Genomic DNA, 57,671 nt, shown 5'->3' with positions numbered 1-57,671 from the left:
TGGCTTAATGCTGGCCCAAGACCATACTCAGCCCAGTAGTGTGCCATTCACGGGGACTAATTTTCAAAAGATTCAAGCCAGATTTAGCAAAACTAAGGCTGGCGAATTTTTAATCGGCCGCCTAGTATCGCTGGATTCAGAGATATTTTCAGATGCCCATAAGCAGGTGCAACTGCTAGATCAAACCATGGCACAGTTATTTCAGATTTATATGGCTTTAAGATAAAATGAGGTCCCGCCGAAACTTTAAGTTTCAGGGGACCTCATTTTTAGTAAGCAAAAAGCTGACATAACTGCCAGCTTTTCATTGGAAAGATTAAAGAATCTTGTTGTAGAATTCAACGACTAAGGATTCGTCGATATCTGGTTCTAATTCGTCACGTTCTGGTAAACGAACTAAAGTACCAGCAACAGCATTATCATCAAAAGATACGAAAGCAGGGCGCGCAACAGTTGCTTCTAATGCGGCTTTGACGATATCTAAGTTTTGAGATTTTTCACGCAAGCTAACAACTTGGCCAGGTTTTAATTCATAAGAAGGAATATCGACCCGTTTGCCATCAACAGTCACATGGCCATGGTTGACCAATTGACGTGCTTGTGGGCGTGTAGTTGCAAAGCCTAAACGATAAACGATGTTATCTAAACGTGTTTCAAGTAAGCTCATGAAGTTATCACCATGCTTACCTTCTTTAATTTTACCGGCACGAACGAAAAGATTTCTAAATTGACGTTCGTTTAAGCCGTACATCCAACGTAATTTTTGCTTTTCAGTTAATTGTAAGCCGTATTCAGAAGTCTTACGACGGCTGTTAGGGCCGTGATCGCCAGGGGCGTAAGGACGACGAGCTAATTCTTTACCAGTACCTGATAATGAGATACCTAAGCGCCGGGATAATTTCCAGCTTGGACCTGTATAACGAGACATATTTGTATCCTCCAAAATTTTGATTGGAGTAAAATAATAAACGTAAACTCAGCAGCCGTTCAGTTGATGTTACAATCTTCGCCTTTGCAGCACAAAAGGTTACACAATTGAACGTTATTGAGTACATAAAATGTAGTGCCAGCAACTGTTGCCGGACCTGCCGTTTACTGCTGCATTATTTTACACAAAGGCTAGTGTACCAAAAAACGGCTTAACTAGCAAGATGTTTTGCTAATTTCGTAACGAACATGCTTAAAACTTGTTCATCGGTGGCTGAGAAACGATCTAATAAGGGCGAGTCGATGTCTAAAACACCGATTGCTTTGCCGTTAACGTTGATTGGAATGACCAATTCTGAATTACTGGCACTATCACAAGCAATATGGCCCTTAAATTCATGCACGTTTGCCACACGTAAAGGGGCATTATTGTAAAAAGCCGTGCCACAGACGCCTTGATTATTCTGAATATGCATACAAGCTACGTTGCCTTGAAAGGGACCTAAGTCCAGGTTATCCGTGGCGGGATCATATAAATAAAAACCCACCCAGTTAATATCTTCAAGGCTTTGGTTTAATAAAGCTGCTGCATTAGCCAAGTTGGCCACTTGATTTGTTTCACCGGTCAAGAGGGCGTCAATTTGTTCTGGTAAGATAGAAAGTGTCGTTGTTGTCATGGCGTTATTTCCTTTATATTGGGATTTTAAAGCTTTTGCTATGTTAGGAAGCGGTACAATCTGTTATAATTTATTCTAGATTTTATTCTGATTTTTAGATTTATGCAAATGTTTATTACTTAAGTCTTGGAGGATGTGCTTTTCTTATGTTGTATTTTCTGGTTGGAATTGTAGTATTGGCCTTCGCCATCTATATTTACATACTTATTGCGATGAACTCAAATCGTAAACGTATTCGAATCTTAGAGGCCAGACAATTAGAATTGGCGAACCACCCACAAGATGACAAGATTCAAAAAATCGATGCCTTGGGACTTAGTGGGGGAAGTTTAAACAGTTATCAAAAATGGGCCCAGGCCTATCAAACGTTGACCACCAAAACCTTTGATCAAATCAATGACGATCTTGGCGCTGCGCAAGATCATAATTCTTTGTTGCGCTTTTATCAAAGTAAGCGAGACATTACCAAAGTTGAGTCCGCGTTAGGCAATGCCGAAAAGCAAATGGCGGATGTCTCAGAAGCTTTTGACAAGATATTGGAGAAAGCTAAGGAAAATGAACGTCAGGTTGCCGAATTGCGAACGCAATATGATGCCTTAAGAAAACAATTATTAACCCAGTCGTTTGCCTTTGGGGAGGCATTACCGGCTTTAGAGAATCAATTGACTGCCATTGAGTCAGCTTTTGACAAGGCAGAGCAACAAAAGAATAGTAGTGACTTTTTAGAAGAACAAACAACTTTGGCATCCGTGGCCAAACAGCTAAAAGATCTGGAAGCCAATATGATTTCAATTCGACCATTGTATGCCCAAATCGTCAATAGCTTCACCAGCCAATTGGATGAACAGCAAAAAGGGTTTGATATTTTGCGCAAGCAACAATATCAATTTCCGGGTTTTGATGTGCCTGGTGAAATTGCCAAATTGCGGCGCTTCCAGATGCAAACCTTGCAAATTCTGGCTCAATTAGCCATTCCGACTGCCAAAAAACGTAATGAGGATCAAAGCAAGGCCATTGATCGAATTTATGATGTGATGCAAACGGAAATTGATAGCCACCAATTTGTTGAAGCTGAGCAAGATCGTCTCAGTCAATTTATGGGGCATGCAGCCCATCAAAATAATAATTTATTGGATGAATTGGATCATTTAGATCAAAGCTATATTTTAAATCATGATGAGATGAAAACAGCTGCTGGTTATAAACAAACCATCGGCGAACTGCAAGGGGCTTTTGACCAAGATATTCAAGCTATCACCGAAAAGCGCGCTGTATATTCAATTATTGCTGATAATTTCAAACGTTATCGCAATGAACTGAAGAAAATTGAAACTGTTCAAATTCAGATCCATAACAAACTTGCCGATCTTTATAAAGGTGAGCAGATGGCCTTGGAGAGCCTTAAGGAGTTTGAAGTTGCCATGCGCAATATTAAACGCCGGGTGACGCAATTTAATCTACCCGGGCTACCTAAGAAGTATTTAGATTTTTATTATGTGGTCACCGATGAAATTAAACAATTACATACGGATTTAGACCAAGTGAAGATTGATTTAGATGCCATTACCAAACAATTGATTTTAACGTCAGATGATATTGATAAATTGAAGCAGCAAACTGAAGATTTAATTGATGCTGCTTCAATAGGCCAACAACTGTTGCAGTATGCCAACAAATACCGCAATGAAAATACAGATGTTGCCAATGCAGTCAGTGATGCCACCCGTTTATTTAATATCGATTATGATTATCCTGCTGCCTTGGACAAAGTGAGTAGTGTCATTGAAAATGTGGAACCTGGGGCTTATAAACAAATCGAGGATAGTTATTATAAGCACAAAACAGATGCTTTAATTTAAATATTAAACTAGTGTAGACTTGAGTTCCGTGTACTTTTGGGCTCAAGTTTTTTGTATGGAAATTTTCTGCCTTGTTATTTAGTGGCATTTTGTTATAATTTGTAAGTAAATTTGCACGTAGAAGAGGAATGCTGATGATTTATTTTGATAACAGTGCCACGACGAAAGTGGCAGATTCTGTTTTAGATACGTATGTGAAGGTCAGTCAGAATTTTTTTGGCAATCCTTCCAGTTTGCATGCTGTAGGACAAAAAGCAGATGATTTGCTGGAGCAGTCGCGACAACAAGTCGCTGATTTGATGGGTGTCAAAGCTAGCGAAATTTATTTCACCAGCGGCGGTACTGAAGGGGACAATTGGGTGATCAAGGGAACAGCTATGGAAAAAGCCCCCTTTGGCAAACACATTATTACGTCCCAAATTGAACATCCTGCGGTAATCAACTCAATGAAACAATTGGAAAAGCTTGGGTTTGACGTCACTTATTTACCTGTCAATAAGGCAGGCTTCGTGTCACCTGAAAGTTTAGCTGCTGCTATTCGCCCCGATACGATCTTAGTATCAATTATGGCAGTGAATAATGAAATTGGGTCGGTGCAACCCATTCACGAAATTGCCAAAGTCCTAGCCAAACATCCAACTATCCATTTTCATGTGGATGCCGTTCAAGCAATCGGCAAGGGCTTTGACGCGTTATTACGGGAACCTCGGATAGATTTCTTGAGTTTTTCCGGCCATAAATTTCACGCGCCTAGAGGCATTGGCTTTGTCTATGCCAAATCTAAGCGGGTTTTTCAACCGCTTTTGACTGGGGGCGGCCAAGAAAAAGACATGCGCAGTGGGACTGAAAACACACCGGCCATTGCGGCCATGGCCAAAGCTTTGCGGATTGTTTTGACGGATGAAGCTAAGAAGGTTGCCCAACAATTAGCCATTAAACGCCATTTGCTGGCACACCTACAGACCAAAGAAAATATCGTTATCTTTTCACCAGATGCCGCAAATTTTGCCCCTCATATTCTGTGTTTCAGTATCCCTGGGGTGCGGGGGGAAACAATCGTCCATGCTTTTGAGCAAAAGCAGATCTATATTTCCACTACCAGTGCCTGCTCTTCTAAAAAGGGCGTGGAATCCAGTACCTTAAAGGCCATGGCGATTCCGAATCATATTGCCGAAAGCGCAGTACGGATCAGCTTAGATGACCAAAATACTTTAGCCGAGGCTGATGAATTTATCCAAGCCTTTGATGAAATTTATAATCATTTTGCCAAATTATACGTCTAGCACCTAAATACAAGAGGAGTGAATTAATGGAATATACAGAAATTATGGCCCGTTATGGGGAGCTATCAACGAAGGGAAAAAACCGCAAAGATTTTATCGGTCGCTTAAATGGCAATATCACCAAAGCTTTGCGGCCCTTCACGGCAATTCGCATTCATCCTAAGCGCGATCGGATGCATATTGTGTTAAATGGCGAAAGTGCTCAAGATGTTATGACTGCTTTGGATCGGGTTTTTGGGATTCAAACCTATTCACCAGTGATCCGGATTGAAGCAACTGACTTTGAACAGGTCAAAGCCGTGGCCTTAGAAATGGTGAATGAAGCTGCACCTAAAGCAGGGATGTCCTTTAAAATTAATACCCGGCGTTCTAACCACGAATATCCGTTAGACACCAATGATATTAATTTAGCGCTGGGGGACTTTATTTCTGATGCGCGGCCAGACTTAGTTGTGAAGATGAAACAACCAGATGTCAAAGTACGGGTAGAGGTGCGACATGATGGTTTTTATTTATCTTATTTGACCGTTCAAGGCGCATTGGGTCTGCCAGTGGGCACCGCGGGTAAAGCCGTGTTGATGTTATCTGGCGGTATTGATTCGCCAGTTGCCGCTTATCTGGCTTTAAAGCGCGGGGTGGCCATTGAAATGGTCCATTTCTTCAGTCCACCGTATACCACTGAAAATGCTTTGAAGAAGGCTAAAGAATTAACGGCTAAAGTTGCCGCTTATGCGGGCCCTGTGACATTTATCCAAGTGCCATTCACTGAGATTCAAGAAGAAATCAAAGAAAAGGTCCCAGAAGGCTATTTAATGACCGTGCAACGCCGCTTTATGTTGCGTTTGACAGATAAAATCCGTGCCCAGCGTGACGGCCTAGCTATCTTTAATGGCGAGTCGGTTGGCCAAGTCGCGTCACAAACACTGAGCAGTATGGCCGCCATCAATGATGTGACCACCACACCGATCATTCGGCCCGTGGCCACGTTAGATAAAAATGAAATTATCGATATTGCCCGTAAGATTGATACGTTTGACCTTTCAGTACAGCCCTTTGAAGATTGCTGTACCATTTTTGCCCCACCACAGCCAAAGACCCATCCTAATTTAGAAAAAACCAGACACTATGAACAAGCCCTAGATGTCGACGCTTTAGAAGACAAAGCCATGGCTAATTTAACAATTAGTACCATTCAAGTAGGGGATAAGTTCTTAGGCCAAAATGCGGATGCCGCCGAAATTTCACAATTGCTGTAATTTTTTAATATATCGTAACCCAATAGCCGTCAGGTTATTGGGCTTTTTTGTTCAGTCGTGAAAGTCGAGAAAAGTTGCCGTTGTCAGCGCTTTCACTTTGTGCTATGATAGTGTGTGAAATAAAATACAAACTGGAGCTGTTGTCATGAAAAATAAACCAGAATTGCCCAAGGCAACTGCAGAACGGATCCCGATGTATTATCGCTATTTACAAATACTCGAAAGCAACCAAGTTAAGCGAATCAAATCACAAGAGTTGAGTAAAATTGTACAGGTGCCATCAGCGACGATTCGCCGGGACTTTTCTTATTTTGGCGAATTAGGCCGCAGTGGTTATGGGTATGATATTTACCTCTTAAAAGAAACCTTTGCCAAAGTTCTAAACGTCAAACAATTAGAGCAGATCGCGTTAATTGGTGTGGGGAACTTAGGGATGGCCTTAATAAAAAATAATTTTCGTCGCAATCCGAACCTGCAGATCACCGTGGCTTTTGAAAAGAATCCCGAATTGATTGATACCATTGTCACCGGTGTGCCTATTTATGATATGAACATGTTGTTGCAAAAAATCAAAGAAAATCAAATTACCACGGCTATTTCAACGGTACCCAGTGCCCATGCTAACTCGGTATTGCAACAATTAAGCCGTGCCGGGGTCAAGGCAGTGTTAAACTTTGCACCAGAGCGCCTAGATGTTCCAGAAGGGATGACGGTCCGTTACATTGATTTAACCTCAGAGTTGCAAACGTTGATCTATTTATCAGATTACCAACAAGAGGCAGTTGACCAAATCTAGCTGACGCTTTATAATGAAAAAAATGCAATGATCAAGAGCGGTTCGTCTAAATGATGGCTTAGAGAAGGGGATGCTTGGCTGAAACATACCCTATTTTTTTAGATATGACTGGTAGCTTGGGAGCTGGTGGACTGAAATAAGTAAGTTGACCCGGGATTAGACCGTTATCTAATTGAGTTGGGTTTTTAATGACCAAGCTAGGTGGTACCGCGAAAGCATTCGTCCTATGTATATAGGCGAGTGCTTTTTTGTTCATTCAAAAATAAAGGAGTGTCTTGTTTTTATGGAAACTAAAATGTCTACAAAATATGATCCAAAACAAGTCGAAGCGGGTCGTTACGACACATGGTTAAAAGAGGGCATCTTTAAACCCAGTGGCGATCAAAAAGCGAAACCGTATTCGATTGTTATTCCACCGCCAAATGTGACTGGGAAGCTACACTTAGGCCATGCCTGGGACACGACTTTGCAAGACATGTTGATCCGGCAAAAACGCATGCAAGGGTATGATGTACTTTGGTTACCCGGGATGGATCATGCCGGTATTGCCACACAGGCCAAAGTAGAAGCCAAGTTGCGCAAACAAGGCATTTCAAGATATGACTTAGGTCGAGACAAGTTTATTGAACAGGTTTGGGAATGGAAAGATGAATTCGCCCAAACTATTAAAGATCAATGGGCTAAGTTAGGGTTATCTTTAGATTATTCTAGAGAACGGTTTACCTTAGATGAAGGCCTATCAAAGGCTGTTCGGAAGGTTTTTGTGGATTTATACAATAAGGGTTTAATCTATCGCGGGGAATATATTATTAACTGGGATCCGGAGTTAAAAACAGCCCTGTCTGATATTGAAGTAATCCATAAAGATGACGCTGGCGCGTTATATCATGTGCGTTATCCATTAGCTGATGGTTCTGGGGACATTGAAATTGCCACTACCCGACCTGAGACAATTCCAGGGGATACGGCTATCGCTGTTTATCCTGGGGATGAACGTTATAAAGACATGGTAGGCAAGGAAGCCATTTTGCCATTGTTTGACCGTAAGTTAAAGATTATTGAAGACCATTATGTTGATAAAGACTTCGGGACTGGGGCCGTTAAAATTACCCCAGCCCATGACCCTAATGACTTCCTAGTGGGTAATCGCCATGATTTGGAACGGATCAATATCATGAATGATGATGCCACGATGAACGACAATGCTGGCAAGTATGTGGGGATGGATCGGTTTGCTGCTAGAAAAGCAATTGTTGCTGATTTAAAGGCAGCGGGCTATTTGTTGAGTATTGAACCCATCACCCATAGTGTGGGTCATTCTGAACGTTCTGATGCTCAAGTTGAACCAAGACTATCTACGCAGTGGTTTGTGAAGATGAAGCCGTTAGCTGATGCGGCATTGGCCAATCAAAAGACATCAGATCGGGTGGACTTTGTACCGCCACGGTTTGAAAACACCTTTACCCAATGGATGGAAAATATTCATGATTGGGTTATTTCCCGACAATTATGGTGGGGCCATCGGATTCCTGCCTGGTATCAAAAACAGACGGGTGAAATTTATGTGGGCATGACTGCGCCAAAGGATGCAGAAAACTGGGAACAAGACCCTGATGTCTTGGATACATGGTTCTCCAGTGCCTTATGGCCATTTTCGACCATGGGGTGGCCAGACACCAATGCCCCAGATTTCAAACGCTACTACCCAACAAATACCTTGGTAACCGGCTATGATATTATTCCTTTTTGGGTAGCTCGAATGATTTTCCAAGGGTTGGAATTTACGGGAGAACGACCATTTAAAGATGTTTTGATTCATGGCCTGATTCGGGATGAACAGGGCCGCAAGATGAGTAAATCTTTAGGTAATGGGATTGATCCGATGGATGTGATTGATAAGTATGGGGCAGATGCTTTGCGCTGGTTCTTATCAAACGGGTCCACACCTGGTCAAGACACGCGTTTTTCATATGATAAGATGGATGCTGCTTGGAATTTCATCAACAAGATTTGGAATGCCAGCCGTTTTGTGTTGATGAATTTAGCAGACACGCCGGCACCGGTTCAAAAACCTGACGTCGCTGATTTTGATTTGGCAGATAAATGGATTTTTGCGCGGCTCAACAAAACCATCAAAGATGTTACGCGCTTGTTTGATAGTTTTGAATTTGGTGAAGCTGGTCGGATTCTTTATAATTTCATCTGGAATGATTTTTGTGACTGGTATATTGAAATGAGCAAAGAAGTATTGTCCAGTGCTTCAGAGACTGCGAAGACCCATAAGCGCTATAATTTAGCGTATGTTTTAGACCAAATCCTGCGCTTGATGCACCCAATCATGCCATTTGTCACGGAAGAGATTTGGCAAGATATGCCCCACGCCGGGGAATCTATCAGTTTAGCAGCTTATCCCACGGTCACAGCAGACTATGATAATGATGCTGCCGTAGACCAGATGAGTGTTTTGATCAACGTCATTCGCTCCGTGCGTAACATTCGGTCAGAAGTCAATGCACCATTGTCAGCACCAATTGACATCCTGATTAAAACAGCCAATGATCACATCACTGAGATTTTAAAGAGCAATCAAGAATATATTGAACGCTTTGCCCATCCTAAGACCTTGACCATTGGGACAGATGTCGCTGCACCAAAATTGGCTAAAACAGACATTATGACCGGGGCTGAAATCTTCGTGCCATTAGCTGAATTGATCAATATTGATGATGAAATCAAACGACTTCAAGGCGAAGCTGACAAGTGGCAAGCTGAGATCGATCGGGTGGACAAGAAGTTGGGAAATACCAATTTTGTGAACAAAGCGCCTGAAAAAATTGTACAAGCAGAAAAAGATAAGAAAACAGATTATCAAACTAAATTAGTGACGGTTCAAAAACGCATCAAAGAACTGGCTAATCAATAAAGTGAATCAAAGCCGACCGCAAATCAATTTTTGGGTCGGCTTTTTTGTCGGGGACATGCCTTTCAATTAAGCCGGGTCCATGGTAGATTAATATTAATCGTCAAAATTTCAAATGTAGAGGCAAAAGCATGGAAACCTATGAAGACGCAGTAAACTATATTCACGCAAGGCCTAAGAAACATCGCACCCCAAGTTTGCATAATATGCACCAGATTTTAAAGGCCATGGGGGACCCACAAAAGGGATTTAAGGGTATTCATGTCACTGGGACCAATGGTAAGGGGTCAGTGACGCAAATGTTGACACAACTTATTTTGAGTCAAGGTTTTAAGACAGGGACCTTTATTTCGCCGTTCATTACCCGGTTTAATGAACGGATTCAAATCAATAACCAACCTATTAGCGATGCTGATTTATTATATTGGACCAAGGCGGTTGTTGCTGCCAGTGACCGGCTACAAGCGCAAGATCCTAACTTTAGCTTGCTAGAATTTGAATTGGTCACTACGATTATGTTTTGTTATTTTAATGCCCAGCAGGTAGACGTGGCGGTCATTGAAGTGGGAATCGGTGGCGCCCATGATAAGACAAATGTCTTTACCCCATTGTTATCTGTTGTCACAACTGTGGGCTTAGACCATGTACAGCTCATTGGCCCCACTTTAGCAGATATTGCCATTGAAAAATCTGGAATCATCAAGGCCAAACGGCCAGTGGTGGTGGGAGTGGTCAAACCAGAAGTATTGGCTATTTTAACTGCTAAGGCCCAACAAACCGATAGCCCTTTGTTGCGTTATGGCCGGGACTTCACAGTGGCCAACGTCACCACGAATCCGGATTTTACGCAAAGTTTTGATTATCAAACGCCCGATGAGAACTTCAAAAAAATCGTGATCAATAATATTGCCCCCTTTGAAGTGGACAATACGGCCGTAGCCCTTAAAGCATTTCAACTGTTTACCGCTATGATGAAACGCGCTTTTGACCTGGCCACGGTTAAGGACGTGTTAGCCCAGTATCAATTGATTGGCCGGGCTGAGTTAATCAGCCAAGAGCCTTATATCATGTTAGATGGGGCCCATAATCCCCAAGCCATCCAGCGCTTGCTGGAAACCTTACAACAGGATTTTGCCCAAGTGCCAATTCGCTTGGTGGCAGCTTTCATGAAGGACAAAGATATTGCCACCATTTTAAAATTGCTCCACAAACAACCTAACTTAGAATTATATTTAACGACCCTAGACATGCCCCGAGCTGCCAAAGAAGCCGACTTGAAGCCATATATGGCTCCGGGGGATAAGTATTTTGAACCTTGGCAACAGAGTTTTTTAGAAGCCTATCATAATACATCGGCAGATGAATTGATTTTAATTGCCGGTTCTATTTATTTGATGTCTGAAGCAAGACGCTATCTCACAAAAGGAGACGAATAATGTATAAAGGGATTATTTTTGATATGGATGGTTTGATGTTTAATTCGGAGCGCTTGTATTTACAAGCCAACTTAAAAGCCGGAGTTACAATGGGAATCCCAGTCACCGAGGCTGAATATCAAGAGCTGGTAGGCGCTTCAGAAGTAGAGGCTGAAAATTTTAACAAAAGTCATTTTAAAAATACCCAACAACAGGCTGAATTTTTTGCTTTAACCGAGGACTATGTCTTAGACTTAGTTCAGGCCGGCGAATTACAAAAGCAACCCGGGTTAGATGCGTTATTGACCTATTTAACCGCTGGAAAAATCCCCAGTGTGATTGCCTCTAGTAATAATCAACGCATGGTCACGGCATTTTTGAGTTATTTTGGGTTACAGGATTATTTTCAAGGGATCATCACCCGGGAGCAGGTTTCGGCCAGCAAACCAGATCCGGCGCTTTTTATAAAGGCCCAGCAAGTCTTAGATTTGCCGAAAAGTGACTTGTTGATTTTAGAAGATTCCTTTAACGGTATCAAAGCCGCTGAAGCAGCAGGGATCGATGTGGTCATGATACCCGATTTATTACAGCCAACGGCGACCGTTCAACAACAGACTAAGGCAATTTTGCCGGATTTAGCTCAAGTTATTACATTGCTGCCATAATGTGCGGTGATTCTTGTTTCTTTCACGTAATGTAAAAGAAACAGGAGATTTAAATCATGACACATATGCAGCCTAGGGAAAGAATTCAGACTTATGGGGTAACTACACTATCGGATCAAGAATTATTAATGGCGCTTTTGGCCAGTGGCAGTCGTGACCAATCAGTGACCACGATTAGTGACAATGTTTTAAAGCACTTCGGTAGTTTGGCCAACCTTCAGCGAGCGAGTTTGGCAGATCTATGTGCAGTTGGGGGTATAGGACTTGCTAAGGCCGCTTTGATTCAAAGTGCCATCGAGTTAGGGCAACGGGTCAACTTGGCTCAGACACTACGTCAGGGGGCAATTTTGTCTTGTGAAGATGCCGGAAAATGGATGGTGCAACATTTCCGTGGTAGTGTGCAAGAACACTTGGTAGCCATTTATTTAGACACCAAAAATCAAATTATTGATCATCGCATTATTTTTAAAGGTTCGTTGAATGCTTCGGTGGTTCACCCCAGAGAAATATTTCATACCGCCGTTGCTGTATCTTGTTGTCGCTTTATTATTTGCCACAATCACCCCAGTGGCGACCCAACCCCATCTAAAAATGATATTACATTTTCAAAACGGTTGGCGCAGTGTGGTGAAATAATGGGCATAGAATGTTTAGACCATATTATTGTGGGTCGAGCCAATTACGTGAGTCTTTTCGCACAGGATTTAGTGTGAATTTATAAATTAAAGAATATTACGTTGATGTATTATTTTTTTATTGATGACCTTATGTTATAATTTGACTTGACTTAAAAGAGATATGACATGAGGAGAGAATCGATTTGTTTGGAATCGGAACGAAAAACATCGGCATCGATCTAGGAACGGCCAATACATTGGTCTACATCGATGGTAAAGGCATCGTATTACGTGAACCGTCCGTGGTTGCCAAAAACGTTAAAACTGGCGATGTATTAGCTGTGGGTACCGAGGCTAGAGATATGATTGGCCGGACCCCAGAAAGCATCGTCGCCATCCGTCCCATGAAGGATGGTGTCATTGCAGATTATGATACAACTGCTGCGATGATGAAATATTTTATTGAAAAAGTAATTGGAAATAGTAAACCCTTAGTAATGGTTTGTGTCCCAAGTGGTGTGACAGAAGTTGAAAAGCGTGCCGTGATTGATGCTACTAAAATGGCGGGTGCCAAAGAAGCTTATGTGATCGAAGAACCATTTGCAGCAGCCATTGGTGCGGGCTTGCCAGTGATGGACCCGACTGGCAGTATGGTTGTGGACATTGGTGGCGGGACGACCGACGTGGCTACAATTTCACTTGGTGGGATTGTGTCCAGTCGTTCTATTCGCATGGCTGGTGATCGGCTTGATGAAGCCATCATTAACTATATCCGTCAAAACTTCAACTTATTGGTTGGGGAACGTACCGCTGAACAAATTAAGATCAATATTGGCTCAGCTTCTATTGAAAAAGCCGCTGATATTGAAAACATGACCATCCGTGGCCGCGATTTATTGTCTGGTTTGCCTAAAACAATTGATATTGAAGCGACAGATATCGCCAAGGCAATTCATGAGATCGTTGAAGAAATCAATGCGGCAATCAAGGAGACGCTTGAAGAAACTTCGCCTGAAATTGCCGCAGATATCATCGACCATGGGATTGTTTTAACTGGTGGTGGCGCCTTATTGAAGCATATTTCAGAAGTGATTTCTGACTCAACTGGTGTGCCCGTATTCATCGCCCAAGATCCACTAGATTGTGTGGCCATTGGGACAGGCGAGTCACTCAAAAATATCGATGTCATGAGACGTCATTAAAAGTAGGTGCGGGCATGAGGGGATTCTCACCCGCATTTCTATTTTTGACCGTTAAAATTACGTACGAGGTTTAATATGTCCAAATTCTTTTCAAATAAAAAGCTTATTATTTTGTTAATTACAATCGTCGCCATGATTGGCTTGATTGCGATTAGTATTAATGTTAAGGATCGTCGGGATACGCCGCCTTTGGTTCAACAAATTGGCAATGATGCTGCGGGTGTTGCTAGCTCAATTATCAGCGCCCCAATCAACAGCTTACACACTGGCTTAACCGCAATGGTCAACTTGGTGAATACATACCAAGACAATGAACAACTGAAGCAACAACTGGATACATTAGATCAAGTAAAAGAAACCAACGCCACCCTTCAACGGGAGAATAAATCTTTGAAGAAGCAGTTGCACTTGAATGCGACTTTGACAGATTATAAACAAATTGACGCTGCGGTCATTACACGCTCACCGGCCACTTGGCAAAACCAAGTTGTTATTAATAAGGGTCAAGTCAACGGGGTAGTTAAGAATATGCCAGTCATGGCTGGATCTGGGTTATTAGGCCGGGTGGTTGAAGTTAATAAGACTAATTCAAAAGTTGAGTTGATTTCGACCAGTAATAAGGCGACCAACAGTTTTGCCATTGAAGTACGCTTGAGCAGTGGCAAGTATTTGGATGGGATTGTTTCTGGCTATGATGCCAATAAGAAACAATTAATTATCAGCCAGTTGGATAACACTGATGGTGTCAAAGCTGGCGATGATGTCACGACATCTGGACTTGGTGGCTTAACGCCTCGGGGCTTATTTGTGGGCAAAGTGACGGCAATTCGTAAAGACGATTACGGCTTGACGAATTCGGTTTATGTGAAACCTGCGGCTGATATCAATGACTTTACCGTGGTGACCGTCATTGATCGCACGGTTGAAGGAGAGTAGTTCATGACAGTATTGGCAAAGCAGCGATTGAAATGGTTTGTGCCAACTTTTTGGGTCGTGGCTTTTTTATTAGACGGCATCATCAGTTACACCTTTCAAGGATTTTTATTTCAATATCCGGTTATGATTTCCACACAGCTATTTTTGATGGCAATTGTGCGAACTGTCTACCGCTTTCCAGAAGCACGCTGGCTCCTTTGGGTGGCACTGATCATTGGTTTATTTTACGATAGTTTTTATTCTGGCATCATTGGCTACTATACTTTCTTGATGCCGGCTGTGGTTATTTTCGTGCGGTGGATCACCAATTATCTACCAGATTCACCACTTTTTCAGGGGACAGTCTATTTGCTGGTTTTAATTGGGGTTGAATTCTGTTTGTTTTTATTGAACAGTTTTTTTGGTAATATTGATGATTTCTCAATTTTTATCACCTATGATCTCGGACCAACAATCGCTGTGAATACCTTATTGTTTGCCGCACTTTATTATCCGCTGACGCTATTGATCAATAAAGTATCAGACTGAACTTAGAGGGGAATTTTGAAAATATGGACAGTGTCATTTTAAAGGGCCGTAAAAATGGTTATGAAATTACTTTGAATGCCAGCGCAAACTTTGATGATAATATGGTTGATTTGAACCGACTACTAGAGAAATTATCAGAGGCTGAGCAAGAAAGTGATAGCGATTTGGGCTTTTATTTAAAGACCGGTTCACGTTTACTAAATGACGCTCAAATGAAACGAATTTACGATTTATTTGATAAATATAAAGGTTTTTCAATTGCTGATTTACAAGCAGATGTCGCCGATTTGGCGGCTATTGCGGCGGCTGAAAAAGTAAACCATATCCATGTGGAGATGGCAACGATTCGTAGTGGCCAAGAGGTTAGCTATGAAAGTGATGTCTTATTTTTGGGCAATCTTCACCCTAATGGTGTCTTGAAAAGCCGTGGCAATATTTTTGTCATGGGTGATTGCAGTGGCATTTTGTGTGCGGGTTTTCCCGATAATGAAGATGCGATCATCGTGGGCGATATTTCCAATGTACCTCAAATTCGCATCAGTGATACAGTGGAAATCATCAATAAAAAAAATCAACAATTTTCAAAGAGTACAGTTGCTTTGATCAATGACTTGCATGTATTAGACTTTGATACACTGGATCATTTATCGAGTTTGAGACCAAAGTTATATCGAAAAATGGAGGATAACTTATAGTGGCAATTTCATTAGTAATCACCTCTGGAAAGGGTGGCGTTGGTAAAAGTACAACTGCGGCCAATCTAGGGACTGCTTTGGCATTAATGAATCGGCGGGTGTGCATGATTGATTTAGACATCGGCTTACGGAACTTAGATGTGATTATGGGCTTAAGTAATCGTATTATTTACGATATTGTGGATGTGGTCATGGGTCGGGCCCAACTGCATCAAGCTTTAGTAAAAGATAAGCGTTTTGATGATAAGCTATACTTACTGCCAGCAGCCCAAAATTCTGATAAGAATGTGTTGACGCCCGCGAATGTTGTGGATATTGTTAACCAATTACGACCGGATTTTGATTACATTCTCCTGGATTGTCCTGCTGGCATTGAGCAAGGCTTTCAAAATGCTATCGCTGGGGCAGACGGTGCCATTGTCATTTGTACACCAGAGATCCCTTCAGTCAGTGATGCGGATCGGGTCGTCGGTATTTTAGAACAAACTGACATGAAATTGGCGCCGCGTTTAATCATTAATCGAATTAATCGACAAATGATGAATTCTGGCGATACCATGGACGTGGATGAGATCACTAAGCATTTATCCATTGGTTTATTGGGGATCGTTTTTGAGGATAGTAACGTGATTTTGGCTTCTAATCGCGGTGTACCAGTGGTGATGGATCCTGAAGATAATGCCAGCCAAGGTTATCGGAATATTGCCCGGCGTGTTTTAGGGGAGTCAGTACCCTTGATGACCTTAAAAGAACAAAAGCCGACATTTTTTCAGAAATTATTTGGTCGACATCAACACAAACATTAAAATACCTTGACAGTTTTCTCATTTTGGTTTAACATCTTGCTATATTAAATAATCGCTTTGATTAGGACAAGTAAGCTTATTCATCTCATAAAAGAGAGATACTGGTTGCTGGAAAGTATCAGATGGTAAGTCGAACACACACCTAAGAGCTTGATTTCTGAATTTTAGTAGGTTATCACGGTCGAACCCCGTTAACGTTGCAGTTTTTTAACTGTTTGAGGTGTTTATCATTAAACACAAACTTGAGGTGGGACCGCGTTTATAACGCCCTCTTGGACATTAATTTGTTCAAGGGGGCGTTTTTTATTTTTAAGTTTAATTTAGGAGGAAGTGCACTATGGATGGCGTTTTGAAATACATGTTAGAGATTTTACCCTCTTTATTGCAGGGGACGAAATTAACATTAGGTTTATTTGCAATTACTTTGGTTTTGGCTTTGCCAATTGGGGCTTTGGTCAGTTTGGGCTTACGCTCTCGGTTTAAACCAATTCAATGGATTTTAAAATTTTACGTTTGGCTCATGCGGGGGACACCTTTATTACTGCAATTAATTTTTATTTTTTATGGTTTACCTGTCTTGCATATTTATTTTGAACGGTTCAGTGCCGCCGGTTTTGCCTTCGTATTAAATTATGCCGCTTATTTTGCGGAGATTTTCCGGGGTGGTTTTCAGTCTGTCCCAGAAGGCCAATTCGAAGCGGCGCGAGTTTTGCGCTTAAATTATAGTCAAACCATTCGTAAAATTGTATTGCCCCAAGTTACCAAGATCGTATTGCCTTCAGTGGGTAATGAAGTGATCAACTTGGTTAAAGATTCATCTTTGGTTTACGTGATTGGGCTGGGGGATTTATTACGAGCCGGCAATGTGGCTATGGTTCGAGATGTTACTTTGGTGCCATTGCTCATGGTTGGGGCCATTTACCTGGCGTTGACAGCCCTGTTTACTTATTTATTACGTAAAGTTGAGCAACATTACAGCTATTACCACTAGGGGGATTCGAATATGTTAGAAGCAGCAAATATTAATAAAAGTTTTGATGGGACCCAAGTTTTGAATAATATTTCTTTAGAGGTCGATACGGGTAAAATTTTATGTATCGTAGGCCCCAGCGGTGCGGGGAAAACCACTTTATTGCGGATCATCACGGGCTTAGAGAAAGCAGATACTGGCCAATTTAAAATTGACGGCAAAGCTTTTGATCCTGAAAGTAATACCACCAATGAAGCAATGATCGGTGTGGTTTTCCAAGATTTTCGTTTGTTTCCGCATTTAAATGTATTAGAAAATATTACCTTAGCCCCACAATTAGCTTTACATCAATCCAAAGCTGAGGCTAATGCCAAAGCCAAAGAGATTTTGACCCAGTTAGGGTTAGAAGATAAGGCTGATATTTATCCGTTTCAGCTGTCAGGGGGCCAAAAACAGCGGGTGGCCATTGCCCGGGCTTTGGCATTAAATCCCAAAATTCTATGCTACGATGAACCAACCAGTGCCTTAGATCCTGGCTTGCGGGAGAGTGTCGCGCAGTTGATTGAACGGCTCAAAGCCCAAGGGATGACCCAAATCGTGGTTACCCATGATATGGAATTTGCCCAAAATATTGCGGATAAAATATTAACGGTTAAACCGAATCGGGAGGCGTAATGATGACCCGTTCAAGAAAAGTGATAGCCTTACTCTTTGGGTTAATGCTAGCACTGGTGTTGACCAGTTGTGGCCGGGTCAATAACAATCAAGATAGTTGGCCGACGCTGCAAAAGCGGGGGCGGATTATTGTTGGCCTGGATGATAGTTTTGTACCCATGGGTTTTCGAGCTAAAAATGGGGACTTGCAAGGCTTTGATATTGATTTAGCCAATGCCGTTGGGAAAAAGTTGAATTTAAAAATGGATTTTCAAACCATTGACTGGAACATGAAAGAAACAGAATTGAAAAATCATACCATCGACTTGATCTGGAATGGCTATACGGTTAACCCAGAGCGGGAGAGTAAAGTTTTATTTAGCAAAACTTATTTGAATAATCGCCAGATTTTAGTTTCTTTGAAGAAAAATAAGATCAATAATTTCAAAGATATGCAGGGGAAGGTCTTAGGGGTTCAAAACGGGTCTTCCGGCCAATCTGATTTAGATGGTCAGCCGAAATTATTGAAACAGTATATTAAAAATCAAAGTCCGATTTTGTATGAGAACTTTAACGAAGCCTTCATCGACTTGAATGCTGGTCGGATTCAGGGCTTATTGATTGATCGGGTTTATGCCGATTATTATATCGCCCATCAACAGGATAAAAATGCCTATAATAAAGATACCGGCAGTTTTGCCCCTGAACATTTTGCGGTGGGGATGCGTAAAAGTGATGTTGAGTTGAAACATAAAATTGATGGTGCTTTAGAAGCACTTTATGCTGATGGGACAGTTCAAAAAATCAGTCAAAAATGGTTTGGTCAAGATGATACTGTGCCAATTAAATAGAGACTAAAAATGGCCGCCAATTTGTTTGGCGGCCATTTTTAAGGCTATAAGATGCCATCCATGAGGTGGACAGGCTTATGGTTGATAAAAGTGTCATATAAGCTCTTAACGGCTTGGTCAGCGTCAGAATCCCGAATCCCAATGGTGATGGAAACTGGGGAGGCACCGTGGTTTAGCATGACAATTGAAACGTTAGCTGCAGCAATACTAGCTGTGGCAGCTGCCATCGTACCGATACGATCTTGGATGCCTTCGCCTACGATCATCACCATGGCATAGTTATGGGTAATCTGAAAGTCATCGGGATGAATCTCAGACTCGATGCGGCTTTGAATCTTAGCTTCTAAATCCGGCGTTAACTCCCGACTGCGGATAATAATGGTCAAATCATCGATCCCAGAAGGCATGTGTTCATATGAAACACCAAAGTCAGCTAAAATTTGCAATAATTTTAAAGTAAACCCAACTTGTTTGTTCATTAAATATTTCCGCAGGTAGATGCCGGTGAAACCACTGTCACTGGCAATACCGGAGACAATATTTTTTTGATCAATCGGTTTTGTTTCCGAAATTAAGGTGCCCGGCAGATCAGGATGGTTGGTATTTTTGACCACCACGGGGACCTTCCCTTCAATGGCGGGAATCAAAGCTTCATCATGGAATACAGAAAAGCCGGCGTAAGATAATTCACGCATCTCTTGGAAAGTGAGGTGGGTGATTTTACGAGGATTTGGAATGATATTGGGATTGGCCGCATAAATAGCATCTACATCTGTAAAGTTTTCATATTCTTCAGCTGCCACAGCCTTGGCCACAATGGCCCCAGTAATGTCTGAGCCGCCTCTTGAAAAAGTACAAACTTCCCCAGCCTGATTGTAGCCAAAGAATCCGGGAATAACTAATGTCTTCGTGTATTCTGACAGACCTGCTAATTGTTTGTAACTGAAATCTAAAATCTGGGCATCATTGGGCACGTCTGTTACCATCAGGCCAATATCTTTGGGGTTCATATATTGGGCAGGGATACCTTGATGATTGAAGACAGCCGCCACTAATTTGGCATTGTTATTCTCCCCAGCAGCTTTAAAAGCCGCCATCTGGTAAGCCCGACTTGGGAAAACCTGGGTCGCTAACTGTTCAATACCTGTAATGATGGGTTGTAATTCGCCTTCAGGCAGGTTGAAGTGTTCCCCAATGGCCCGATAGCGTTGAATGATTTTGGATTGGATACCGGTGGGATCTTCGTTATTAATAACCGTGTTGCAATATTTAATTAAAAGATCGGTAACCTTTGTATCATCTTTGGTACGTTTACCGGGTGCGGAAACCACCACGATTTTCCGTTTTGGATCAGCTTTAATGATATTGATCACCTTTTGGAGCTGACCACCGCTTGCTAAAGAACTGCCACCGAATTTTGCAACTTTCACAATACTAGCCTCACATTTATAATGAATATTTTCATAGATTTTAATCTGATGTTAAGAATATCAAAAAAAACGTGATACATCAATTGCTAAATTGATTAATTTCCTGAGAATGATACATTTATAAAAAAAGAAACATTGCCGGGCCATGTTTTGACCGGTACAATGTTTCAAGGTGTGTTGATTTTAAATGACGTCGCCTACTGGGGCATCAACTGAACGATTGCAGTGACCACCATACTGCCAACTGTAATGATCAGCATGGCCCAAATGACAACTTTAATGATTTTTGAGAAGGTACTTTTTTCTTTTTTCATGGGTTACCACCTTGTCGAAATTACGTACAACAGTCTACTATAATTATAGCAAGATTGCAAAATTAATTAAGGAGAACTTAAAGGTGAGATTAGTAGTTGCTGGTATTATAATACCTTGGATCGGCTTAGTGATAGGTCTGGTTATCCGGCGCATGTTAAAAGACACCAAATATAGGCTGCGATTGGCTGATTTTTTACCGGTGTTTAATGCGGTTGGCGTCCAGTTGATCAGTTTGGGACATTTAAAGATCTCAATGTGGGAAATATTACTCGTGGTCATTTTATGCCTGGGGATTTTCCTAGCGCTTTTTCAGGCGCTGGTGGACCATGAGCTTATTTTAAAACGATATTTTAGATATTTGTGGCGGCTGGTCTTTATTTTGACCACGATTTGGTATGTGGTATTCCTAATATTACTGATTTTCTAAAGATTTTCTTAAGAAAGCAGGCCTTGGCCTGCTTTTTTACGTGGTGCAAATTCCCGTTTGGTGTTTTCATATTCTATAAAATATTTATATAAATTTGATATTTTTTGATGATAATACTTATTTTTCTATCATAATATACAAAATAAGATATATTAGATTAATAAAACGGACAAACGTTGTCCCACCGGGGATGGGACCAGGTGTTTTTTTTGAAAAATTAGTAAATATGGTGGTCATTTTGTGGTAGATAGTGGGGTATTGTGGTAGACTGAACTAGTTGGTAATAGCGAGGTGAAGGGCATGTTGCTTGGTGAGTATCGGCATAATTTAGACACAAAAGGTCGTTTGATTATTCCAGCAAAGTTTCGTAAGGAATTAGATGAACAATTTATATTGACCCGGGGTTTGGATGGCTGTTTATTCGGTTATCCCATGGCCCAATGGCATGTGTTAGAAACTAAGCTGACCCAACTGCCCTTAACGAAAAAAGACGCTCGGGCTTTTGTGCGTTTTTTTTACGCCGCTGCTGCAGAGCTGACCTTTGATAAACAAGGCCGGATCAACATTCCCCAGCCATTGTTAACTTATGCTAACCTCACCAAAGAATGTGTTTTGGTGGGTGTTTCTAATCGCATTGAAATTTGGAGTGCCACTGCTTGGACGCAATTCGATGCACAAATGACGCAAGATTTTGATAAAACAGCTGAAAATTTGATGGATATTGATTTTTGAACGGAGGTGGATAATGGCGACTTTTAAACACAAAACAGTACTTTTAACAGAGACGGTCAAGATGTTAAACATCGATCCAACGGGTATTTATGTGGATGCCACCCTAGGTGGGGGTGGACATACCAAGCTAATTTTAGATGAGCTGACAACTGGCAAGCTTTATGCCTTTGATCAAGATCAAACCGCCATTATCAATGCTCAGAAAAACTTACCTGAGGTCATTGCCACGGGCAAGCTGGTTTTAATGCCCACCAATTTCGCGAATCTAAAAACAGCTTTAGCGCAAAAAGAGGTCCAGCATATTAATGGGATCGCCTATGATTTAGGGGTATCTTCACCCCAATTTGATAATGCTAAGCGGGGATTTAGCTATAAGTTAGAAGCCCCTTTGGATATGCGCATGGACCAAAGTCAGGATTTAACAGCGCAAAAAATTGTTAACGAATGGTCTTTTAACGACTTGCAAAAGATAATTTACCGTTATGGGGAAGAACGATTTGCCAAACGGATTGCCCGGGCTATTGAGAAACAACGGGCTCAAGGGGAAATCACTACGACGACCCAATTGGCCGAAATTGTCAAAAACGCCATTCCAGCTGCCACTAGACGGACTGGTGGGCATCCTGCCAAGCGGACCTTTCAAGCACTACGCATTGCGGTCAATGATGAAATGGCAGTTTTACGCAGTTCTTTAGAACAAGCCATTGATTTATTAGCACCAAAAGGCCGGATTGCCGCAATTACTTTTCAGTCTTTAGAAGATCGAATTGTGGCTGAAACTTTTAAAAAATATTCAAGATTACCAGATTTACCAAAGGGCTTACCGATCATCCCAGATGATCAACAGCCAACGTTAAAAATGATCACCAAAAAGCCGATCATCCCTGAATCCGATGAGCTTGAAGAGAACCATCGTGCCCACAGTGCGCGATTAAGGGTTGCAGAAAAAAATATGGCCTCACATCATTAATTTCAGTTCGGGAGCGTGAAAATTATGGATAATACTGCAAGAAAAAATTTTGATGAGACTCAAGTAGCGGTGCCCCAACAAGCGGCACCAAAAACTGTTGTACAAGTAAGCCCCAGCAGTGTAGACGTCAAAGTACCATTTTCTTTTATTGAACGCGCTGCAATTGCTGTCGGTAGTGTTTTGGTATTATGCTTCATGATTGCACTAGTCAGTGCTAGAATAGCGCTGGGCGATTCCCAACGAACGTTGCAAACGGTCAATAGCCAAATCACGAATGTCACTTCAAATAATAATGATTTGAAACAAGAGATTGGCACACTAAACAGCTCTGATCGCCTGCAGCACTTTGCAAAAACCCACGGCCTCACATTTAATGAACAAGCGGTAAGGAACGTTTCAAAATGAGTAAACAATCTTCAAATAAAATACATAAGCACAGCCGGATCCGGCGCAATAGAAATTTGTTTGGTATAGTCCTACTCCTTGTAGTGGTAGGGCTTTTTTTCATATTTATTGGACGCTTTACTTACATAGTCGCTTCCGGTAGATTAAATAATGTAAGCTTGTCCCAAAAAACGGCTAGTAAATATGATCAAGATCGGCAATTGATCGCCACCCGGGGTAAAATTGAAGATGCCCATGGCAATATCATTGCCGAAGATTCGAATGTGTATAATTTGTTTGCCGTCATTGATCCCAGTCATCTTTCAGATGATGGCAAGCCGCTGTATGTGAAGGATAAGGCCAAAACGGCTAAGATCCTCGCCCGTTATATTCCGCTAAGTGAAAAGAAGATCTATGCGGTCTTGACACCCAAAAAGACCAAACCTTATCAAGTAGAATTTGGTAATGCGGGTAAAAGTATTAGTTTGGACATTAAAAAGAAAATCGATGCCCAAAAGTTACCAGGTATCTTTTTCACCAAAACCCCATCCCGGCTTTATCCTAATGGAACCTTCGCCGCTAATGTGGTTGGTTTGGCCCAAACGGATATGTCTAAAAACTCTGCCCAGGGTTCACTAAAGGGGGTCATGGGCATTGAAGCTTATTTTAACAACATCTTAACGGGTAAAAATGGCTATAGCCAATTTAAAACTGATTCCTTTGGGTATGAGCTGCCGAATACCCGCAAGACCCTGAAGCAGCCTAAAAACGGGCAGGATATTCAATTGACCTTGGATGCTAGACTGCAGTCCTATATGGAAAGTGTGATTGGGGAAGTGGCCCAAAAGTATCAGCCTGTGAGCATGACGGCTACTTTGATGGATCCTAGCACCGGCAAGATTTTAGCGGCTACCCAGCGGCCAACTTTCAATCCCAGCACTAAAGTGGGCTTAGACAGTTCGTGGCGCAATGCCTTAGTTCAAGATACCTATGAACCTGGTTCCGTTATGAAAATCCTAAGTTTGAGTGCTTCAATTGACTCAGGCCGCTATACCCCAAATGCGTACTATACTTCTGGGGCCGTTAATGTCGGCGGCAGTGTGATTCGGGATTGGAATATCACTGGTTGGGGGAGTATTCCGTATAGTGAAGCTTTTCCCCGGTCTAGTAACGTAGGCTTTGTGAAGATTGAGCAACAAATGGGAGCCCCAATTTGGAAAAAATATTTAAATCGGTTTGGAATCGGTCAAAAGACCAATGTGCAACTGCCAGGGGAATCTGCCGGCAGTGTGGCCTTCAAACAACCGGTTGATCAGGCGATTACGGCCTTTGGGCAAGGGGTCAATGTGAATACCATGCAAATGATGCAGGCGTTTTCGGCCATTGCCAACAATGGTACTATGGTTAAACCGCAAATCGTCGCCGCCATTACCGACCCTAATACTGGGAAAACCAATAAAACTCAAAAAACAGTGGTGGGGCATCCCATCACCAAAAGCACGGCCGAACAGGTCCGAGATGCCATGAAAGATGTGGTGAATAAGACCTATGGGACCGGGATGGTGTATTCAGTGCCGGGTTATGAGATCGGTGTTAAGACTGGGACTGCTCAGATTGCGCAAAATGGCCAATATCTCACGGGCGATAGTAATTATATCTTCTCGGTGGTGGGGATGGCGCCCATTGATCACCCTAAATATATGCTCTACATTACCATGCGCCAGCCGCAAAAAATGACCGCAGCACCGGAACAGATTTTGGCCAGTGCGTTTAATCCCATCTTACAACGGGCGCTTGAGTATAATAACGGCACGAGTGTAAGCAATGTTAAAACCACAGCCATGCCTAATTTAGCGGGTAAATCTGTGGCCGCTGCCAGTAAGTTATTAGAAACTACCGGGTTAACCTATAGTTTGGTGGGCTCTGGAGACAAAGTGGTGCAACAATTGCCATTAGCCCAGGAAAATGTTTTAGCGGGTCAACGGGCGGTTTTGCTGACCAATGGTGCCATGACCATGCCAGATATTACCGGCTGGTCTAAAAATGATGTGTTAAAATTAGCTGAAATCAGTGGTATCAAAATAAAATTCAAAGGTGATGGCTACGTGGTCAAGCAAAGTATTGCGAAAAATCATTTGCTAAACAGTAGCAGTAACCTGGAAGTTCAATTAGCTTCTAAAAAAACAGAATAGGGGATTTGGGTAGATTTATGGATATGCAGATGTTAGTGGCCCTCGTTGGCACATTTCTTTTAACAGTTTTAGTTATGCCAAGCATGATCCGATATTTTAGGCGGCATAAAGAAGGCCAAACAATTCGTGAAGAAGGGCCAAAGTGGCACGAAAAGAAATCTGGTACCCCCACCATGGGAGGCTTGGCCTTTTTAGTGGCCGTTTTAGTAGCGACACTTGCGGTGGGGTTTTGGCAGCATCATTTAACCCATAGCTTGTTGATCACGTTATTTATCATGATTTTATACGGGGCCATTGGCTTTTTAGATGACAGCGTTAAAATATTCATGAAACGTAATTTAGGCTTAAAGGCTTGGCAAAAGTTTTTGGCCCAAATAGTGGGTGGTGTGGTCTTTTTAATTGTCTTCTTCAACGATGGTCTGCAGCACACGTTATATATCCCTTTATTAGGGCAAGTCAGCTCAAACGTGTTATATATTGTTTTCGTATTATTTTGGCTGGTGGGCTTTTCAAACGCGGTGAATTTAACGGATGGTTTGGATGGCTTGGTAGGTGGTTTAGGGATCATCGCGTTTTTGGCCTATGCCTTGATCGCTTATCGACAAGGGCAAATGGACATCTTGATTTTGACCCTGGCATTTGTGGGGGGCTTAGCTGGATTTTTGATTTTTAATCATAAACCTGCCAAAATATTTATGGGGGATGTGGGCTCGTTAGCGATTGGTGGCGTGTTAGCCGCAGTTGCGATTTTATTGCATCGCGAATGGTCCTTGCTACTAATTGGGCTAGTTTTTGTGATTGAAACCGCCAGTGTTATTTTGCAAGTTGCCTCTTTTAAACTCACGGGTAAACGTATTTTTAAAATGACCCCAATCCACCATCACTTTGAAATGAGTGGTTGGTCTGAGTGGCGGGTGGTTATCACTTTTTGGTGTGCCAGCCTTATTTTCACAGTTATTTATTTATTGATATTCTTATAAAAAGGAAGTTAACCAACAATGAAAGCAGTTGCTACATATGAAAATCAGAAGGTATTGGTCTTAGGATTAGCTAGAAGTGGGGTCCATGCGGCACAATTATTACATCGCTTAGGGGCCTTGGTTACCGTCAATGATATTAAACCCTTTGAAGAAAACCCTGACGCCCAGGCCCTATTAGACGAGGGAATCCGGGTGATTACTGGGAGTCATCCCTTAGAGTTATTAGATGAAGATTTTGTGCTAATGGTCAAAAATCCTGGGATTCCGTATACCAATCCGATGGTGGAAAAGGCCCAGCAAAAACATATTCCAATTATCACCGAACCAGAATTGGCTTATGAAATCTCTGAAGCGCCGATGATCGGCGTCACTGGTACCAATGGGAAGACCACAACGACGACCTTGATCAGTTTAATGCTTAACGCTGGTAAAGCGCAGCCTTACGCTTATTTATCCGGGAACATTGGCATTCCGGCCACAGAAGTTGCTGAAAAAGTCACGGCTAAAAATGTCATGGTTACCGAACTTTCTAGTTTTCAATTGTTGGGCATCACCAAAATGCGGCCACATATTGCGGTTTTGACCAATATTTATGAAGCCCATTTGGACTATCACAAAACACGGGAAAATTATGTAAATGCTAAGATGCGAATCACGATGAACCAAACCCCAGATGATTATTTTGTGGTCAATTGGGATTCCAAAGAATGGCAAGATCTTAGCCAACGCAGCCACGCCCAAGTGGTGCCATTTTCACGGCTTAACAAAACCCAAGCGGGGAGTTATGAAGTTGATGGCAAGCTGTATTATAAAGGGGAATATATCATGGCTAGCGATGATATTAAGATCCCTGGGGAACACAACGTGGAAAATGCGTTAGCCGCCATTGCCGTGGCAAAAATCATGGGTGTGACGACTGAAGCGATTGTCAGCGTGTTAACATCTTTCACTGGGGTCAAGCATCGCCTACAGTTCGTGGAAGAGTGGCATCAAGTTCGCATTTATAACGATTCTAAAGCCACGAATATTGAAGCAACAGAAGTAGCTTTAAATAGTTTCAAACGGCCAATTGTTTATCTGGGCGGCGGTTTAGACCGGGGCTTCACCTTTGAAAAACTTGAGCCGCTGTTTAAAAAGCACGTTAAGGCCGCGGTGTTGTGGGGCGAAACCAAACAACTCATGGCCCAATCCTTAAAAGCTGCTGGTGTTGAAAATGTGACAATTGTGGCCGATTTGGATCACGCTGTCCCAGTTGCTTTTAAATTGATCCAACCCGGGGATGTCTTATTACTGTCACCCGCGGCGGCAAGTTGGGATCAATTTCATACGTTTGAAGAACGGGGTGACCGCTTTATTGCCGATGTTAATCAGGCCATTCAAAAAGAGCAGGAGTAGAAATATATGCGTGTGATTATTTCAGGCGGTGGCACTGGGGGGCACATTTACCCAGCCTTAGCCTTAGTTGAGCGATTAATACAGCGAAAGATTGCTAATAAGAATGAAATTCTGTATATTGGGACCAAACGTGGTCTTGAAAGTAAAATTGTGCCTGAACAGGGCATCAAGTTTGAAGCAATTGAGATTCAAGGTATTAAGCGCTCGTTGAGTCTAGATAATTTTAAGACTATGTTTTTATTTATGAAAAGTATTAATCGTTCCAAAACCTTGATTCGTGACTTTAAACCAGATATCGTTATTGGGACAGGGGGATATGTTTCCAGCGCAGTCCTTTATGCCGCTGCGAGATTACATATACCCACGGTCATTCATGAACAAAACTCGATAGCCGGTGTGACCAACAAGTTCTTGGGTCATTTTGTCGATAAAATTGCCATTTCATTTAAAGATGCCGCCAATCAATTTTCCGAGAAGAAAAAGATCGTCATGACTGGTAATCCAAGAGCTCAGCAAGTAGCTGGGGTTGAACCCAATGCACGCTTGCAAGATTATGGGTTAGACCCCCAAGTCCCAACGTTGTTAGTTTTTGGCGGCAGTCGGGGAGCGGAGCCTATCAATCAAGCATTTTTAAATGCCTTCGATGATTTGGCCAAGCGGGCCTACCAAGTTTTATTTGTCACCGGTCAAGTTCATTATGCCCAATTTATGAAGCACCTTGGCACTAAGCAAAGCGATAACATCGTTATACGGCCTTATATCGAAGATATGCCCAGTTTGTTGATAGATGTGACTGGTATTGTCGGTCGGGCTGGGGCGACCAGTATTGCTGAAATTACGGCGTTAGGGGTACCGGCAATTTTGATCCCTAGTCCTTATGTAACCCATGATCATCAAACTAAAAACGCGGAAAGCTTAGTGCGCGCCGGGGCGGCTTTAATGTTAAAGGAAGATCAATTAAGTCAAAGAAGTTTTATTCGTAACGCAGACGCGTTAATGCAAGATAATGTACTACGCCGCAGCATGGCCGCTGCTTCTAAGAAATTAGGACGGCCTAAAGCAGCTGATGACTTGATTCAAGTCATGCAGGATTTAGTGAATAAGAAGTAGGTGGATTAAAATGGGCTTTTTTGATAGCAAACGTCGCCATAAGACTAAAAAGGTAAAAAAAGAGCCATTAGAGATGATGAAGCCATGGCAACGCTACCGGGCCCAAAAAAGTCAGGGCAACCAATCCCGACCAGTGGGCAAGGTGCTGCCCAATTTATCTGAGATACGCCGAAAAAATCTTATAAAAAACTTAACTATTGTATTGGTCCCACTTTTGTTGTTATTATTCTTCTTACTCTATTACATCTCACCGGTTAGTAAAGTCGGTGAAGTTGATGTGCAAGGCATGCATCTCATACCTGAGCAAAAGGTGATAGATAACAGTGGTATCAAGGCTTCAGACCATATTTTACAATTGATATTTTCTAAAAAAAATATCAACCAAAAAATTAAAAAAAATATGCCGGGTATTAAAAAAGTTAGCTTTAATGTGCATAATTTGAATCACATTGTCTTTAACGTTCAAGAATACCAGCGTATTGGCTACTTAAATCGGGGCAATCATTATTATAGCGTTTTAAGTAATGGTATTATCTTAACAGAGCCTATTTCTAAGCCAGTCGGCAATCTACCCGTTCTTGAGAACTTTAAGGAAGGGCAGAAGTTGAACTTGCTCATTAAAGCGTTCAACGCTTTACCAACAAGTATTCACAATGATATTTCCGAAATTCATTTAACGGGTTCTAAGATCAATCCATATCAAATTCGACTGTATATGAATGATAATAACGAAGTCGTTGCCGATTTGCGGACAATGCAGACCAAGCTAATTCGCTATCCCACTTATGCCAAGGCCTTAAAGACAAAGGGTGTGGTGGACCTTGAAGTTGGCGCTTTTGCTTATCCTTTCCCGAAATCCGGGAAAAAATAAGGCTTTCTTAATTTTTTGAACATATGGTAGAATTTAAATATGTGTTAAAGTTACAATAATATTGAATTTATGCATTTTGTAAGGGGGTTCCATTTAGATGGACAATTCAGGAATATATGTTGGGTTAGATATTGGAACCACATCTATAAAAGTGATTATTGCTGAATCTGTTCAAGGTCAATTGAATATTATCGGTGTTGGAAGTGATCGCTCTCGGGGGATGAATCGAGGCATTGTCGTTGACATTGATCAAGTTGCTACGTCGATTCAAAATGCCGTTCATCAAGCAGAGCAAAAAGCAAATGTTAGTATTACTAACGTTTACGCTGGAATCCCTGCGGATATGCTAAGTATCGAACCTTGCCAAGGCATGATTGCGGTTAGCGATGAATCAAAAGAAATTACCGATCAAGACGTTCAAAATGTGGCAGCAGCTGCTTTGATTCGGAATTTACCACCAGAAAGAGAAATTGTTGACCTTGTTCCGGATGAGTTTATTGTGGATGGTTTTGATGGTATTAAAGATCCACGGGGAATGATTGGGGTACGGCTGGAAATGCACGGCATCGTCTTTACCTCACCTAAAACAGTTATTCACAACATTAAAAAAAGTATTGCAAAAGCTGGTTTAAATTTAAAGAATTTAGTGGTTAATCCACTGGCTTTGGGGAAAGTTGCCCTGACCGATGGTGAACAAGATTTTGGCACCATCTTAATTGACTTAGGTGGCGGCCAAAGTACCGCGGCGGTCATTCATGACCATAAATTGAAATTTACCCAAGTGGATCAAGAAGGCGGCGAGTATATCACTAAAGATATCTCAATTGTCCTCAATACATCCTTTGAAAACGCTGAAAAATTAAAACGCGATTATGGTGATGCTGATGTTCAAGCCGCTTCTGATGATGAAGAGTTTCCAGTTGATATTGTGGGACAAAACGATTCGGTAATGGTGAGTGAGAAATACTTGGCTGAAATCATTGAAGCCCGCCTAGAGCAAATATTGACCCGTCTTGGAAAGTCTTTGGCGGCAGTCAATGCGTTTGACCTACCTGGGGGCGTGGTCTTAACGGGTGGTGTGACGGCACTGCCGAACATTGCCAAATTTGCGGCTGAGCTTTATCATCGTGGCGTCAAGATATATATCCCTGATCAAATGGGTTTGCGTCACCCGTCATTTTCGCAGGCGTTTGGCTTGGTAACTTATGTTTCCCAGCTTTCCGAAGTTGACGTATTGGTTCATAGTCCAATTTCAAGTGCCAGTGCGGATTATAGTCAAACAATGGCGCAAGCAAATGCGGCCAAAACAACGTCTTATCAAACGGTTGCTCAGCCACAACAAACTGTGGTTGAAGATCAAGACCCAACACCCAAAACACCGCAACCAGAGCCAAAACCCAAGCCAGAAAAGAAAAAGAAGAAACGCAGTGAAGGGTTTAAACGCTTTTTAAATAATTTTTTTGAATAAGATAATCTCAAGTAAACTAATATCTAAATTTTCTTAGTAGGAGGAAATTCTATGGAATTCTCACTAGATTCACAGCAGGACACTGGCGCAATCATCAAAGTTATTGGTGTTGGTGGTGCCGGAGGCAACGCCGTTAATCGAATGATCGATGAGGGTGTACAAGGTGTAGAATTTATCGTGGCTAACACCGATGTACAAGCCTTAGCCAGTTCAAAAGCTGAAACTAAAATTCAATTAGGCCCTAAACTAACCCGCGGATTAGGGGCAGGGTCTAACCCAGATATGGGCCTAAAAGCTGCTCAAGAAAGCGATGAAGAAATTCAAGAGAAGTTAAAGGGCGCGGATATGGTCTTTGTCACAGCTGGGATGGGTGGCGGTACTGGTACCGGCGCTGCACCAGTTGTGGCGAAAGCCGCGAAAGATTTAGGTGCATTGACCGTTGGGGTCGTCACCCGCCCATTTACCTTTGAAGGTCCTAAAAGAGGCCGTAATGCTGCTGAAGGAATCGCTGCATTAAAGGAACATGTGGATACGTTGGTGGTTATTGCCAATAATCGTTTATTAGAAACAGTTGATAAAAAGACACCAATGCTAGAAGCTTTCCATGCTTCTGACAACATCTTACGCCAAGGTGTGCAAGGTATCTCTGATTTGATCACGGCACCTGGGTATATCAACCTAGATTTTGCGGACGTCAAAACAGTGATGGAAAATCAAGGGACGGCATTGATGGGAATCGGCTCAGCTACAGGTGAAAATCGCACGGTAGAAGCCACTAAAAAGGCGATTTCCTCACCATTACTGGAAGCTTCCATTGATGGTGCTAGACAGGTGTTATTAAATATTACCGGTGGTTCTGACCTTTCTTTACACGAAGCAGAAGATGCCTCAGGCATTGTTGCCCAAGCGGCTTCTAACGATGTGAACATCATCTTTGGGGTTTTGATCAATCAAGATAAAGACCAAGAAGATGAAGTGAATGTTACGGTAATTGCCACTGGCATTGAGGATCATGAAGAACCCCGCAAACAACAGTCTCATTTGACCTCAGCTGGCAATGCTGCTGCTAAACAAGCAACACCAGATCGGACGCAAAGTGTCAAACCTACCAATACCCCAAATCCAGCGGCTGCCAATAAGAATCACAACAACGATCCTTTTGGTAACTGGGACGTTCGTCAAGATCCACAACCAGGGCAACGTAGTCGGGGCAACAATCAAGATTTCAACAACGTTGAGAAAAAGAGCTTTGACATTTTTCAAAGAACCGATGAACCCTTAGGTGATTCTGACGATAATGACAGTACACCACCATTTTTCAAGAGACGTCATAAATAGGCAACTTTTAACAATTTGGAGGTTTGAATCATGGCATTTGAAAAAATTAGTCGCTTTTTCGGTATGAATGATGAAGATTTTAATGATTTAACCAATGAGGAGGAGCGGCCTGCAGCTCCCCAACAGCCAACTAGTAATCCGACTGCTGAAAACCGCCAGGCTACTCGCCCACAAAGCAATTCTAATGTGGTTGCCATGAATACCGTGAAAAATAATCAAACAAGTAAAATCATTCTTTTTGAACCAAGAGTTTACTCCGACGCCAAAGAAGTAGGGACCCATTTACTCAATGGTCGTGCGGTGATCGTCAACTTTAATCGCATTGATGAAAAACAAGCTGGTCGGATTATCGATTTCTTAACCGGCACGATATTTGCCATTAAAGGCGAAATCCAACGGGTAGGCGAGAGTATTTTCTTATGTACGCCGTCAAAATTTGAAATTGATGGCAGCATCAGCGATATCATTCGGGATAAAAAGTTAAACTAGTACAATTAAATTATGAGGTGACAATTTGGGCTTTATTGGTCTATTGGCTTATGGGATTTCTTGGGTAGCAAACATTTATACATGGCTAATTGTCATTTATACACTGCTTTCCTGGATCCCCAATGCTTACAATACAAAATTTGCAGCGATCTTAAATCGGATTGTGGGACCCTACTTAAATCTATTTGAAAGATTTATTCCACCAATCTTTGGTATCAGTATTGCACCAATCGTTGCCATTTTGGTAATGCAATTTCTTGAACGCGGATTGCTCGGCTTTTTGTCTTTTTTAGTGAACATGTAATTGGAGGACAAAATGGATAATGGTATCTATCAGCATTTCCGTAAAGATGAAGCACCATTCATCGATCGGATGACTGACTTAATGACAACTGCAGCAACAGAGTATCGACCTGTTGTGACAGAGTTTTTGGATCCAAGGCAAAACTTTATCATTCATGCCTTGAATCGAGATGATCAAATTGAACTTCACGAATTTGGTGGTTATGATCAAGCAGAACAAAAACGGGTGATCATTGCACCGGACTATTTTGAACCCACACCCGCTGACTTTGGGATTACCCCCATTAAAATCAATTATCCGGAAAAATTTGCTGAATTAAAACATGGGCAGATTTTAGGTACGATTGCCAATCTGGGGATTGATCGAGATGTATTTGGGGATATTATCACCGATGGACGTAATTGGCAGTTATTTGTCACTTCAGCGGTGGCTGACTTTGTGGTCCGTCAAACGGATCATGTGGGCAAAATCAAGGTTCGTCTAGAAAAAATTGATTTTGACCGAGTGATTACACCAATTGTCGCCTGGGAATCAGAGAACCTGGTTGTTTCCTCACCGCGACTGGATGCTGTTGTTGCCGATGTATTTAATGTTTCTCGACAACGGACTAAGACAATGATCGAGGCAGGTCAAGTGAAAGTGAATTGGCGGGTCATGGACAAGCCGGATTATGACTTAGATCAATTAGACATGATTTCGGTCCGCCATTATGGTCGTTTTCAAATTATGGCTGATTTAGGCCAAACAAGAAAAGAAAAGATTCGATTACAGATACGAACACTGCGTAAATAATGAGGGATTTTTTGGAGGCTTAGGAGTATGGCTTTGACACCATTGGATATTCATAATAAAGAATTTAATGTAAGATTTCGCGGCTATGATCAAGATCAGGTGAACGATTTCTTAGAGCAAATCATTAAAGATTATGAAGCTTTGCTCAGACATAATGAGGACGTAGAACGGGCATTGAAAGATAGTCAAGAAAAGGTTGCCTATTTCACGGACCTTAAGGATGCTTTAAATCAATCAATTATTGTCGCTCAAGATGCTGCTGACAAAGTAAAGGTCAATGCACAACGCGAAGCTGAAATCATCCAAGACAATGCTGAAAAGCAGGCGCGACAACTGTTAAATGAATCAACGGATAAATCGAATCAGATTTTACAAGAAGCTTCGGATAAAGCTAGACAAATCACTGGGGAAACTGATGATTTGAAAAAACAAACCCGAACTTTTCGCCAGCGCCTGCAAATCATGTTGGAATCACAATTGGAGATTGTTAAAAGTCCAGATTGGGATGAATTGTTGACCGACACGCCCTTGGGGAATAGTAATGGTGCTGCCAATCAGCAATTGGATTATAATACGCCTGGTAATTATGATGGCCAAAGTGATTATGCTGAACCTGGGACTGCCCAAAATTATAATTTTGATGATCATGATGCTAACGCAGATCAATATGGGCAATATGATGACCAAAATCAATATGATACGACGTCAGCCCCAAGCCCTGATGCCGGACCTGTTCCCCATCAAGATCCCCTAAGCCAAGGGGACAATGCGCAAAACGCAGCGACTAACCCTGCACAAGCAAGTGATCAAGGGCAAAGTGATGCGGATCATCAGCTTGATCCAGTCTACTATAATCAAAATCAAGCGCCAGATAATCAGCAAAATCGACCGGCGATTATCTTTCCAGATAGCAAGAACAGTGGTACAATGAATGAAAATAAATCCTAAAGGCGATTGAAGAACACGTGGGGAATTTATACTTTTAAGCGATCTGGTGTCCGGTGTAAGTCCAGAAAAGTTCTTAATTCCACCATATCAGCTTCTATAATGCCGTTGACGTTTTAAATGATGTCAACCGTTTCATACGCGTTATGTTATGCTAAAGGGAAAATTTATTTCTAAAATTAGGTGGTACCACGAAGATCTCGTCCTATGTGACAAGGTCTTTTTTTAGTGGTCAACCAGCTAAAAATATAAGGAGGACACGCATGCGTATTAAAGATACTTTAAATTTGGGTAAGACCAAATTCCCAATGCGAGGCAATTTGCCCAACAAAGAACCTGAACGCCAAGCACTTTGGGTAGAAAACAAAATTTATGAAAAGCGCCAAAAATTAAACGAGGGCAAGCCAACCTTCATTTTACACGACGGCCCCCCTTATGCGAATGGGAACATTCATATGGGTCATGCGTTAAATAAAATCAGTAAAGATATTATTGTTCGTTATAAATCTATGGACGGTTTCAGAGCACCGTATGTACCCGGCTGGGATACCCATGGTTTGCCAATTGAACAAGAATTGACCAAACAAGGCGTTGACCGTAAATCTATGGATATGGCTGATTACCGGGAATTGTGTCGCAAATATGCTTTATCCCAAGTTGACAAACAACGCACAGATTTCAAGCGTTTAGGGGTTTCTGGGGATTGGGATCATCCTTATATCACGTTACAGCCTGAATATGAAGCTGAACAAATTCGTGTATTTGGTAAAATGGCCAATGAAGGCTATATCTATAAAGGCAAAAAACCAGTTTATTGGTCACCTTCTTCAGAATCCACTTTGGCTGAAGCAGAAATCGAATATAAAGATGTCCGTTCACCGTCCATTTATGTGGCTTTCAAAGTTGTTGACGGTAAAGACTTGTTAGATACAGATACGTCCTTTATTATTTGGACCACTACGCCTTGGACCATGCCAGCCAACTTAGGGATTTGTGCCAATCCTAAATTCGATTACGTCCAAGTTGATGCGGATGGTAAAAAGTACGTCATTGCTGAAGGCATGTTGGAACGGGTTCGGGAAGCTTTAGAATGGCAACACGTGTCTATCTTACAAACCTTTAAAGGTACTGACTTAGAATACATGACGGCCCAACATCCATTTTATGATCGGACTTCCTTATTGATTTTGGGGAACCACGTCACTTTGGATGAAGGGACTGGTTTAGTGCATACTGCCCCTGGACATGGGACGGATGACTTTTATGTGGGTCAAAAATATCATTTACCACCATTATCCCCAGTGGATGAACAAGGCTACTTTACCAAGGAAGCGCCTGGGTTTGAAGGCATGTTTTATAACGATGCGAATAAGAAAGTTACCAAGCTTTTAGAAGAAAAGGGCGCTTTATTAAAACTCAGTTTCTTCACCCATAGTTATCCCCACGACTGGCGGACAAAAAAACCTGTTATTTTCCGAGCAACAACGCAATGGTTTGCCTCGGTTGAAGCCTTTAGAGATAATATTTTAAAGGCTGTTGAAAGTGTCAATTACAAGCCATATTGGGGCAAGACCCGGCTATATAACATGATCAAAGACCGTGGCGACTGGGTTATCTCCAGACAGCGGGCTTGGGGTGTGCCATTGCCAATTTTTTATGCTGAAAATGGCGATGCCATCATTACCCCAGAAACCATTGCCCACGTGGCTGATTTATTTAGCCAATATGGTTCCAATGTTTGGTTCCAAAGAGAAGCCAAGGACTTATTACCAGCTGGATTCACCCATCCTGGGTCACCAAATGGCAAGTTTACCAAAGAAAACGACATCATGGATGTGTGGTTTGATTCGGGCTCATCTCACCAAGCTGTCTTAAAACAACGGCCTGAGTTAAGCTTTCCGGCTGATGTTTATCTGGAGGGGAGTGACCAGTATCGGGGTTGGTTTAACTCTAGTTTGATCACTTCTGTAGCTGTCACTGGCCAAGCACCTTATAAACAAATCATTTCCCAAGGGTTCACCTTAGATGCTAAAGGGCGTAAGATGAGTAAATCACTAGGAAATGTCATTGTCCCTAATGATGTGATTCGCCAGTTTGGGGCAGATATTGTCCGGCTCTGGGTGGCTTCAGTGGATACGAATTCTGATGTGGCTGTTTCCATGGATGGTTTCCGGCAAATTTCAGAAAGTTATCGGAAAATCCGAAATACCATGCGGTTTATGCTAGCCAATACCAGTGATTTTGATCCTAAAGCCGATGCCGTCGCTTATGCGGACTTAGCATCAGTGGATCGCTACATGGAAATTCGCTTGAATCAAATCATTGCCAAGTGTTTGAAGGCTTATGAAGCTTATGACTTTTCGACAGTTTATAAGACGATTTCTGCTTTCTTGATCAATGATTTGTCCTCATTTTATTTAGATTTTGCCAAAGATGTGGTTTATATTGAAGCCCAAGATAGTCCCAAACGCCGTAATATGCAGCAAGTAATGTATGATGTAGCTGTGGCGTTGACTAAATTATTGACCCCAATTATTCCCCATACCACCGAAGAAATTTGGAGCTATTTAAAAGAACCTGAAGCATTCGTTCAACTAGCTGAAATGCCACAAGTCCAAGAATTTGATGGCCAAGATGATGTGTTGACCCAATGGTCAGACTTTATGAGCCTGCGGGATGAAGTCTTGAAGGCATTAGAAGAAGCTCGGAATAATAAGGTGATTGGTAAATCCTTAGAAGCAGCCGTGACAATTTATGCCAACGATCCTGTGAAGGATTTACTAAATGCTGTGAGTGCTGATGTGAAACAGATCTTGATTGTGTCTAAGCTAACTATTTTAGACAAGGCAAAAGCGCCAGCTGATGCCGTGGTCTTTGAAGACGCCGCGATTACCGTTACCCATGCACCTGGTGAAGTGTGTGATCGTTGCCGGATGACCCGTGAAGATGTTGGTGCAGATCCAGAATTGCCAAATCTTTGCGGCCGTTGTGCCAAAATCCTTCATGCCCATTTTGAAGATGCCGTCAAAGCTGGATTTGAAGAGAAGTAATACTGCAAAACGCGAACTGATTTTATAAAACCGACCACGCTAGCTCTGTTGGGTTAAGCGGTGGTCGGTTTTATTTTGGGTCGATGCTAGTCCTGCTGATAAAATTATGATAAACTAGGTTCAATCGCGTTATTAGGGAGTGTAAGCATGCAAATTCAGTTAATTAAAGTCCATGGTTCTGGCAATACATTCTTTTTATTAGACACAAGTAAGTTACCGCAAGCTTTGTCTGAGGCTGAAATTATTCAGTTAACTCAAAAAATAACAGACCACCAAACTGGTTTATTAGGTGGGGCTGATGGGGTGTTACTAGTCAGTGATAGCAAAAAAGCCGGGGCCTCCGGGCGAATGCGCGTCATTAATGCGGATGGCTCAGAAGCCAGCATGTGTGGCAATGGCTTACGGACAGTTGCGCGCTATTTAACGCAAAAATTACATGAAGATCATTTTAAAGTTGAAACGATGTATCAAAACTTACAGGTTCAAAAAGCGGCTGATTTGGCCAGCGGTGTGGCGGCATTTCGGGTTGAAATCTCACCGGTTAGTTTCGCAGCAACTGATTTAAAGATGCATTTTGGCACCAAAACACAAGTGATCAATGAAGTCTTACCTGAATTATCAGATACCTTGAAATTCACTGCCGTTGCCGTACCGAATCCCCATTTAATTTCCTTTGTGGATGAGGCAACGTTAAAGGGACCTGAATTGGAGCGGATCGCCAGTTACTTAAATGGTGCCAACCCTTATTTCCCTGAGGGTGTGAATGTTAGTTTTGTATTATTACGGGGCAAAGATTCAATTTTTGTACGGACCTATGAACGGGGTGTGGGCTTTACCAATGCTTGTGGTACTGCAATGTCAGCATCGAGTTTATTAACCGCACTTTTGTATCCGGATTTTGCGGCTTTTGAAGACACTTTGAAAGTCTATAATCCTGGGGGAATGGTTAAAACAATTCCCCATCATCGTGACCAGCGCTATTGGATCGACTTAATTGGCAATGCCACGTTCCAAGATCGCATTACGTTAGACTTGGCTGACGCCCTTGCTGGAGATTACAGTCAGGCACAAATCAATCCAACCCATGAACAAGCAGACTATTTAAAATTTGTCGACACGATTCAAAATATAAGTTAAGGAAGTACACTATGCTAGGGACTGTAAAAACATTTGATCAAAACAAGGGTTTTGGTTTCATTGAAACAGAAGATGAAGGAGACATTTTTGTGCATTTTGCGGCAATTATGACGCCAGGTTTCAAATCTTTAGCGGTTGGACAAAAAGTAAATTTTGTCGTGGTAGAAGGTTCTAAAGGACCACAAGCGGCACAAGTTCAAATTGTGCAATAGTTTAAAGATAGGATTAATTAACGGCTGTAAGCCCGAGTAACTGGGGGCAGTCGTTTTTATATGGCCTCATTTAAGGTCAAGAGGAGGTAGTGGTGTGGGTGATATACCAAATTATTTGAATAATAAAAATGTACAAAAGCATCGTTGGCTAATTTTAACTGGTGTGGGGATGTTTACCTTCATGGCCACCTTAGATGGCAGTATTGTAAATATTGCGTTACCAGTCATGAGTCGAGATTTAAAGGTACCTTTAAATCAAGTGGAGTGGGTCGTTTCAATTTACTTGATCGTTATCTGTGCTTTATTACTTTTATTTGGAAAGATTGGGGATAGCTTTGGCAAAATCAAAGTTTTCCGCTGGGGAACGGGTCTATTTATCGTGGGGTCATTACTTTGCGGTTTTAATAATAGTTTAGAATTCTTGTTATTTGCCCGACTAGTCCAAGCCGTGGGTGCCAGTATGACCATGAGTACGAATAATGGCATTATCACTGAAATTTTTCCAGTTCAAGAGCGAGGAAAGGCACTGGGCACCATCGGCTCTTTTGTATCACTGGGCAGTATAGCTGGCCCCGGTATCGGGGGGATCATCTTGTCCCATTTACCTTGGGGGTATATTTTTTGGATCAATGTACCCGTGGGGATCCTAACGATGATCTTAGGGCATTATGTCTTGCCAAAGGATTTATCCATGACCCGGGCCAAAATCGATTTGTGGGGGTTTTTAACCTTTGCTCTTGGCATCGTGGGCTTGTTCTTGGGGATCTTTTTGGGGCAGGAAATTGGTTTTGGAAATCTGCTTATTTTGAGCATGTGGGGGCTTAGTATTTTGAGCTTCATCGCTTTTTACCATATAGAACAGCATGCAGCCAAGCCCTTGTTAACCTTTAAAATATTTAAAAACAAGAATTTCTCAGTTAGTTTAACCACGGCTTTTTTGATTTTTGTGGTTAACTTTTTCTTCAATGTCGTTTCACCATTTTATTTACAAAATGCTCGGGGCTTAGAGCCGAAATATGCCGGCTATATTTTAATGATATTCCCGATCATTCAAGTGGTGGTCGCACCATTGGCCGGTAGTATTTCTGATCGAATTGGCCCTAATCTACTAACGGTTTTAGGGCTAAGTGTGATTTTAATCGCCCAGATTGGGAATGCTTTGATGAATTTGTATTCGCCACTTTGGATGATGATGATTCTAGTGGGGATGTTAGGTTTAGGTAATGGGATTTTCCAGGCGCCTAATAACACCATTGTGATGAGTACGGTGGACAAACAGGATTTAGGGATCGCCGGTGGCTTGAACGCTTTAGCCCGGAATTTGGGAATGGTTGTGGGGATTTCCCTGGCGACGACAGTTCTGTTCAGTGCCATGAGCCAACGGGCTGGACAACGCATTACAACCTATGTGGCCAGTCAACCAGAGTTATTTATTTATGGGATGCAAGTTGTCTTTATTTTTGCCACGGTCATTTGTGCCATTGCACTGATTTTGACGATTGTTCGTTGGGTCAAAAGCCAACGCCAAAGTTAAATCGCGGGACTAAAAAAGAGACTGGGTCAATGTTTGACGCAGTCTCTTCGGGGCTATCAGGATATTTTAATTAACATCTTTTCGCGTTGGTTTGTTAGGCTGCTGGCCCTGGGTCAATTGTAGTAATTGATCGTGCAGCTCGTTTTCCATTTTATTTAATTCTAATTCAGCATTTTGGCGTTTACTGTGGCCTTCTTGCTGAATTTTCAGTGTTTCTTGTAAAGTTTCAATTAAATCATTTTGGGTTTTTTGTAGAGTTTCAATATCAATGACGCCCCGTTCGTTTTCTTTGGCGGTTTCAATTGAAGACATCTTCAACATCTCACTGTTCTTTTTCAAGAGATCATTGGTAGTTTCTGATACTTGGCGCTGAGCGGTAACAGCGTCTTTTTGCCGTAACAGGGTCAAGGCAATGGCAACTTGGTTTTTCCAAAGGGGGATCGCCGTATTGATGGACGCTTGAATTTTTTCTGCTAAGGCTTGGTTGGTGTTTTGAATCAGGCGGATTTGGGGGGCTTGTTGTAGGGTGACTTGCTTAGCCAACTCTAAGTCATAGGTTCTTTTTTCCAAGCGGTCTTTGAATTGCCGCAAGTCATTAACGGCTTGCACATCGATTTGGTTACCGCTGGCATTGGCTTTTTCTTGAGCTTTGGGGATGAGCTCATTATCTAATTCTTTTTGTTTTAACTGGCCGGCGGCAATGTAAATATTGAGCGCCTGGAAGTAAGATTTATTTTGTTCATATAGCTCTTCCATGGTGACGTTATCTTTGAGTAACCCATCTTTTTCCACATTTAAGCGGGAAGCGATGCCGTCGATTTGGGCCCCGATTTGTTGGTATTTGCCTTGAATTTCATAAATTGAGCGTTTGACTTTACCAAATATGCGTTTAAAGACACTCTTATTTTCAGCCCGCAGTTCATCGGGATTAGCTTCATTTAAGCGGTACATTAAGTCCGTGAGGGCATCCCCAATAGCCCCGGTATCTTGGGATTGGACTTTATTTAAGATGTTTTGCGAAAAGTCCCCCAATTGTTTTTGCGCTTGGGCACCGTAGTTGATGACACTGGTGGTGTTGTGCTCATCAATGGCCTCGGCCAATTCTTGGGCTTTTTGTTTTTCATCCGGGGTCAATTGCGTCACCACTGATGTCGTTTCACTACTAGCAGCCTTGGTAGCTTGGGGCGTTTTGGCGTCAAAGGGATTTTTAAGTAAATCATTCATTAAGTCGTTTTGGGATTGGGATTTAGTCTCATCACTATTTGCCATCAATGATTCTCCTTATCTTTTTCATAACTATCTCGTACTTTTTGTAAGGCCTCATTCATTTTAAGGGCATCTTTTTGAGCGGTGGAAAAAGAGTCCTGGGCTGCTGACATTTCTTGGTGCATTTCATCAAGGTCATCAGCTACAAAAGTCGCATAATCTTCGCGGATTTGAGTCCCTAAGTTTTTGATAACTTCTAAGCTCTTGGCCAAAACTTCCCAAGTATCGGTGGTTTTGACTTCATGATGAGAAATCTCAATGTAGCGATCCGTTAAATTAACCAGGGTAGGTAAGTGCCGATATAAGAAATCACTGGCCTCAGACAGGCGTTGGGGTTCTTTGACAATTGCCGCAAACATGGATTTGGAAACCTTGACCATGTCCAAGTTTAAATCAATGGCTTTTAATTTGGGTGTGGTTTCAATATTGTGATTGAGTTTGCGAATTTGTTGCTCAGCGCTAGCCATGGTTTTTCGGAAAAAGACGATATCACTGTCTGATAAGCCAGCTTTTTGATAGTGATCTAATAATTTGTGGTTGAGTTTATCGGTTAAATCTGGTGTTGCCGGTTGCTGGCGATTTTGGTGTCTAGCAATGAGGTAAAATGGTAAGGTTACGATGAATATTGCCAAGGCAATCATGGTAATGAGTAAGAAGAAACGCGTTAAACCATGGTGCATGCCCATCATTGGCATGGGGGTCAAAATGCTCAAGACGAACCCTGCGACTAGGACACCGCCGGCACCAATTAATGTATTTTTAAAACGATTGTTCATATTTGTCACTCCTACGTGTACGTCTTTATTTATGTCTTTATTGTACATGGGGCTAAAATAAAAGAGTATACGGCTAAAGGTTGATTTTTCCTAAGCCATCAGGTTCTGTCCGTTTACAAATGTGTTCTGGGCTTGTAAGATATGAATTATAGACCCAATATTCAATCAATGGAGGTCATCATGAATTTAGACGAAAAAGTAATTAAAGAACAACCCCTCTACCACGGGGCCATCTTAGATTTGGTATTAGAAGATGTGTTATTACCCAACGGCCAAACCGCCAAACGCGAGATTATCCATCACCATGGTGCCGTAGGCATTATTCCCATTGATGCTACTGGTAAGTTGATTGTGGTACGACAGTGGCGGGCGCCCATGCGCAAAGAGACCCTAGAGATCCCCGCTGGTAAAATTGATTTAGGTGAAACGGACCCAAAAGCGGTGGCTTTACGGGAATTAAATGAAGAAACGGGTTTGTTTAGCCCTAGCCTTAAGCCAGTGGCTAATTTTTATTCTACCCCTGGTTTTGCAGATGAGTACTTACACCTATATTATACAGACAATTTACAACCAGTGGCCCATAAACGCCAGTTAGATCCAGATGAATTTTTAAATGTGATGCACCTGAGTTTTTCAGAAGCACAAAAAGCCCTGGCAGATAATGAAATTTGTGATGCTAAAACGGTATTGGCATTATTTTATTGGGAAATCTTAAGATTAAAAGGTGAGGTCACCCTTGGCTAAATTTTGGCAGTATATTCAACAAAAATTACAAAATAGACGCGTGATCAAGCGCAAACGCGCTGAAGATCCTAACTTTAAAGCAGCTGATGACCAGCGCGTTGCTGTGGAAAAAGCCTATCATCAAAGAACCTTTAAGGAAAAATGGGCGCTCACTGGGGATTATGCCCAAAGCCGTTCTTATCAATTGAAATGGCGCTTGAACTGGGCCCTATTAATTGTGGGCTTTTTGATTGCCGCCGTATACATTATTTTGTTCTTTGCTTAAATTACTGATATGAGGAGAATTTAAATGAAATTAGGCGTTATCTGTGCCATGCCCGAAGAAATTGCATTATTGGTTCAAAATCTAACGCACCAAACAGAAAATGAAATTGGTGGGGTTAAAATTTATTCTGGAAAGATTGGCGCCCATGAATTATATTTATGTGAAAGTGGCATTGGTAAAGTACAAGCAGCCCTAACCGCAACTTTACTAGCCCAAATTCCCGGATTAGATGCCTTGATCAATACTGGTTCTGCCGGGGGCATTGGCCAGGGTCTTAAGATTGGGGAAACTGTTGTCTCAACAGCACTGGCTTACACCGATGTGGATGTGACTGGCTTTGGGTATGCTTTGGGTCAATTACCCAATCAGCCTTTGAAGTTTGAAGCCGATAGCCGGTTAGTTACAGAAATTCTAGCGGCTGTCAAAGCCAATCAGTTACAAGCGACTGCCGGTTTAATTGTTTCTGGTGATCAATTTGTCAATGATCCCAAACGGGTAGCTGCTATTTTAAAACAATATCCAGACGTTCTGGCCAATGAAATGGAAGGGGCAGCAGTTGCCCAAGTGGCCACGCAATTTAAATTGCCTTTTGTGGTGATTCGGGCCTTAAGTGATGTGGCTGATAGTCAGGCAGCCACCAATTTTGATGATTTTATCATTGAAGCTGGCCGTAAGTCAGCTGAAATCTTGTTAACTTTTTTAAAGGATAATTAAACGGAGGCTTTTGAATGAAGCACATTTATTTAGATAATGCGGCCACCACACCCATGGCACCAGCGGTGGTTCAAGTGATGACTGATACGATGACCCAGACTTTTGGCAATGCTTCTAGTCCGCATTATTTTGGCCGGGCCGCCCGGTCTATTTTAGATGAGAGTAGGCATACGATTGCTCAGAGCATTCATGCCCAACATGATGATGAGATTGTTTTCACCTCTGGCGGTTCTGAAAGTGATAATACCGCCATTATCCAAACTGCCTTGGCCAAGCAGGCCCAAGGCAAACATATTATCACCACAGCTGTGGAGCATCCGGCTGTTTTGAAGTCTTTGGCTTATCTTGAAACACTGGGTTTTGAAGTGACCTATTTACCCGTAGACGCCAACAATCATATTGATATAGCGGATTTTGAAGCAGCGCTACGGCCAGATACTATTTTAGTGACGATTATGATGGGGAATAATGAAACCGGTGCTCGGATGCCTATTCATGAAATTGGGGCTATCTTAAAAGATCATCCGGCTATTTTTCATACCGATGCGGTGCAAGCTTATGGGCTGTTACCAATTGATGTTACCGCGGACCATATAGATTTATTATCCACTTCGGCACATAAAATCAATGGGCCTAAGTTTATTGGTTTTTTGTACGTCCGTGAAGGGATCAATTACTTGCCTTTAATTAAAGGTGGCGAGCAAGAGCATAAGCGGCGCGCCGGGACTGAAAATATCCCTGCAATTGCGGGTTTTGCCAAAGCGGTCAGCCTTATTTCAGATGACGAGCGAAGCCGGCGTCAGACAAAATATGCTAGTTTCAAACAAAGTATTGTGACTTATCTAGCTGATCATGGGGTGGCTTTTGAGGTCAATGGGACCTTGGCGACAACTGAATTACAACATGTGTTCAATATTTGGTTCAAAGGGATACCTACTAATTTATTACAAATGAATTTAGATTTAGCCGGTTACGCCGTTTCCGGTGGCTCTGCTTGTACGGCGGGCAGTTTGGAACCGTCACATGTGTTAACGGCGATGTTTGGGGCGGATAGTCCTAGAATCAGTGAATCCATTCGCATTAGTTTTGGCGCGCAAACCACGCAAGCGGATATTGATGGTTTTAATGAAGCATTAGTTGGCATCGTGGAAAAATACTTGGCGCGCCAAACAGTTAAATAAAGGGGGAAGTTTTCATGGCACTAACAACCACTGCGTCAGTTTTGGGCGCACCTAAAAATTATGTTTTAAGTCCAGAAGTTAAGCGTTATACGTTACGGGATGTAGGTTTTCGTGAGACCCGCAACGGTAATTTTCAATTAGATCAACCGTTAAACGGCGAATCACCCTATGCGGCTGGTTTTAAATTAAAGATGACGGTAGCTAAAGACTTACAGAAATTTAAGATGTCTGTCACGGATGACAGTGGCTTACATCCCTTGAATATTTTTAAAGCACCGGATAAAACCGGCGCCATTATTGAACAATTTAATTTTGTGATTCAAAACCTGATTGATCGCCAAGTTATCGCCGAAAAATAGGCTTGACAGTCTTGTTATAATATAAGTTACTGGTGTTTGCGACCTTCAAATCGTAGAAGACTAGAATCTATTTGAAATGATGGTGTAAGAATGATGGATAACAGCAAAACCCGTGTGGTTGTTGGCATGTCCGGCGGGGTGGATTCCTCAGTGACAGCTTTGTTGTTAAAGCAGCAAGGTTATGATGTCATTGGTGTTTTTATGAAAAACTGGGATGATACTGATGATGCCGGTGTCTGTACGGCCACACAAGACTATGAGGATGTCGCCAAAGTGGCGGCTAAAATTGGGATTCCGTATTATTCGGTGAACTTTGAAAAGGAATATTGGGATAATGTTTTTGAATATTTCTTAGACGAGTATCGTCACGGTCGTACCCCAAATCCAGATGTGATGTGCAATAAGGAAATTAAATTTAAAGCCTTTATGCAATATGCACTAGATTTAAATGCTGATTATATTGCCATGGGTCACTATGCCCAGACATATCGGGATGACAATAATGTGGTGCATTTACTTCGAGGTGGGGATGCCAACAAGGATCAGACTTATTTCTTAAGTGCCTTGTCCCAAGATCAATTACAAAAAGCAATTTTTCCAATCGGGGGCATGCAAAAAAAGGATGTTCGCCGTTTGGCTGAAGAGGCGGGATTAGCTACCGCCCATAAAAAGGATTCCACTGGTGTTTGTTTTATTGGCGAGCGTAATTTCCGCAAGTTTTTAAGCGAGTTTTTACCAGCACAGCCAGGTATCATGCAGACGCCTGATGGTCAAGTCATGGGCCAGCATACAGGTTTAATGTACTATACTATTGGGCAGCGTTCTGGCTTAGGGCTTGGTGGCAATGGGGAATCTAATGAGCCTTGGTTTGTGGTTGGCAAGGATTTAGCTAAGAATATTTTATATGTGGACCAAGGTTTCGATAATCCACATCTATATGCTTCTAGCTTAACAGCCAGCAAGGTTACCTTTATGACACCCGAAAAAAAGCCAGCTGTTTTTCACTGTACTGCTAAGTTCCGCTATCGCCAACAAGATGTTGGGGTAACGGTCCATTTATTGGCCAACAACCAGGCTAAAGTTGAATTTGACCAGCCGGTTCGAGCTATTACGCCCGGGCAAGCCGTAGTTTTTTATGATGGCACCGAGTGCTTAGGCGGCGGGACAATTGATGCGGCCTTTAGTGCTGAGCGACAATTACAGTATGTTTAATAAATCATAATCAAGGCCCTTAGATAGCACGCTACACGCTATCTAAGGGCCTTTTTTTGGGAATTAAGCCAGAAGAATCCGGTGGTCTACCGACTTTTTTTAAAGTCTCTGGTATAATGGAAGTTAAATTAAATTTACAAGTTTTAAAGAATAAAGAGGTCATGTTATGACAAAGCTGTATTTTGTGCGCCATGGAAAAACGCAATGGAATCTTGAAGGTCGTTACCAAGGCGGTCAAGGCGACTCGCCACTATTACCCCAGAGTTATCAGGATATTGTCAGCCTGGGGAAATTTTTAAACCATGTCAAGTTTTCGAGAATTTACACCAGTCCATTACCCAGAGCAAAGATGACAGCTATTTTTCTAAAAGAAGCACTGGGCCAAGATGCGCCCATCATTATCAATGAGAACCTCCGGGAATTTAATCTTGGTAAAATGGAGGGTATGAAGTTTAAGGATGTGGCTGCTAAGTACCCGCAAGAGCTAGCCGCATTTCGTAATGCCCCTGGCAATTACAATCCCTCCCGAATCAGTGGCGAGACTTTCCCAGAACTGATTGCGCGGATGCAACCGGTCATTAAACACGCAGTCCAACTGGATAAAAGTGGTCAACAGAATTTACTATTTGTCAGCCATGGGGCCGCGCTGGTGGCCTTGATCCAATCATTGCTGGCAACGCCCATTGCCGATATGCGAAAAGACGGTGGGTTGACCAATAGTAGTGTGACTATTTTAGAAACCAAGGATCATGGGCAGACATTTAAACTCTTAAAGTGGAATGATACTGAATTTTTACATCACAGATTAACAACCAGCGATACAATTTAGAGGTGTTTATTTTTTATGAATCAACAAGCCGAAGCACTTTTTGAAAAAGACGATCAACAAGGGGCAATTTCATTATTGGTTAAAGCTATTGCTCAAGATGAAGACAATCTGGAAAATTATTTACAACTTGGGACCTATTTGACTGCCGTACAAGATTTTGAGCAGGCTGAAGAATTGTTTCAAAAAGCCTTGCACAAGTTTCCCAATAATCAAGCTTTAAACTATAATTTAGGGGTTTTATATTATGAAGCGGGCCAGTTAAAAAAGGCGCAGGATCAATTTCAAAAGCTCAATACAAAAGAACAGACTGCCGAGAATTACTTGATGCTAGCCCGGATCTTTTTTAAACAACAAAATTATCAAAAGGCCACTGCCTTTGCCTTGACAGCCCATGACTTAGCTCCTAAAGACACCGGTGCTTTGGTTTTATTAGGGGACAGTTTATTGAGCTTGGGGAATTTAAAGCAAGCCCAAGACTTTTATTTAGAGGCCTATCAGTTGGATACTGCCAACTTAGGGGCACTTTTCGGGGCCGGTATGGTGCAATATGTTTTAGACCAAGATGATCATTTATTGCAGCAAGTTAAGGCCCTAGATCCTAAATATTATAAAGCCCAACAAAAGCGTTTGAGTGATATTGAAAAATATGTGGCTGCTCAAACCAACCCCAAGACCAAATCGGAGCCCGATCATGATGAATGACCCAAGGGTACCGGTTTATTTTGTGACGGGGACAGTGGCCAGTATCTTTTTTCAGAATCCAGATAATTTTTACAAAATTCTTTTGATTAAAATTCAAGAGACGAATTTACCAGATTATCAAGAATCTGAAATTGTGGTCACTGGAAACTTTGGTGAAATTAAGGATGAACAGGTTTATACCTTTAAAGGACAAGCCATTGATCATCCACGCTATGGCTATCAATTTAAGGCGGATAACTATGAAACCCAAACACCCACATCAAAAGAAGGCCTGATCAGCTATTTATCTGGCACGCAATTTAAAGGCATTGGGCCGAAGACTGCCCAACGCATTGTGGCTGAATTAGGCTTAGGGGCAATCGATAAGATCATTAAAGATTCAGATGTATTGGCCCATTTGGGGTTGAGCCAAACCAAGCGCCAAGATCTTGTACAAGCCCTACAAGATAATGTGGGGATGGAAAAAGCCATTATCAGTTTGAATGCTTTTGGTTTTGGCAGTAATTTAGCCACGCAAATCTTTCAGAAATATAAAGAGGATACGTTGCGGATCTTGACCGAAAATCCTTATCAGTTGGTGTATGACATCAGTGGTGTGGGCTTTAAACGTGCGGATCAAATTGCCGAGCAAGAGGGCATTCAAGCTGATGCACCGGCGCGCTATCAAGCCGGTATTTTACAAGTGTTAAATGATTTAACCTATAAGGAAGGGGATACTTACACCCAAGCGGATAAGCTGTTACAACAAACGGCGCACTTATTGGAGAGCAGTCGCCACGTGGCCGTTGACGAGACCGATTTGATAGCGCAAATGCAAAATCTAGCGGCAGATGGTCGTTTAATCTCTCAAGCGCATCGCCTTTATCCTGAATTCTTATTTCATAGTGAGTGGCAAATTGCCAACCATCTTCATCGCCTCAAACAAGTATCTGAAGATCCAATTGATGATGCAACTTTTGCCGCTTTGATAAAGGGCGCCCAAGCAGATTTAAAAATTCAATATGATCAACAACAAAAAGCGGCGATTCGCCAAGCGCTGACAGATCCAGTGACTCTTTTGACCGGGGGACCGGGGACGGGGAAGACGACAGTTCTAAATGGGATCGTTTATTGTTTTGCCCAGTACCGTGACTTTTCCTTGGATATTAATGATTATAAAGATGAAAGCTTTCCGGTCCTTTTGGCAGCGCCGACTGGTCGGGCAGCTAAGCGCATGAGCGAAACCACAGGCTTACCCGCTAGTACCATTCACCGGCTATTGGGCTTGAATGGCCGCGAAGAATTAGGCGATGATCTTCAAAGTAATGAACTGACCGGCCAGCTGCTAGTTGTTGATGAGATGTCCATGGTGGATACGTCTTTATTCAGACAATTGGTCAAGTCTATTGCCACGGGTATGCATGTGGTTTTAGTGGGGGATAAGGATCAATTACCGTCAGTGGGACCGGGGCAAGTCTTTGCAGACTTACTAGCCTCTGGCGTGATTCCCGGGCATGAATTGAAGCGTATTTACCGTCAAGACGCCAATTCATCGATTATCCCTTTAGCGCATGAGATCAATGAAGGTCACTTTGATACTAATTTCTTTAAAAATCAAAGCGATCGGAGTTTCATTAAATGTGCCCCTAATCAAATTCCTGACGTGATTGCGCAAGTGATCAAAAAAGCCAAGATCAAGGGGTTTTCCAGCAAGGATATGCAAGTGCTCATTCCTATGTACCGCGGTGTAGCGGGGATTGACCATTTAAATCCTTTAGTTCAAGATATTATGAATCCAAAGAAAACGGCAAAGACCAAAGAAATTGAGTTTGGTGCCTTTTCATATCGGATCGGCGACAAGGTGTTACATCTGGTAAACAGTCCCGATTTAAATGTTTTTAATGGGGAAATTGGCCAAATTGTCGCTATCAGTTTAGCCAAAGAAAATACGGCCCATACAGATCAAATCACCATTGATTTTGACGGTAATGAAGTAACTTATAAGCGCTCTGAATGGAATCGCTTTACATTGGCCTATTGCACATCGATCCATAAAGCTCAGGGGAGCGAATTTCCTCTGGTGATTTTACCCTTGGTGATGCAATTTCGGCGCATGCTGAAGCGTAATCTTTTGTATACAGCTGTGACCAGAGCCAAGGCCTTATTGATCATGGTTGGCGAGCCGCAGGCCTTTGAAACAGCCATCACGTCTTTAGCCAACACCCGACAAACCAGCTTGATTTTGCGGTTGCAAGCGGTCTTTGATGGCGATGCGTCCGCCAAAGCTAGCGCTAAGGCCGAGACTGACACCAAGCCAGTTGCAGACGATCACACTCAGCCAGCTCTAGTTGCCGTTGCTAAAAGCCAGCCCTTAACGATGACCCAGGTGATTGAACAGGCCATTGATCCCATGATTGGCATGGGCGATACAACGCCTTACACCTTTATGAAACAGGAGGATTAGTTTGGAAAATCCACATGAACATTTACGGATTAAGTCCGTACCAGTTAGTGATGTAGAACAATTTAATGATTTGTTGCGCTATGTTTTTCAAGTGACAAATCAAGATTTAATTGAAAGCGGCTATGAAGAAGGTGAGCTGGTCCATGCCAAGCAACCTATTCTGGAGAAGTCCGATGTGATCGGTTGGTATAATCAAGCACAATTGATCTCACAATTGGCGATTTACCCTTGCCATGTCAATATTCATGGTCAAATTTTCAAGATGGCTGGCCTGACTGGGGTGGGGACTTATCCAGAATACGCTGGGCATGGTCTCATGCATGAGTTGGTTAAAGTTGGCCTCAAGCGCATGCGCAGCCACCAGCAGTGGATATCTTATCTGTACCCTTATAGTATTCCCTTTTATCGTAAAAAAGGCTGGGAGATCATGTCTGATCACTTGACCTTTGATATTCGCGACACGCAACTCCCTAAACAAGTCCCTTTAAAGGGTTATGTGGAAAGAAAGGAAATTGACGATCCGGATATTTTTAAGACGTATGATCGCTTTGCCCATCAAACCCATGGTGCTATGATTCGCGACCAATTAGCTTGGGATGAATATTGGCGTTGGGAAAATGAAGAAGAACGCACCGCGGCAATTTACTATGATGAAAATAATGAGCCCATTGGCTATGTCATTTATTGGATCGCGGAAGAAGTTTTTCACATCAAAGAAATGATCTATCTTAAACAAGAAGCCCGTATTGGCCTTTGGAACTTCATCAGCGCGCACTACTCTATGGTGACCCATGTGAAAGGTCATATTTATAAAGATGAACCTATTGCCTTTTTATTAGATGATGGGGACATTAAAGAAACGATTGCCCCATACTTTATGGCCAGAATTGTGGATGTGGCTGAGTTTTTAAAAGTTTATCCTTTTGACAATGTGGATGTGGGAATTGATTTTCACTTTGAAATTACCGATCCCTTGGCGACTTGGAATAACGGTATATTTGGATTGCACTTTGATCCAGATGGCAGTTTCCAATTGTCAGATCAGGCCATTGGGAGTGCCGTTAAGTGTGATATTCAAACGTTGACTACCATGTTGATGAGTTATCAGCGACCGTCATACTTACAACAAATTGAACGTTTAGATGCTGATCGGGCTTCGATTCGCAATCTTGAGCGCTTGATTCCTATGGAAACACCGTACTTCTCAGATTATTTTTGACCAATAACTAATGAAATTAAGGGAATTCCCCATATTTTATTCATGTCAGCTTAGCTCAAAATAGCGTAAAATTCCGTAATATCGGTAATTTTACGCTATTTGTGTTTCACGGCTTGAACAAGATAATTAAATAAATTTACAGAAAATCTACAAATACCCTTGAAAAATTAGAGTTTGATTAGTAATATTAACTTACAATTAATTATGTGTCTTATGATTAATTATTCTTGCGGATTAAGGTGGTCACAATATGAACTCAAAGGATAACTTATTATATGATCCCCGCTTTGAACATGATGCATGTGGGATGGGTTTCATTACGCAAATCAATGGCAAAAAAAGTCATTGGCTTTTGGAACAAGCCCTAACCATGTTACAGCGGATGAATCATCGTGGCGGGACTGGTTCCGAACCAGATACTGGGGATGGTGCCGGGGTACTGTTACAAATCTCGGATCCTTTTTTTCAAAAAGAAGCACAAAATAATGGTTTTAAATTACCGGCAGCCGGTTACTATGCGGTGGGTCAGTTTTTTGTGCCCCAAAAACAAAGCGAAAAAGAAGCGGTACTGCGCTCAGTTACAGAAGAAATTCAAAACGCCGGTATCGATGTCTTAGGTAGTCGGGATGTGCCCTTCATTTATGAAGCTTGTGGCCCAACAGCGCAAAAGATCATGCCCGGTTTCGTGCAGGTATTCCTAGCCAAACCCGGCGACATTGAGTTAGGTCGTAACTTTGAAGATGTTTTATATAAATTGCGGCGTCATTTAGAAAAAACTTTTTCTTCAGACGACGAATTAAGTATTGTCAGTCTTTCCAGTCAGACGATTGTGTATAAAGGGATGTTGCACGCCTATCAAGTGGGTTTATTTTATCCAGATTTACATGATGAAACCATGATTTCATCTATTTGTTTGGTCCACTCACGGTTTTCAACTAACACGTTTCCCAGCTGGGATCGGGCCCAACCTTATCGTTTCTTAGCCCATAATGGGGAAATCAATACCTTAAAGGGCGGCGAAAATTGGATGACTGCCCATAATGTGGAGATTTATAACGAAGGGGATTCTGATTCAGCTAAATTAGAAAACTGTATGGAATACCTTTATCGCCATGGCCGGGATATTCCGGAAGCTTTATTGATGATGGTTCCAGAAGCTTGGGCTAAGACAGACAGTTTGCCTGCAGCTCAGCGGGCTTTTGATGAATATAATGATAGCTTTATGTCACCTTGGGATGGTCCAGCGGCTTTATGTTTCACTGATGGGACCCAAGTTGGGGCCGCTTTAGATCGGAATGGCTTGCGGCCATCGCGTTATATTTTAGATGATAAAGGTATTTTAGTCGTTGCTTCTGAGTCCGGTGTGATGGATATGGATCCGCAAACAGTTGTTAAAAAGGGTATTTTAGGCCCAGCGGATATGATTTTAGTAGACACAAAAGTTGGTAAATTTTATGAAACCGATGAAATCAAAGCCAAATATGCCAAGAAATATCCTTATGAACAATGGATCAAAGATAACCAATTGACCTTGGCCAAATTACCTGCGGTCCCAACTCAACGAGATTTGACCCATGATGAATTGGAATTATTGTGGCGGCGGCATGGTTATACGGATGATATTATTCGTGAAGCTATTTTACCTATGGCGCAAAAAGGTGAAGAACCCATTATTTCCATGGGTTTTGATTCCCCATTAGCAGTCTTAAGTCACAAACCCCAATCTTTATTTACTTATTTTAAACAACAATTTGCCCAGGTCACCAATCCGCCAATTGATGCGATTCGTGAGGACTTTGTCATTGGCACGGAGATGTTTTTAGGTCGGGATGACGATATTACCCGGCCCCTGCCAGCTAATGCCCAAAAGATTCGCTTAGATGCCCCGATTTTGGCCAATGAGGACTTTGAAAAAATCAGTCACTTAAATCAGCCAGGGTTTAAAGCCGCTACCATCTCTGTGGCTTATAAACGGGATATGCCAGCAGTTAATCGTTTGGAACAAGCCCTAGATGACATGTTCAAAGCCGCTGAATCACAAGTCGATGCCGGGGCCACTTTGTTGATTTTAAGCGATCAACAAGCTGGTGAACAGGATCTGGTGATCCCTATTTTACTGGCCACAGCGGGATTGAATAATTATCTCGTGAAAAAAGGCAAACGGGGCAAGGCGTCATTGATCATTGCCAGTGGTGAGCCTTGTGAGGTCCATCATTACGCGACTTTATTAGGATATGGTGCTTCAGCAATTTATCCTTATGGCGCCTATCAAACTTTAAAAGAGTTCAAAATGGCGGATGCCATTCCGACTTATGTTAAAGCTTGTATCAAGGGCATTGTTAAGATTATGAGTCGGATGGGTATTTCTACGGTCAATGGCTATCAAGGGGCCCAATTATTTGAAGCGATTGGGTTAAATAGTGACGTCGTGGACAAGTATTTCTCAGGGACGCCTAGTCGAATCGGTGGAATTGGGTTAAAAGCAATTGAACAAGAATATTATGCCCGTTATGAAAAAGCCTATGGGCCTTATCGCAAAGATGATTTAGCCTCTGGTGGCAGTTTCAAATATCGGGTGAATGGGGAACATCACTTGTATAACCCCGTTTCTTTATTTAAATTTCAAGATGCTATTCGCACCGGTAACTATGACTTATTTAAAGAATACACCAAGGAAATGAACCAAGAAGCGCAAGATAACCCAACGACATTACGATCCATGTGGTACTTTGATTATAGTAAAGACCCTGTACCATTAAGTGAAGTCGAACCCATTGAAACCATTGTTAAACGCTTTAAGTCTGGTGCCATGAGTTATGGGGCCCTTTCTGAAGAAGCCCATGAAACCATTGCGGAAGCAATGAACGCCCTGGGTGCCAAGAGCAATAGTGGTGAAGGTGGCGAAAACCGGACCCGGTTTGCCCTTAAACCTGATGGTCGCAATCTCAATAGTAAGATCAAACAGGTGGCCTCTGCGCGTTTTGGGGTCAATGCTGAATATTTAATGAGTGCAGAAGAAATTCAAATCAAGATGGCTCAAGGTGCTAAACCCGGTGAAGGGGGCCAATTGGCTGCCAAGAAGAACTACCCTTGGGTGGCAGAGTGTCGTGGGGCTACGCCAGGTGTGCGGTTGATTTCACCACCACCGCATCATGATATTTACTCGATTGAAGATTTGAAACAACTTATTTTTGATTTGAAACAAGTCAATCCTTACGCTAAAATTACTGTCAAATTGGTAGCGACTACCGGTGTTGGTACCATTGCCACCGGGGTTGTCAAAGCCGGCGCCGATAAGGTAACCATTTCAGGTTATGACGGTGGTACCGGGGCAGCGCCTAGAACCTCTGTGCGTGATGCCGGTATTCCTTGGGAAATGGGCGTCGCTGACGCGCATCAAACTTTGTGGTTAAACAATTTACGACAACGGACTACCATTGAAACGGATGGGAAATTAATGACTGGTCGTGATATTGCCGTGGCTACCATGTTAGGTGCGGAAGAATTTAGTTTTGGGTCCTTAACCCTTTGTGCCATCGGCTGTATTATGATGCGGGTTTGTAGCTTAAATACCTGTCCAACTGGGATTTGTACCCAAGATCCTAACTTACGCAAAAACTTTATTGGGAAACCGGAACATATTGAAAATATGATGCGTTTCTTAGCTGAAGATTTAAGAGAAATCATGGCGAAATTAGGTTACCGGACCATTGACGAAATGGTGGGGCATACCGAACACTTGAAACCACGTTTTGTGGCCAAAGGTAAAGCTAGGCACTTGAATTTTGATAAGATTCTAGGTGCTTCCTTTGGCATCAAGCGCAAACAAGTTGATCCTTTTGAAGAGAAATATCAATGGCCGCAATTGGATGATTTTGCCCAAAGTGCGTTAAAGCAAAAGGGTGAAAATGTAATTCGTCGGCCTATCAATAATGTGCAACGGGCTGTTGGTAGCCGTATGGGTGGTTGGATTGCCCAACACTTTGGCAATCAAGTTTTGGAACCCGGCAAGATCAAGTACCAATTTGAAGGTATTGCCGGTCAAAGTTTTGGGGCCTTTATCACCCAGGGCTTGGAACTTAAACTCATTGGTGAAGCCAATGACTACGTAGGTAAAGGCCTCAGTGGTGGCCGTTTAATCGTACAAGCGCCGCCAGCAGCTAAGGATCTTTACAGCAACTCAACTGTGGTTGGCAACGTTGCCTGTTTTGGGGCAACCAGTGGTCAGGCCTTCTTTAATGGCCGAGCCGGCGAACGTTTTTGTGTTCGTAATTCTGGGGCCGATGTAGTTGTTGAAGGGATTGGTGACCATGGTTGTGAATATATGACCGGGGGTCATGTGGTTATTTTAGGTAGTACTGGCCAAAACTTCGGCGCAGGGATGTCTGGTGGGATTGCTTATGTTTATGATCCTGAAAAGACCTTTGCTGCAAAATTAAATCCAGAAATGGTTGACCTATTACCACTAGAAGCAACTGATCAAGCAAAACTACATGATATGCTAGCCGATCACTTGAAATATACCCAATCAACTCAGGCCCAAAAGATTTTGGATGCTTTTGAATTTGCTAAGAAAGACTTTGTTAAAGTTTATCCAAAAGATTTCCACCACATCAACGACATTATTGCCAATCTGGAAAAACAATCAGATTTGCCGCAAAATCAAATTCTTGAAAAAGCTTTTGAAATTGCCGTTGCGCAAGATTGAGAAGCGGAGGACGAATATATGGCTGACCCATTTGGTTTTATTAAATATGACCGCCAAGATAATCCCTATCGACCAATATCTGAGCGGATTAAAGATTTCAATGAAATGGAAGTAAATATCA

General features: G+C 42.2%; 54 protein-coding genes and 1 other annotated feature (2 of these 55 running past the window's edge). Of the genes, 48 read left to right on the top strand and 6 right to left on the bottom strand.

Going from position 1 to position 57,671, the window contains the following annotated elements:
- Positions 1-226 carry the end of a DUF1054 family protein gene (locus tag FC83_RS01375; protein ID WP_057002292.1) on the top strand. The gene continues 377 nt to the left of window position 1, outside the view, so 226 of the gene's 603 nt are visible here — the last part of the coding sequence; its start codon lies beyond the left edge, outside the window; it ends in the stop codon at positions 224-226.
- Positions 227-316: 90 nt separating this feature from the next.
- Here the strand turns inward: FC83_RS01375 and rpsD are convergent, their stop codons facing one another.
- Entirely contained in the window at positions 317-928 is a 612-nt protein-coding gene (gene rpsD / locus FC83_RS01370; protein ID WP_035453759.1) for a 30S ribosomal protein S4, read from the bottom strand.
- 211 nt (positions 929-1,139) lie between these two features.
- Complete coding sequence (locus tag FC83_RS01365) at positions 1,140-1,604, bottom strand: GAF domain-containing protein (protein WP_035453761.1); 465 nt, start codon at positions 1,602-1,604, stop codon at positions 1,140-1,142.
- Positions 1,605-1,750: 146 nt separating this feature from the next.
- On the opposite strand from FC83_RS01365, the gene FC83_RS01360 reads away from it, so the two are divergent.
- The 16 genes from FC83_RS01360 to FC83_RS01285 all read left to right on the top strand — a co-directional run bounded on the left by FC83_RS01360 (position 1,751) and on the right by FC83_RS01285 (position 19,057).
- A complete protein-coding gene (locus tag FC83_RS01360) occupies positions 1,751-3,463 on the top strand; it encodes a septation ring formation regulator EzrA (RefSeq protein ID WP_057002291.1) in 1,713 nt (570 codons plus the stop codon).
- 134 nt (positions 3,464-3,597) lie between these two features.
- The gene (locus FC83_RS01355) at positions 3,598-4,746 is read left to right on the top strand and encodes a cysteine desulfurase family protein (RefSeq protein ID WP_035453766.1); all 1,149 of its coding nucleotides are present in this window, start codon (positions 3,598-3,600) and stop codon (positions 4,744-4,746) included.
- A gap of 26 nt (positions 4,747-4,772) precedes the next feature.
- Entirely contained in the window at positions 4,773-6,002 is a 1,230-nt protein-coding gene (gene thiI / locus FC83_RS01350; RefSeq protein WP_035453769.1) for a tRNA uracil 4-sulfurtransferase ThiI, read from the top strand.
- A gap of 145 nt (positions 6,003-6,147) precedes the next feature.
- Positions 6,148-6,798, top strand: coding sequence for a redox-sensing transcriptional repressor Rex (locus FC83_RS01345; RefSeq protein ID WP_035453776.1), 651 nt, complete (start codon positions 6,148-6,150; stop codon positions 6,796-6,798).
- Between the two features lie 283 nt (positions 6,799-7,081).
- On the top strand, positions 7,082-9,721 hold the full coding sequence (locus FC83_RS01340; protein WP_057002290.1) for a valine--tRNA ligase: 2,640 nt from the start codon (positions 7,082-7,084) through the stop codon (positions 9,719-9,721).
- 128 nt (positions 9,722-9,849) lie between these two features.
- A complete protein-coding gene (locus FC83_RS01335; protein ID WP_035453778.1) occupies positions 9,850-11,154 on the top strand; it encodes a bifunctional folylpolyglutamate synthase/dihydrofolate synthase in 1,305 nt (434 codons plus the stop codon).
- Complete coding sequence (locus FC83_RS01330) at positions 11,154-11,798, top strand: HAD family hydrolase (RefSeq protein ID WP_035453780.1); 645 nt, start codon at positions 11,154-11,156, stop codon at positions 11,796-11,798. The genes FC83_RS01335 and FC83_RS01330 overlap by 1 nt, the downstream gene beginning before the upstream one ends.
- A 56-nt stretch (positions 11,799-11,854) precedes the next feature.
- Complete coding sequence (gene radC / locus FC83_RS01325) at positions 11,855-12,511, top strand: RadC family protein (protein WP_035453785.1); 657 nt, start codon at positions 11,855-11,857, stop codon at positions 12,509-12,511.
- Between the two features lie 107 nt (positions 12,512-12,618).
- Positions 12,619-13,617 carry a rod shape-determining protein gene (locus FC83_RS01320; RefSeq protein ID WP_057002289.1) on the top strand — a complete coding sequence of 333 codons (999 nt, stop codon included), beginning with the start codon at positions 12,619-12,621 and terminating at the stop codon, positions 13,615-13,617.
- Between the two features lie 75 nt (positions 13,618-13,692).
- Positions 13,693-14,553 (top strand): rod shape-determining protein MreC, encoded by an 861-nt coding sequence (gene mreC, locus FC83_RS01315; RefSeq protein ID WP_035453788.1) that lies wholly within the window; start codon positions 13,693-13,695, stop codon positions 14,551-14,553.
- A 3-nt stretch (positions 14,554-14,556) separates the two neighbouring features.
- Positions 14,557-15,081 carry a rod shape-determining protein MreD gene (mreD, locus tag FC83_RS01310; RefSeq protein ID WP_035453795.1) on the top strand — a complete coding sequence of 175 codons (525 nt, stop codon included), beginning with the start codon at positions 14,557-14,559 and terminating at the stop codon, positions 15,079-15,081.
- Positions 15,082-15,104: 23 nt separating this feature from the next.
- Entirely contained in the window at positions 15,105-15,776 is a 672-nt protein-coding gene (locus FC83_RS01305) for a septum site-determining protein MinC (protein WP_035453798.1), read from the top strand.
- Positions 15,776-16,582, top strand: coding sequence for a septum site-determining protein MinD (minD, locus tag FC83_RS01300; RefSeq protein ID WP_035453800.1), 807 nt, complete (start codon positions 15,776-15,778; stop codon positions 16,580-16,582). The genes FC83_RS01305 and minD overlap by 1 nt, the downstream gene beginning before the upstream one ends.
- 48 nt (positions 16,583-16,630) lie before the next feature.
- Positions 16,631-16,857 (top strand) — a binding site (T-box leader).
- A 62-nt stretch (positions 16,858-16,919) separates the two neighbouring features.
- Positions 16,920-17,573 carry an amino acid ABC transporter permease gene (locus FC83_RS01295; protein WP_057002288.1) on the top strand — a complete coding sequence of 218 codons (654 nt, stop codon included), beginning with the start codon at positions 16,920-16,922 and terminating at the stop codon, positions 17,571-17,573.
- Positions 17,574-17,585: 12 nt separating this feature from the next.
- A complete protein-coding gene (locus tag FC83_RS01290; RefSeq protein WP_035453802.1) occupies positions 17,586-18,227 on the top strand; it encodes an amino acid ABC transporter ATP-binding protein in 642 nt (213 codons plus the stop codon).
- Positions 18,228-18,229: 2 nt separating this feature from the next.
- The gene (locus tag FC83_RS01285) at positions 18,230-19,057 is read left to right on the top strand and encodes an amino acid ABC transporter substrate-binding protein (protein WP_057002287.1); all 828 of its coding nucleotides are present in this window, start codon (positions 18,230-18,232) and stop codon (positions 19,055-19,057) included.
- A gap of 44 nt (positions 19,058-19,101) precedes the next feature.
- Here the strand turns inward: FC83_RS01285 and FC83_RS01280 are convergent, their stop codons facing one another.
- A complete protein-coding gene (locus FC83_RS01280) occupies positions 19,102-20,487 on the bottom strand; it encodes an aspartate kinase (RefSeq protein WP_057002286.1) in 1,386 nt (461 codons plus the stop codon).
- 197 nt (positions 20,488-20,684) lie between these two features.
- The gene (locus FC83_RS16830) at positions 20,685-20,801 is read right to left on the bottom strand and encodes a DUF4044 domain-containing protein (protein ID WP_081763117.1); all 117 of its coding nucleotides are present in this window, start codon (positions 20,799-20,801) and stop codon (positions 20,685-20,687) included.
- An 83-nt stretch (positions 20,802-20,884) separates the two neighbouring features.
- Here FC83_RS16830 and FC83_RS01275 point away from each other — a divergent pair, with 83 nt between their 5' ends.
- The 19 genes from FC83_RS01275 to FC83_RS01185 all read left to right on the top strand — a co-directional run bounded on the left by FC83_RS01275 (position 20,885) and on the right by FC83_RS01185 (position 41,132).
- Positions 20,885-21,229, top strand: a complete 345-nt coding sequence (locus FC83_RS01275; protein WP_035453804.1) for a DUF3397 family protein — start codon at positions 20,885-20,887, stop codon at positions 21,227-21,229.
- A gap of 300 nt (positions 21,230-21,529) precedes the next feature.
- Positions 21,530-21,961 carry a division/cell wall cluster transcriptional repressor MraZ gene (gene mraZ / locus FC83_RS01270; RefSeq protein WP_057002285.1) on the top strand — a complete coding sequence of 144 codons (432 nt, stop codon included), beginning with the start codon at positions 21,530-21,532 and terminating at the stop codon, positions 21,959-21,961.
- A gap of 13 nt (positions 21,962-21,974) precedes the next feature.
- Entirely contained in the window at positions 21,975-22,931 is a 957-nt protein-coding gene (gene rsmH / locus FC83_RS01265) for a 16S rRNA (cytosine(1402)-N(4))-methyltransferase RsmH (protein ID WP_035451553.1), read from the top strand.
- A gap of 24 nt (positions 22,932-22,955) precedes the next feature.
- Entirely contained in the window at positions 22,956-23,336 is a 381-nt protein-coding gene (gene ftsL, locus FC83_RS01260) for a cell division protein FtsL (RefSeq protein ID WP_052004510.1), read from the top strand.
- Complete coding sequence (locus FC83_RS01255; protein ID WP_057002284.1) at positions 23,333-25,507, top strand: penicillin-binding protein; 2,175 nt, start codon at positions 23,333-23,335, stop codon at positions 25,505-25,507. The genes ftsL and FC83_RS01255 overlap by 4 nt, the downstream gene beginning before the upstream one ends.
- A gap of 17 nt (positions 25,508-25,524) precedes the next feature.
- Entirely contained in the window at positions 25,525-26,487 is a 963-nt protein-coding gene (gene mraY, locus FC83_RS01250) for a phospho-N-acetylmuramoyl-pentapeptide-transferase (RefSeq protein ID WP_035451557.1), read from the top strand.
- Positions 26,488-26,505: 18 nt separating this feature from the next.
- Entirely contained in the window at positions 26,506-27,882 is a 1,377-nt protein-coding gene (gene murD, locus FC83_RS01245) for a UDP-N-acetylmuramoyl-L-alanine--D-glutamate ligase (protein WP_035451558.1), read from the top strand.
- Between the two features lie 6 nt (positions 27,883-27,888).
- Positions 27,889-28,992 (top strand): undecaprenyldiphospho-muramoylpentapeptide beta-N-acetylglucosaminyltransferase, encoded by a 1,104-nt coding sequence (murG, locus tag FC83_RS01240; protein ID WP_035451560.1) that lies wholly within the window; start codon positions 27,889-27,891, stop codon positions 28,990-28,992.
- A 73-nt stretch (positions 28,993-29,065) separates the two neighbouring features.
- Positions 29,066-29,863 (top strand): cell division protein FtsQ/DivIB, encoded by a 798-nt coding sequence (locus FC83_RS01235; protein ID WP_161633782.1) that lies wholly within the window; start codon positions 29,066-29,068, stop codon positions 29,861-29,863.
- A gap of 97 nt (positions 29,864-29,960) precedes the next feature.
- Complete coding sequence (gene ftsA / locus FC83_RS01230; RefSeq protein WP_035451562.1) at positions 29,961-31,331, top strand: cell division protein FtsA; 1,371 nt, start codon at positions 29,961-29,963, stop codon at positions 31,329-31,331.
- Between the two features lie 51 nt (positions 31,332-31,382).
- Positions 31,383-32,669: a cell division protein FtsZ gene (gene ftsZ, locus FC83_RS01225; protein ID WP_035451565.1), complete on the top strand. Its 1,287-nt coding sequence runs from the start codon at positions 31,383-31,385 to the stop codon at positions 32,667-32,669.
- A gap of 30 nt (positions 32,670-32,699) precedes the next feature.
- Positions 32,700-33,158 (top strand): cell division protein SepF, encoded by a 459-nt coding sequence (locus tag FC83_RS01220; RefSeq protein WP_035451568.1) that lies wholly within the window; start codon positions 32,700-32,702, stop codon positions 33,156-33,158.
- 25 nt (positions 33,159-33,183) lie between these two features.
- The gene (locus tag FC83_RS01215) at positions 33,184-33,462 is read left to right on the top strand and encodes a YggT family protein (RefSeq protein ID WP_035451570.1); all 279 of its coding nucleotides are present in this window, start codon (positions 33,184-33,186) and stop codon (positions 33,460-33,462) included.
- A 12-nt stretch (positions 33,463-33,474) separates the two neighbouring features.
- Complete coding sequence (locus FC83_RS01210) at positions 33,475-34,254, top strand: YlmH family RNA-binding protein (RefSeq protein WP_057002283.1); 780 nt, start codon at positions 33,475-33,477, stop codon at positions 34,252-34,254.
- A 27-nt stretch (positions 34,255-34,281) separates the two neighbouring features.
- Positions 34,282-35,202 carry a DivIVA domain-containing protein gene (locus tag FC83_RS17595; protein ID WP_081763007.1) on the top strand — a complete coding sequence of 307 codons (921 nt, stop codon included), beginning with the start codon at positions 34,282-34,284 and terminating at the stop codon, positions 35,200-35,202.
- 260 nt (positions 35,203-35,462) lie between these two features.
- Positions 35,463-38,249 carry an isoleucine--tRNA ligase gene (gene ileS / locus FC83_RS01200; protein WP_057002282.1) on the top strand — a complete coding sequence of 929 codons (2,787 nt, stop codon included), beginning with the start codon at positions 35,463-35,465 and terminating at the stop codon, positions 38,247-38,249.
- A gap of 153 nt (positions 38,250-38,402) precedes the next feature.
- Positions 38,403-39,386 (top strand): diaminopimelate epimerase, encoded by a 984-nt coding sequence (gene dapF, locus FC83_RS01195; protein ID WP_057002312.1) that lies wholly within the window; start codon positions 38,403-38,405, stop codon positions 39,384-39,386.
- 11 nt (positions 39,387-39,397) lie between these two features.
- Positions 39,398-39,598 (top strand): cold-shock protein, encoded by a 201-nt coding sequence (locus FC83_RS01190; RefSeq protein WP_035451572.1) that lies wholly within the window; start codon positions 39,398-39,400, stop codon positions 39,596-39,598.
- Positions 39,599-39,701: 103 nt separating this feature from the next.
- On the top strand, positions 39,702-41,132 hold the full coding sequence (locus FC83_RS01185) for an MFS transporter (RefSeq protein WP_035451735.1): 1,431 nt from the start codon (positions 39,702-39,704) through the stop codon (positions 41,130-41,132).
- A gap of 66 nt (positions 41,133-41,198) precedes the next feature.
- Here FC83_RS01185 and FC83_RS01180 read toward each other — a convergent pair whose 3' ends face one another.
- Both FC83_RS01180 and FC83_RS01175 read right to left on the bottom strand, forming a co-directional pair.
- On the bottom strand, positions 41,199-42,401 hold the full coding sequence (locus tag FC83_RS01180; protein WP_057002281.1) for a toxic anion resistance protein: 1,203 nt from the start codon (positions 42,399-42,401) through the stop codon (positions 41,199-41,201).
- On the bottom strand, positions 42,401-43,174 hold the full coding sequence (locus FC83_RS01175) for a 5-bromo-4-chloroindolyl phosphate hydrolysis family protein (protein ID WP_052004512.1): 774 nt from the start codon (positions 43,172-43,174) through the stop codon (positions 42,401-42,403). The genes FC83_RS01180 and FC83_RS01175 overlap by 1 nt, the downstream gene beginning before the upstream one ends.
- A 180-nt stretch (positions 43,175-43,354) precedes the next feature.
- On the opposite strand from FC83_RS01175, the gene FC83_RS01170 reads away from it, so the two are divergent.
- The 12 genes from FC83_RS01170 to FC83_RS01115 all read left to right on the top strand — a co-directional run.
- Positions 43,355-43,918 (top strand): NUDIX hydrolase, encoded by a 564-nt coding sequence (locus tag FC83_RS01170; RefSeq protein ID WP_035451576.1) that lies wholly within the window; start codon positions 43,355-43,357, stop codon positions 43,916-43,918.
- The gene (locus FC83_RS01165; protein WP_035451578.1) at positions 43,911-44,183 is read left to right on the top strand and encodes a hypothetical protein; all 273 of its coding nucleotides are present in this window, start codon (positions 43,911-43,913) and stop codon (positions 44,181-44,183) included. Before FC83_RS01170 ends, FC83_RS01165 begins: the two co-directional genes overlap by 8 nt.
- A 24-nt stretch (positions 44,184-44,207) precedes the next feature.
- A complete protein-coding gene (locus FC83_RS01160; protein ID WP_035451580.1) occupies positions 44,208-44,897 on the top strand; it encodes a 5'-methylthioadenosine/adenosylhomocysteine nucleosidase in 690 nt (229 codons plus the stop codon).
- Between the two features lie 14 nt (positions 44,898-44,911).
- Entirely contained in the window at positions 44,912-46,078 is a 1,167-nt protein-coding gene (locus tag FC83_RS01155; RefSeq protein ID WP_035451583.1) for a cysteine desulfurase family protein, read from the top strand.
- Positions 46,079-46,092: 14 nt separating this feature from the next.
- On the top strand, positions 46,093-46,437 hold the full coding sequence (locus tag FC83_RS01150; RefSeq protein WP_035451586.1) for a DUF1831 domain-containing protein: 345 nt from the start codon (positions 46,093-46,095) through the stop codon (positions 46,435-46,437).
- Between the two features lie 90 nt (positions 46,438-46,527).
- The gene (mnmA, locus tag FC83_RS01145; RefSeq protein ID WP_035451587.1) at positions 46,528-47,649 is read left to right on the top strand and encodes a tRNA 2-thiouridine(34) synthase MnmA; all 1,122 of its coding nucleotides are present in this window, start codon (positions 46,528-46,530) and stop codon (positions 47,647-47,649) included.
- Between the two features lie 166 nt (positions 47,650-47,815).
- Positions 47,816-48,478, top strand: a complete 663-nt coding sequence (locus tag FC83_RS01140) for a histidine phosphatase family protein (protein ID WP_035451589.1) — start codon at positions 47,816-47,818, stop codon at positions 48,476-48,478.
- Positions 48,479-48,493: 15 nt separating this feature from the next.
- The gene (locus tag FC83_RS01135; RefSeq protein ID WP_052004513.1) at positions 48,494-49,180 is read left to right on the top strand and encodes a tetratricopeptide repeat protein; all 687 of its coding nucleotides are present in this window, start codon (positions 48,494-48,496) and stop codon (positions 49,178-49,180) included.
- Positions 49,170-51,623 (top strand): SF1B family DNA helicase RecD2, encoded by a 2,454-nt coding sequence (gene recD2, locus FC83_RS01130; RefSeq protein WP_236700800.1) that lies wholly within the window; start codon positions 49,170-49,172, stop codon positions 51,621-51,623. The genes FC83_RS01135 and recD2 overlap by 11 nt, the downstream gene beginning before the upstream one ends.
- Before the next feature lies 1 nt (position 51,624).
- Positions 51,625-52,842: a GNAT family N-acetyltransferase gene (locus FC83_RS01125; RefSeq protein WP_236700799.1), complete on the top strand. Its 1,218-nt coding sequence runs from the start codon at positions 51,625-51,627 to the stop codon at positions 52,840-52,842.
- A 250-nt stretch (positions 52,843-53,092) separates the two neighbouring features.
- Entirely contained in the window at positions 53,093-57,550 is a 4,458-nt protein-coding gene (gene gltB / locus FC83_RS01120; RefSeq protein WP_057002278.1) for a glutamate synthase large subunit, read from the top strand.
- A gap of 18 nt (positions 57,551-57,568) precedes the next feature.
- A protein-coding gene (locus tag FC83_RS01115) for a glutamate synthase subunit beta (RefSeq protein ID WP_035451592.1) crosses the window boundary here: on the top strand, positions 57,569-57,671 show its beginning. 1,337 nt of this gene lie beyond the right edge of the window; 103 of the gene's 1,440 nt are visible here — the first part of the coding sequence; the start codon lies at positions 57,569-57,571; its stop codon lies beyond the right edge, outside the window.

Source organism: Agrilactobacillus composti DSM 18527 = JCM 14202 (genome assembly GCF_001436375.1).
Classification (GTDB): domain Bacteria; phylum Bacillota; class Bacilli; order Lactobacillales; family Lactobacillaceae; genus Agrilactobacillus; species Agrilactobacillus composti.
The sequence above is the reverse complement of the archived record's forward strand: the minus strand, read 5'-3'. Positions and strand labels throughout refer to the sequence as shown.

Coding starts and splice junctions, on each gene's coding strand:
- rpsD (WP_035453759.1), bottom strand. CDS start 928: ATGTCTCGTTATACAGGTCCAAGCTGGAAATTATCCCGGCGCTTAGGT.
- FC83_RS01365 (WP_035453761.1), bottom strand. CDS start 1,604: ATGACAACAACGACACTTTCTATCTTACCAGAACAAATTGACGCCCTC.
- FC83_RS01360 (WP_057002291.1), top strand. CDS start 1,751: ATGTTGTATTTTCTGGTTGGAATTGTAGTATTGGCCTTCGCCATCTAT.
- FC83_RS01355 (WP_035453766.1), top strand. CDS start 3,598: ATGATTTATTTTGATAACAGTGCCACGACGAAAGTGGCAGATTCTGTT.
- thiI (WP_035453769.1), top strand. CDS start 4,773: ATGGAATATACAGAAATTATGGCCCGTTATGGGGAGCTATCAACGAAG.
- FC83_RS01345 (WP_035453776.1), top strand. CDS start 6,148: ATGAAAAATAAACCAGAATTGCCCAAGGCAACTGCAGAACGGATCCCG.
- FC83_RS01340 (WP_057002290.1), top strand. CDS start 7,082: ATGGAAACTAAAATGTCTACAAAATATGATCCAAAACAAGTCGAAGCG.
- FC83_RS01335 (WP_035453778.1), top strand. CDS start 9,850: ATGGAAACCTATGAAGACGCAGTAAACTATATTCACGCAAGGCCTAAG.
- FC83_RS01330 (WP_035453780.1), top strand. CDS start 11,154: ATGTATAAAGGGATTATTTTTGATATGGATGGTTTGATGTTTAATTCG.
- radC (WP_035453785.1), top strand. CDS start 11,855: ATGACACATATGCAGCCTAGGGAAAGAATTCAGACTTATGGGGTAACT.
- mreC (WP_035453788.1), top strand. CDS start 13,693: ATGTCCAAATTCTTTTCAAATAAAAAGCTTATTATTTTGTTAATTACA.
- mreD (WP_035453795.1), top strand. CDS start 14,557: ATGACAGTATTGGCAAAGCAGCGATTGAAATGGTTTGTGCCAACTTTT.
- FC83_RS01305 (WP_035453798.1), top strand. CDS start 15,105: ATGGACAGTGTCATTTTAAAGGGCCGTAAAAATGGTTATGAAATTACT.
- FC83_RS01295 (WP_057002288.1), top strand. CDS start 16,920: ATGGATGGCGTTTTGAAATACATGTTAGAGATTTTACCCTCTTTATTG.
- FC83_RS01290 (WP_035453802.1), top strand. CDS start 17,586: ATGTTAGAAGCAGCAAATATTAATAAAAGTTTTGATGGGACCCAAGTT.
- FC83_RS01285 (WP_057002287.1), top strand. CDS start 18,230: ATGACCCGTTCAAGAAAAGTGATAGCCTTACTCTTTGGGTTAATGCTA.
- FC83_RS16830 (WP_081763117.1), bottom strand. CDS start 20,801: ATGAAAAAAGAAAAAAGTACCTTCTCAAAAATCATTAAAGTTGTCATT.
- mraZ (WP_057002285.1), top strand. CDS start 21,530: ATGTTGCTTGGTGAGTATCGGCATAATTTAGACACAAAAGGTCGTTTG.
- rsmH (WP_035451553.1), top strand. CDS start 21,975: ATGGCGACTTTTAAACACAAAACAGTACTTTTAACAGAGACGGTCAAG.
- ftsL (WP_052004510.1), top strand. CDS start 22,956: ATGGATAATACTGCAAGAAAAAATTTTGATGAGACTCAAGTAGCGGTG.
- FC83_RS01255 (WP_057002284.1), top strand. CDS start 23,333: ATGAGTAAACAATCTTCAAATAAAATACATAAGCACAGCCGGATCCGG.
- mraY (WP_035451557.1), top strand. CDS start 25,525: ATGGATATGCAGATGTTAGTGGCCCTCGTTGGCACATTTCTTTTAACA.
- murD (WP_035451558.1), top strand. CDS start 26,506: ATGAAAGCAGTTGCTACATATGAAAATCAGAAGGTATTGGTCTTAGGA.
- murG (WP_035451560.1), top strand. CDS start 27,889: ATGCGTGTGATTATTTCAGGCGGTGGCACTGGGGGGCACATTTACCCA.
- FC83_RS01235 (WP_161633782.1), top strand. CDS start 29,066: ATGATGAAGCCATGGCAACGCTACCGGGCCCAAAAAAGTCAGGGCAAC.
- ftsA (WP_035451562.1), top strand. CDS start 29,961: ATGGACAATTCAGGAATATATGTTGGGTTAGATATTGGAACCACATCT.
- ftsZ (WP_035451565.1), top strand. CDS start 31,383: ATGGAATTCTCACTAGATTCACAGCAGGACACTGGCGCAATCATCAAA.
- FC83_RS01220 (WP_035451568.1), top strand. CDS start 32,700: ATGGCATTTGAAAAAATTAGTCGCTTTTTCGGTATGAATGATGAAGAT.
- FC83_RS01210 (WP_057002283.1), top strand. CDS start 33,475: ATGGATAATGGTATCTATCAGCATTTCCGTAAAGATGAAGCACCATTC.
- FC83_RS17595 (WP_081763007.1), top strand. CDS start 34,282: ATGGCTTTGACACCATTGGATATTCATAATAAAGAATTTAATGTAAGA.
- ileS (WP_057002282.1), top strand. CDS start 35,463: ATGCGTATTAAAGATACTTTAAATTTGGGTAAGACCAAATTCCCAATG.
- FC83_RS01190 (WP_035451572.1), top strand. CDS start 39,398: ATGCTAGGGACTGTAAAAACATTTGATCAAAACAAGGGTTTTGGTTTC.
- FC83_RS01180 (WP_057002281.1), bottom strand. CDS start 42,401: ATGGCAAATAGTGATGAGACTAAATCCCAATCCCAAAACGACTTAATG.
- FC83_RS01175 (WP_052004512.1), bottom strand. CDS start 43,174: ATGAACAATCGTTTTAAAAATACATTAATTGGTGCCGGCGGTGTCCTA.
- FC83_RS01170 (WP_035451576.1), top strand. CDS start 43,355: ATGAATTTAGACGAAAAAGTAATTAAAGAACAACCCCTCTACCACGGG.
- FC83_RS01160 (WP_035451580.1), top strand. CDS start 44,208: ATGAAATTAGGCGTTATCTGTGCCATGCCCGAAGAAATTGCATTATTG.
- FC83_RS01155 (WP_035451583.1), top strand. CDS start 44,912: ATGAAGCACATTTATTTAGATAATGCGGCCACCACACCCATGGCACCA.
- FC83_RS01150 (WP_035451586.1), top strand. CDS start 46,093: ATGGCACTAACAACCACTGCGTCAGTTTTGGGCGCACCTAAAAATTAT.
- mnmA (WP_035451587.1), top strand. CDS start 46,528: ATGATGGATAACAGCAAAACCCGTGTGGTTGTTGGCATGTCCGGCGGG.
- FC83_RS01140 (WP_035451589.1), top strand. CDS start 47,816: ATGACAAAGCTGTATTTTGTGCGCCATGGAAAAACGCAATGGAATCTT.
- FC83_RS01135 (WP_052004513.1), top strand. CDS start 48,494: ATGAATCAACAAGCCGAAGCACTTTTTGAAAAAGACGATCAACAAGGG.
- recD2 (WP_236700800.1), top strand. CDS start 49,170: ATGATGAATGACCCAAGGGTACCGGTTTATTTTGTGACGGGGACAGTG.
- gltB (WP_057002278.1), top strand. CDS start 53,093: ATGAACTCAAAGGATAACTTATTATATGATCCCCGCTTTGAACATGAT.